The sequence below is a fragment of the Methylobacterium sp. ME121 genome (genome assembly GCF_000974725.1).
GTDB classification, from domain to species: domain Bacteria; phylum Pseudomonadota; class Alphaproteobacteria; order Rhizobiales; family Beijerinckiaceae; genus Methylobacterium; species Methylobacterium radiotolerans.
In genome coordinates, this window is sequence record NZ_BBUX01000001.1 from 56,268 (window position 1) to 110,480 (window position 54,213).

Sequence of the window (54,213 nt, forward strand, 5' to 3'; positions counted from 1 at the left end):
ACCAATTGAGCCGCCCGTAAGCCTCGACCCATCACAAGGACCCAGACAGCCCATGACCACCCGTCGCTTCCTGCTCGGCGCCCTGGCCGCCGCTCCCCTGCTGTTCGGTACCGCTGCGAATGCCGCCGAGGCCGTCTTCACCCCTGAAGCCTTTGAGGCGGCCCAGAAGGCGGGCAAGCCGATCCTCGTCCATGTCACCGCGCCCTGGTGCACCGTCTGCGCGTCGCAGAAGCCGATCCTCGCTAAGCTGGAAGCCCAACCCCGGTTCAAGGACCTGCAGGTGTTCGACGTCGATTTCGACAGCCGCAAAGACGTGCTGAAGCGGTTCGGTGTGACGACGCAGAGCACCCTGATCACCTTCAAGGGTGAGAAGGAGACGGGGCGCTCGGTCGGCGACACCCAGCCGGAGTGGATCGAGGGCGCTGTCGAGAAGGCTTTGTAGGTCGGCCATGGCCACGACGTTCGGCCTCGCGTTCCTCGCCGGCATCCTCTCGGTGATGTCGCCCTGCGTGTTGCCCTTGCTGCCGCTGGTCCTGGGCGCGGCGGCATCGGAACACAGGCTCGGCCCCGCTGCCCTGGCCGCCGGCCTCGCGGTGTCCTTCGTGGCCATCGGGCTGTTCGTAGCGACCGTAGGGTTCGCCCTCGGCCTCGACGCCGATGTCTTCCGCACCGTGGCGGCCATCATGCTGGTCCTGATCGGGCTCGTCCTGATGGTTCCGGCCGCCCAGACCCGGCTTGCTGTGGCCGCCGGCCCGGTGAGCAACTGGACCGAGAGCCGGTTCGGTGGCTTCTCGACCACCGGGCTTCTGGGACAGTTCGGCGTCGGGCTGCTGCTCGGCGCGGTCTGGAGCCCCTGCGTCGGGCCGACCCTCGGGGCCGCGTCCCTCCTCGCCTCGCAGGGGCGAGACCTGGGTTCGGTGGCAACGACGATGCTTCTGTTCGGCCTCGGCGCCGCCCTGCCACTCCTGCTCCTCGGCACGCTGTCCCGCGAGGTGCTGATACGCTGGCGCGACCGGATGATGGGGCTCGGCAAAGGGCTGAAGGTCGCCCTGGGCGCCATCCTCGTGGCCACCGGCCTGATGATCGCCACGGGCTACGACAAGGCCGCGGAGACCGTCCTGGTCAACGCTTCGCCGGCTTGGCTCACCAACCTGACGACCCGCCTGTGACCTCGATAGCGTCTGCCTCCAAAGCCCGCCCCATGCGACCCTACCGTCTTCGAACCTGCCTGCTCTACGCTGCCATCCTTCTCGGGATTGCAGGTCCGGCGCAGGCTTGGGAATTGGTCGGCACGAAGCAGCTTGAGCTACGCACTCGCGACGGTACGTCCATTCCAATCGGCACCGTGACGTTCACCCCAGGGCCGGACGCCACGCGGTTCGTCGTCACCCTCGACCGGACGAAGTTCAAGGACTTCTTCCTGTCGATGCGCGAGTTCAAATGCGTCGAGGGGCCCGAGGTCCAGTGCCACGTTCCCTATCCCTACGCGAACCCGGGAACGGTCCGGCCGGGCGATTATGCGTGGCTGGAGCACGCCCTGCTCTTCCTCTACAAGGCGCCGGCCGACTACGGAGCCAAGTTGAGCAACGGCCTCTACTACGCTCTTCAGAAAACGGAGGACGGGCTGGTTGGAAGGCCGATGGCGGTGGATCTCAACGACATCGCGGCCCCGCCTCAGGATCCCTCCGTGCCCCCGTTCGATCAGGCTGCCCGTGCGGACATTGTTCCAGGCGCCCGCTGGATCGAGGCGCTCGTCATCCGCTGAGACGAGTTCGTCGCCCCACCGGACCCAGTTAAACGCGCAGGTAGCTCCATCCTGCTTCCTGAAGGGTCACGAGACGGACCGCCCCCGCCGGAACGATGCCGACGTGGGGCAGCAATTCCAGCGAATGCCCCTCGGCCTTCTCCATGGCCTTGACGGTGTTGCCGCAGGCCGAGAGGACGATCCCCGGCACGCTCTCGCTGATGGAATGGATCCTCGCCGTGACGGGCGATGTGTCGGCCCGCAGCATGTGCAGGCCTGGGCCATAGGCGACGATCTCGACTTCCAGTTCCTCGGCCTGCTCGCTGTATTCGCGCGCGAGGTTGACCGCATTGTTGAGGGCGAGATCGAACACGCCGCCCTCGCGGGAACTGACCTGCATCGCGACCCGGTGGGTCTTCGGGCCGGTTGCCGGAGCCGCCGTGGCCCTGCTCGCTCCGAGCCCAGCCAGCAGTGCGGCCAATCCGGACACGCCCCTGCGCGACAGCATCATCTCGTCCCCTCCGTTGTCGAACGATCCTGATCCGAGACGCGCGCTCCTCTTGGAGCCGTCTCGTCAGGTCTGCAAGAATCGATAGCTGTCGCCGGCACGCTCGACATGTCCGACGCCCGAGCCCGGGAGATGAAAGCCAACGAGCGTCATCCGCTCGTTCGCCAACCGGTCCAGCAGGGTCAGGCGGGTGCAGGAAGCGAGGTCGCGGTCGAGATCGCTTCCGAACGCCCAGGCGGGACGCCGGAACGACAGAACTGCATGGCTCAGGGCATCTCCGCCGATCAGTACCTGATCCCGTCCCGCTTCGACGAGTACGGAGGCGTGGCCGGGTGTATGCCCCGGCGTCGCGACGTAAGTGAGGCCGGGGGCGATGCTCTCGCCGGGCCTGCGGCGCTCCACCTTCGCCTCAAGGCGGCGCAGGGTCCGTCGCGAGCCCACGGAGAGACCCTTCAGCCAGTCGGGCACCAGGGTCTCGACGTCGTCGCGGGTCCAAAAATCCCATTCCGCCGCCGGCACCACGTAGCGGGCATTGGGAAACCGTTCGCTGTCGTCGAAATCGTCGATCGCGCCCCAGAGATGATCGGGATGGGCGTGCGTGAACACGACCTGGGTGATCGCCTCGCGCGAAATGTTCCGGCTCTCCAATGTCTCTCCGAGCTTGCCCGCCGTCGGCTGGAAGGAGTTGCCCGAGCCGGCATCGATCAGGATGATCTCAGAGCCGATCCGCACGAGGCTCGCGTTCGTCGGGATCGGCGCGGCCTCCGCGCGCTGGCCCTCGGCCCTGAAGACGGCCTGCATCTCGTCGCGCGGCGTATCGGGCAGCATGAAGGCGAGGGAGGAGGACAGCGTGCCGTCGCTCGCCGTCTCCACGGAGGCGCCGCCGACCGTCAACGCCGCCGCCGGGTTGGCGGACGCGCGGCCGGTCGGCCACGCGCCCGCGAGACCCGCCGCGAGCCCCGCCATGAAGAGACGCCTGTCGCAGCGCGATCCGGGGACGGCGGCGCCAGTCGTCATTGGACTGGCGGCGCCTTCTTCGCGGAGTCGGGGGCCTTGTCGGGCGTCACGTCGAGGATGCGCGCATGGCTCGTAATCGTCGCCTCTTTGGGCAGGCAGTTCGTCATGCAGGGCTTGGCCGTCCAGAACTCCTTCTCCGCCGTCTGGCGGTCGTCCATGAAGAAGTTCTTCTCGTTCGGCAGGCGGATGCTGGCGAGGTTCTTCTCGTTCACCTCGAAATCCTGATCCTTCAGGATGTCGTTGAGATAGAGGAGATAGGCCGTGACCGAGTAGGTCTCATCCGGCGTCAGGGTCTGGGCCGCGCCGAACGGCATCGCCCGGTGCACGAAGTCGAAGACCGTCGAGACATAGGGCCAGTAGGACCCGATGGTCTTGACCGGGTTTTCCGACTTCAAGGTCCCGGATCCGCCCGCGAGTTCCGGCCACCGGCCCGCGCCTTCGCCGAACTCGCCGTGGCAGCTGGCGCAGCGCTCCTGGAAGATGGTCTCGCCCAGCGCCGCCGTGCCCTTGCCGACCGGAAGCCCCTGGCCGTCCGGCCGCACGTCGATGTCCCAGCCCTTGATTTCCTCGGGCGTTGCCGCGCGGCCGATGTTTAGGCGCTCGGCCGCCACCGGCGTCGCGGCCAGGAGGGCGGCTGCGAGCGCGGCCGGAATGAGGTTACGCGACCTCGACATTCTCGATCTCCCCGCTGGGCAGCACGTGCCAGGTCTGAATGCCGTTGTTGTGGTAGATCGAGTTCAGGCCGCGATGCTGGCGCAAAGCCGCCTTGGTCGGCTGCACATAGCCGGTCTCGTCCCTGGCGCGGGACTGGAGCAGCAGCGGCTCACCGTTCCAGTCGAACTCGTAATAAAAGCGCGTCAGCGCCTTATCGAGGACCGGACCGTCGAGGCGGGCGGCGCGCCAGTTGCGGCCGCCATCGAGGGAGACGTCCACGCCCTTGATCGCCCCGCGTCCCGACCAAGCGAGGCCCGAGAGCACGGTGAAGCCCTTGCCGTGGATCGGCGCCTGCGGGCTTGGATTGGTGATCACGGACTTCGCGTCCATGGCCCAGGTGAAGCGCCGCGCCTGTCCGTCCGGCATGAGGGCCGTGTACTTCGAGGTCTCCTCGCGGGTGTGCCAGGGCTCGTCGCCGACCTTGATCCGGCGCAGCCACTTCACCCACATATTGCCCTGCCAGCCGGGCAGGACGAGGCGCAGCGGGTAGCCGTGCTCGGGATAGAGCGCCTCGCCGTTCATGGCGTAGGCGACGATGGCGTCGTCGAGCGCCTTCTCGATCGGCACCGAGCGGGTCATCGCCGCGGCGTCCGCCCCCTCCGGCAGCAGCCACTTGGCGTTCGTCTTGAGACCCGCCTCTTCGAGGAGGCGCTTGAGCGGCACGCCCGTGTACATGACGCAGTGGATCATGCCGTGGGTGAACTGGCAGCCGTTGAGCTGCGCGCCCTTCCACTCCATGCCGGAATTGGCCGCGCATTCGAGGAAGGCGATCCGGTTGACGCGGGGGAAGCGCTTGATGTCCTCCAGCGTCAGCATCAGCGGCTTCTCAACGAGGCCGTGGATCATCAACCGGTGCTCGGCCGGGTCGATCTCGGCGATGCCGCCATGGTGGCGCTCGAAGCCGAGACCGTTGGGGGTGATGATCCCCTCAAGCTGGTGCAGCGGCGTGAAGCTCACCGAGCTCTGGCGAGAGGCGGTCAGCCATTCAACGTCGCGGCGGATCACGTCCGCCTCGAACTTCGAGGGGCGGCCATAGGGCCGGCTCACGACACCGTCACCGAGGGATTGCGACCATTCCGGCACGTTCGGCGGCAGGTTCTTGGCCTCCGGCGCGGCGGCGGCCGCACGGCCCGCGAAAGCGCCGGTTCCCACCCCGGCGCCGACCGCTCCGCCCAAGGCGAGGCCGGTGCGCAGGAAGGATCGGCGGGAGGTCGGCCCGGACGGATCGGGGCGCGGCTTCGGTTCAGACATCGGTCTCTCCGAACTGTTTCAAGTATGGCAATGTGTGAATATCTTGAAGACGACTAGGCGCCACGGACGGTGACCTGCGCGGGCGTCGGGTTCACCGTCTTCTTGGCCTTGATGTGCGAGGCGACGACGTCCCAGATCGGCGGACCCTCGGTCCCCTCGTTGACGCTCGCCCAGCCCGCCACGGTGTAGCTGCTGCCGGCCTCGATGGGTTTGCCGGTGCGCAGCAGGGTCAGGTCGGAGATGCGGCTTCCGGCCGGGCGGGCGACATCGATGGCGTAGGACACGCCCCCCACCCGCACCATGTCGCCCCCCTGCTGGTAGTAGGGATCGGCGTTGAACAGGTTGTCGGCCACGTCCTCCAGCACCTCCTTCAGCCGGGCGCCGGTCATGGGCATCCGGTAGGCCGCCGGGTAGGTGATGGCGGTGGCGTTGTAGACGTCCTCGTGGGTGATCGCTTGCCCGGGCAGGAGGGTCGTGCCCCAGCGGAAGCCGGGCGAGAGGGCGATGTCGGCCTCGCGCTCGGACAGGAGCGCGTCGCAGATCAGGTCGTCGAGGGTGCCGTTGAAGTTGCCGCGCCGGTAGAGCAGGGCCTCGGTCCGCCCAAGTTCCTGGCTCAGCATCGCCTCGTGGGGCGCGCGGATCGCCTGGATCTTGGCCGCCATCGCCTTCTGCGGGGCGATGACATCGGAGAAGATCGGGATGAGCTTCGAGCGGTAGCCCTTCACGGCGCCGTCCCGCACGTCGAGGTCGACGCGGGTGAGGAACTTGCCGTGGCTGCCCGAGGCGATGAGCAGGGTGTTGCCGACCTTTACCGCCTGCGGCAGCGCATCGTGCGTGTGACCGGTCAGGACGACGTCGATTCCCTTCACCCGCGAGGCGAGCTTGCGGTCGACGTCGAACCCGTTGTGAGAGAGCAGCACGACGAGGTCGGCGCCCTCTTTCCGGGCGTTGTCGACGCTCGCCTGCACATCCTCCTCGCGGATGCCGAAGGACCAGTTCGGGATCATCCAGCGCGGGTTGGCGATGGGCGTGTAGGGGAAGGCCTGCCCGATCACCGCGACCTTCGCGCCGCCGCGCTCGAACATCTTCGTGGACTCGAAGGCTGGCTCGTTCCACTCCGCGTCGCGGACGTTCTGGCCGAGGAACGGGCAGCCGAGCCCGTCCACGATCTCCTTCACCCGCTCGGTGCCGAGGGTGAACTCCCAGTGGCCGGTCATGGCGTCGGGCTTCAGCAGCGCCATGCAGTCGACCATGTCCTGGCCCTTGCTCACCATCGAGGTGTAGCTGTTCTGCCAAGTGTCGCCGCCGTCGAGGAACAGCACCTTGTCGCCGCGCTCGGCGCGGATCGCGTCGAGCACCGTGGCGATCCGGTCGAGGCCGCCCATCCGGCCGTAGCTGCGGGCGAGCGCGACGTAGTCCTCCGGCGTCAGCGCATAGGCCAGCGGCGAGCCGCCGGGGATGCCGTAGAGGTCGAGGTAGGCGCGTCCGGTGACGTGGGGGACCTGACCGCGCGCCTCGCCCACCCCGAGATTGGTCGAGGGCTCGCGGAACAGCACGGGCCGCAACTGCGCGTGGATGTCGGTCAGGTGGACCAGGGTGACGTTGCCCATCGGCTCGAAGGCCAGGAGGTCGTACTGGGTCAGGCGCTGCTGGGCGAAGGCGCGGATCCAGCCCGTCGGCACCAGGGCCGCGGTGGCGGCGGCGATCTGCAGGAAGTCGCGGCGTGAGGTCATGGGACGATCCGACCCTCAGTTGCGCACGGCGGGCGTCTCGACCGGAAGGCCGAGGCCGCGCCACGCGACGTAGGTCTCCAGGGCGAGGAACTCGTCGGAGAGCGGCTTGAACGGCGTGGCCCGGACGTCCTGCATGCAGCCCTCCATGCGCTCGTGCAGCGGCACCAGCCGCTGGTCACGTAGGCGGTAGACGGGGAAGCCGTTGCTCTGCCCCTGGCTGAGGAAATCGGCCCGGAGATACTTGCCGTGGTTCTTTTCGTGGCAGCTCGCGCAGGCGAGATCGAGCTGGCCGTTCCGCTGGTAGTACAGCGATTTGCCGCGCTCGAACCAGGGCGTCATCGGCCCGTCCACCTTCACGGCGACCGGCATCCCCCGGGACTGGTTGCGGATGTAGGTGGTCATGGCCGTGAGTTCGGGCGAGCCGAAGACGAAAGGCTCGGCCTTCAGGGCGCCGCTGCGGCAGATGTTGATCCGCTGCTCCAGATTGATTGGCTTCCCGAGCTTCTCGTTCCACTTCGGATAGGCAGCCGCGACGCCCTTCATCGAGGTCGAGGCCTCGTTGTGGCAGCTCGCGCAGGACTTGCCGGCCGTGCCATCGACCTTCGACCAGAGTTCCTCGCCCTGCTCGACGGCGAGGAAGCCCGGATTGTTGAAGTCGTCGGCCTGCATCTCCTGCGTTTCCTTGGAACGGAAATACAGGCCCGAGACGACTTCCTCGAACGGAGAATTCGGGTTCTGGGGCTTCATGCCGTGCGCCTGCCACGCCGGGCGCTCGGACGGCTCCTTCGCGGCGGGCGCCGACGGCATGTCCTGCGCGTGCGGCGCGACGGCCAACGCGACGAGCGCGAGCGCTGTAAAGGCGAGAGTTGGGCGGACCATGGTGAGGGCTCCGGCGCGGCGGGGGGAGGCGCTCCGGGGCGAACGGCCCCGGGCGCGCGTCAGGCGACCTTGATCTGCTCGGTGGCCTGGATCTTCGACCCGTCGTCATCGACCCAGGTAAAAGTCAGCGCTCCGGATTCTTCGGGCTTGATCTTGAACTGGAAGTAGGGATTGGCGGAGACTGCGCTCTCGATATCGGCGCTGAAGATCGTCTTGCCGTTCAGGTCACAGGTGAACTTGTTCAGGATCTTGCGCGGGATCGTCTTCCCGTCCTTGTCCTTGCGCTGGCCGGACTCCATCGTGTGGGAGACGAGCGTCTTCACCTCGATGATGCCGCCCTTGGCGACCTCCTTCTTGTCCAGTTTGATCCGCGGCTTCACGTCGGCCATGTGGTCCTCCCGTCCTCGTTCGATGCTGTCGCGTATGGGTTAGCCGCCGCAGCCGCCGATGGTGACCTTCACCTGGCGGACGTCGCTGAACACCGAGCCGTCGTTCATGCGGGCGACCGCGATGACGTTCTGGGTCTCTGCGAGACGGATCCGGGTGTTCGCCTCCGCGACGCTCGACGGCGTGAAGTGGAAGCTGATGACGCCGGGGTTCGGATTGCCCTCGGCGACGATCATCACCTCCTCGACGTAGCTTTCCGCCGTCATCGGCCCGTCGACGCTCACCGTCATCGGCACCGTGTTGCCGTTCTCGGCGATCTCGGGGAGTTCGAGCTTGACCCTGCCCTTCACCGGCTCCTTGCCGCGGGTGAAGGCCTTGATGGCCTCATCGGTCGCGGGCTTCGCCGCCAGGGCCGGGCCGGCGCGGAAAGCGAAGGCGGTGGCCACCATGGCGCCGGTGCCGAAGGCCAGGGCTTGGCGGCGGCTCATTGCGGGGATCTTGGCAGAGGTCATGGCAAGCGGCTCCTTCAGCCCGCGAGATCACTTCAAGGTCGTGAGGTAGGCGACGACGTCCTCGACCTGCTGCGCGGTCAGGATCGGCTTGCCCTGGAATTCGGCGCGCACGCGGTTGAGGCCGTCGATCCGGTAGAAGGCCGGCATCACGGTCGCCTCGGTGAAGACGTGCTTCGGGTTGACGACGATCATCCGCAGGTGGGCCGCGTCCCACCGGCCCGCGACGCCATCGAGGGAGGGCCCGACCTCGCCGTGGAAAGATTCGCCCTTGAGCGACGAGACCTGATGGCAGCCGAGGCAATTGCCCTGGCGCCGGTTCACGACGACCTTCGCGCCGGCCGCCGCATCCCCCGGCTTGTCGGTGAGCGGCTCGGGGATTGAGTCGCTGCCATCGATGGCGACGATCTTGAACGGGGCGAGCCCGGTGGAAGCCGTCTCGGCTCCGGCGGCGGTCGCGAGGACGCAAAGTCCCGCGAGCGCAAAGGCTGTGATCGGCCTGCGCATCTGGCGTTTCCTCGGTGCGCCGTCTTTGCGGCGAGTGCGGTCGTCTCGAACCGCTCGCTCTGCCGGCGGGCAAACCCATCGACATATGCGAATTATTGCAAGTTTGACGTGGATCGCTCTCAAGTCAAGCTGGAATTGCGAGGCCGCTGACTATCGCGGCGGGACTGTCAGCCCCGCTGCGCCGCCTCCGGCGAGCGGAGGTAATCCTGCAGGGTCGTCCGCTCGTCGGCACGCTCGGCCACGAAGGCGAAAGTCCGGCGGAACTCCTCCGGCGGCACGTAGCCCCGCACTCGCAGGACCTCGCGCTGCTGGGGCGTCTTGCCCGCGAGTGCCGTCTCCTCCACCGGAAAGAACTGAATGGTCGGCGTGGACCGGATGCCGTACTTCTCCGCGAAAGCCTTCTCGGGAAGGATCTGACCGTCGAAATCGGTGACCTCCCGCGAACCGATGAAATTCAGTTGCAGGATCTCGAAACGCTCGCGGATGAAGGCGCTCGTCGCCGGATCTGCGAAGTTCACGAGGTGGATCTGTTTGCAGAAGGGACAGCCCTTCAGCTCCCACAGGATGGCGAGGCGCTTGCCGTGCTCCCGCGCGGACTTCAGATCGTCGGGGAGATCGAGGAAGCTTTCGAGGAACCAGGGCTCCCGGTAGAGGCCGTCATCGCCCTGGATCGCTTGGGCCATGGCCCTGGAGGGCAGGCCGAGCGCGAGGGCACCCGCCAGGAACCGGCGCCGGGTCGACATGGCGTCCCCTCCAAATATTCTAGTTTCTGCATGTGTAGAGCGATTGTCCTGCCCCTGGCAATCTAGTCCTCCTGACATCCGGCTGCCATTGAAGCCGCGCGGACGACGGCGGCTCCGCGCCGAGGGCGATCACGATCCCGGCGGCTGCGCCGATGCCCCTCGAACACATTCGTCTTTTGCTATATAAGGATCAGTGGTCCTGGGCTTGGGAAGACCGATGCGGGGAACGAGGCGAGCCGTCATGGCGGGGGCGTGGGGGTTCGCCCTATGGCCCGGCATCGTTGAGGCCGCCGAGCTGATCAAGTTCGAGCGGCGCGGCTGCCCGTGGTGCAAGGCCTGGGACAAGGAGATCGGGCCGATCTACCCGAAGACGGATATCGGGAAGCGGGCGCCGTTGCGCCGTGTCGATCTCGACGCAGGCCTCCCTCCCGGACTCACGCTCAAGCGCCCGATCCGCTACACACCGACATTCGTCCTCGTCGAAGACGGGTCCGAGCTCGACCGGATCGAGGGCTATCCGGGTGAGGATTTCTTCTGGGGACGGGCCGAGCGGTTGCTCGAACGGCTCCCCGGATCCCCGTAACGGGCTTCGGGCGGCGAGGAAAAGGGTGGGATGATGCCGTTGCAACAGGCGCAACCGGTGACGAGCGTCGAGGCCCCGGGCAGCCTCGACCTGGATCTGTTGCTGGCCAATGCCCGCGATGCCAGCGAACTGCTCAAAGCCCTCGGGCACGAGGCGCGCCTCGTCATCCTCTGTCTGCTGGTCGAGGGCGAGCGCTCGGTCTCGGAACTGGAGCAATTGCTGAATCTGCGGCAACCGGCCGTGTCCCAGCAACTGGCTCGGTTACGGGCCGACGATCTCGTCGAGGCCCGCCGTGACGGCAAGAACATCTATTATGCGCTGGCCCGGCCCGAGGTTCGCGAGATCATCGCCGCCCTGCACCGCGCATTCTGCAACGGACGGACACCGTAACCGGCGAAACCCTCAAGTGTGCCGGTCCACGAGGTAGTAGAGCCCCGCGCGAGCCCCGACGAGGATCGCGCCGAGGGCGAGAATCGAGCCGACCGACAGCGTCGAAAGCCCGCTCAATCCCTGGCCGATGGTGCAGCCCAGCGCCGTGACGCCGCCGGTGCCCATCAGGAAGGCGCCGAGCAGGTGGCGCTTCACCTCGCGGGCATCATCGGGCGCCTCCCAGTGAAATTCACCCGCAGCGCGCGCCGCCGCGAAGGACCCGAGCACGACGCCGAGGACCGAGGCCACGCCGAAATCGATCCGCGTGCCGCTCGCGAGCATGGCATAGAGGAGGGTATCGCCGACCGGCCGTGCGAAGCTGAAGGAGCCGACCGCCCGGGTTTCGAACTCGTCGAAACCCGCGCTCCCGTTCGTCCACCACCCGGCGACGATGACGAGCCCGATGGCGATGGCGCCGATGAGGAGCCGCTGAGTCCGACGGAAGTCTTTGCCCGTCAGCGCCACGAGGCAGAAGCCGATGCCTGCAATGACGCTGAAGGCCACGCGGCCGGTCTGATCCAGCTTCAACAAGGCCCCGAGCCGCTGGCTACCGAGATCGAGGCTGAGCGGTGCGGTGAGCGTCACGCGCAGAAAGGCTGTCACGCCGCTGATCGCCATGTAGGCCGAGAGGCCGAGCACGAGGAGGACGAGGAGGGCGCGCAGATCTCCCCCGCCGAGCCGCAGCAACGCGCCGAAGCTGCAGGTGCCGACGAGCGCCATGCCGAAGCCGAACATCGTTCCGCCGAGGATCATCGCGCCCCATTCGAAGCGCGGCCCCGCATAGATCGACCGGGCGAGGTCGAGACCGAATTCGGATTCCAAAAGCTGCGTGCCCACCACGGCGATGCCGGTGGCCAGCAACCATGCCCGGGCGCGGCGCGTGTCGCGCGCATAGACGGCATCTTCGATGGCGCCCAACGTGCAGAACCGCCCCCGGCGCGCGACCATCCCGAGCACGGCACCCAGCACGAGGCCGAGGGCCGCCCGGAGGAGATGCGCAGGCAGGAGGTCCATCATCGGCTCAGGTACGCCCAATACCGATGAGCCCTGTCAAACGCCCAATTCCGCTCCGCCTTTCAGTTTGACCGGAATGGTCAGGTAACGAACGCCGTTCGCCTCGGCCGGGGGGAACTTGCCGGCGCGGATATTGACCTGGATCGACGGCAGCAGAAGGCGCGGCGCAGCCAGCGTCGCGTCCCGGGCGGTGCGCATGGCGGTGAACTCCTCCTCGCTCACGCCCTCCTTCACATGAACGTTGCGCTCGCGCTGCTCGCCGACCGTGGTCTCCCAGGCGTACACGTCGCGGCCCGGCGCCTTGTAGTCGTGGCAGAGGTGAAGCACCGTCGCCGGAGGCAGGGCCAGCAACTTGCGGATCGAGCGATAGAGGGTGCGCACGTCGCCGCCGGGGAAGTCGGCCCGCGCGGTACCGAAATCGGGCATGAACAGCGTATCGCCGACGAAGACGTGGCCGCCGATGCGGTAGCAGATGTCAGCCGGCGTATGGCCTGGCGTGTACAGCACCTCGACGGCGAGATTGCCGATGGCAAACGTCTCGCCGTCCACGAAGAGGTGGTCGAAATCGCTGCCGTCGGTCTTTAGGTCGGTGGCGTTGAAGACCGGGCGGAAGATCTTCTGGACCTCCTTGATGTGCTCGCCGATGCCGATCTTCGTGCCGGTCTTGGCCTTCACGTAGGGCGAGCCGGAGAGGTGGTCGGCGTGCGCGTGGGTTTCCAGCGTCCAGACCACCGTGTAGCCCGCCTCGTCGGCGGCCGTCAGCATCGCCTCAACGGAGCGAGTGTCGACGCTGCCGCCGTTGTGATCGTAGTCGAGCACCGGATCGATGAAGGCCGCCTGCTTCGTCTCGGGATCGGCCACGATGTAGCTCACCGTGTTGGTGGGCTCGTCGAAGAAGGCTTGGATGACGGGTTCGGGGCCACGGGCTTCGGTCATTGCTTGTCTCCTGTCGGTCGTCCTTGGACGGGTGGGGTCACGCGCCGGGAAGCCGGCGTCGGCAGGTGTTGATCCCTAGGATCGTGTAGGCTGGGCAGAACCCGACGAGGGCGGTCAACGCCATCACGGCGCCGATGCCGACGGCGGCAAGGGCCCAGACTCCGGCGAGCATCGTGTAGCCCAGGCCTGCGATCAGAAGGCCGACGACGAGGCGCAGGATGCGATCGATGCTACCGACATTGGGGGTCATGGCGGTTTTCCTGAAAGGTGCCGTCCGGTGGTCATCGAAGCGGGTGCGGCACCGGGCGCCCGCCTCGGCGACGGTCAAGGCGTCGCGGCGAAAGCGCCGGCGTTGCGGTAGAGCATGTAGCCGGCGACACCGAAGATGACGGTGGCGAATACCGTGTCGAGCGCGCCCTTGTAGCCAGAGAGCCGGTTGGCCAGCCGCATACCCAAGAAACCGCCGACGAGGCCGCCGGCGATGAATTCCCCGGCGACGGCCCAATCGACCATTCCGGACAGGGCGTAATTCGTTGCTGTGGCGAGGCCGAAGGCACCAACGGCGAGCAGCGAGGTGCCGACCGCAGTGATCAGCGGCATGCCGGTGGCGAAGACGAGGCCCGGCACGATCAGGAACCCGCCGCCGATCCCGAAGAAGCCCGACAGGACCCCGACCGCGAAGGCGACGGCCACGACCTTCCAACTCGGTACCGGACCGCATCCGACAGGCTCCGAGGTTCCACTCTGAACCTTGCGACCCCGCAGCATGTGGATGCCCACGACGACCATCAGCATCGCGAAGAGGAAGAGCAGGCGCTGGCCGTCGACCGCCTTGCCGAACGTCGAGCCGACGAGGGCGCCAAGGATGCCGACTCCGGCGAACACGACGGCGCAGCGCCAACGCACGTTGCCGGACCTGGCGTGCCCGACGAGGGTCAGGAACGCGTTGGCCGCGACCGCCAGAGCGCCGGTTCCAATGGCGAGGTGCGGCTGGGCCATGCCGACCACGTACAGCAGAAGCGGCGTCGCCAGGATCGAGCCGCCGCCGCCGATGAGTCCGAGCGTGAAGCCGACCCCTGAGCCGGACAAGATGGCGGGAAGCGCATTCATCGGCGGTGACCTCCGCGTCCAGGGGCCTTGTCGACGACCGGTCGAGCCGGTCGGCGGCCGGCAAGCCCCGATCCCGACTGTCATTCATTTAATAAAAAACAAAATGAAAGGATCGTCGCTTTCGTCACTGGTGGACCTTCTTGCGGTGGAGGTCAACGTATGATTTATAGAAATCGCAACTCATAATATAAATCTATCAGATGAGGATCTAGCCATGGACGTCAAACGCCTCTCCCCGGACCTGTCGGTGACGGGTCAGCTCGCTCCCTCCGATCTCGCGGCGGCGGCCGAGTCGGGCTTCCGGGCGGTGATCTGCAACCGCCCCGATGGCGAGGGCGGCGACCAGCCGGGCTTCTCGGAGTTGGAGGCCGCCGCGCGTGCGGCCGGCCTGGAGGCGCGGTACCTACCCGTCACGTCGGGCAAGGTGACGGATGGGGATGTGATGGCCTTCCGCGGCGAGCTCGCGGCCCTGCCGAAGCCGGTGCTCGCCTTCTGCCGCACCGGAACCCGCTCCGCGACGCTGTGGGCGCTCGGCGAGGCGGCAGCTGCGCGGCCGCTTCCGGACATCCTGGCTGCCACCAAGGCGGCCGGATACGAACTGAGCGGCGTCGTCCGGCGCATCGCGGCAGGCGGCCGGGTTCCTACTGAGCACGCCGACCAGTTCCACAGTGTGGTCGTCGTCGGCGGCGGGGCCGGCGGCATCGCCGTCGCGGCGAGCCTGAAGGCGCGCAAACCCGACCTCGACATCGCCGTCATCGATCCGGCGGACGTGCACTATTACCAGCCGGGCTGGACGATGGTCGGCGGCGGAGTGTTCGAGCCCGCCGCCACGGCCAGGACCATGGCTTCCCTGATCCCGAACGGCGTGCGCTGGATCAAGGCGGCGGTTGCGGCCTTCGAGCCCGAGCGCAAGGCGGTAATCTTGGAAGGGTGCCGGGTGGTGCGCTACGACCGCCTCGTGGTCGCGCCCGGCCTCAAGCTGAACTGGGCCGGCATCGAGGGGCTCGCCGAAACCCTCGGGCGGAACGGGGTCACCTCGAACTACCGCTACGACCTCGCCCCCTACACCTGGGACCTCGTGCGGAACCTGCGGGCGGGCCGCGCCGTCTTCACGCAGCCGCCGATGCCGATCAAGTGCGCCGGCGCCCCGCAGAAGGCGATGTACCTTTCCGCCGACCACTGGCTGCGGCAGGGGCGGCTCGGGGACATCGCGGTCGAGCTCTACAATGCCGGTCCAGTCCTGTTCGGCGTGAAGGAATACGTCCCGGCCCTGATGAATTACGTGAAGCGCTACGACGCGAACCTGAATTTCAATCACACCCTGACCCGGATCGACGGTCCGGCTCGGCGCGCGTGGTTCTCGCGCAAGACGGAGGAGGGCGGCAGCGAGACGGTTGAGACCGGCTTCGACATGATCCACGTCGTCCCGCCGCAGCAGGCGCCCGACTTCGTCCGCGTCTCGCCCCTGGCCGATGCCGCCGGCTGGGTCGATGTGGACCCCGGGAGCCTGCGACACCGTCGCTTCCCCGAGGTCTACGCGCTCGGCGACGCCTGCAACGCGCCCAACGCCAAGACCGCCGCCGCCGCGCGCAAGCAGGCGCCCGTGGTGGCCCACAACCTCCTCGTCGAGATGGGCCACCTGCGCGGGGCCGAGGTCGCCTACGACGGCTACGGCTCGTGTCCGCTCACGGTCGAGCGAGGTAAGATCCTGCTCGCGGAGTTCGGCTACGGCGGCAAGCTCATGCCGAGCTTCCCCGCATGGCTGATCGACGGGACGAAGCCGAGCCACCTCGCATGGCTCCTGAAGGAGCGGATGCTGCCTCCAATCTACTGGAAGGCCATGCTCAAGGGACGCGAATGGATGGCTAAGCCGGAGAAGGCAGCCGCCTGAAGCTAAGCGGCGCCGGCTTTGTCCCGGCGCCGCTCGCTGTGCGTCGACGATGCGGGCTCAATCGCATGCCCTCAGCCGACAGCTAGGGTTCCGGACCGTGAGGCACGTGTTCGGAGCGGCGCGCCAGCGCCAGCGAGCGGCGCTAGGAACGGAGCGACAGCGTCCGTCAAGGTTCTCCGACCTGACCGAACATCGCCGCTTGGCCGAGCGCCCGCGCTCGCGCATCCGGGCTGCGCGCAGGCAAGCTTCTCCGCGGTCGACCCGCGATCAGGATGTCGTCGAACGCGTCGAGGAGGGCCTGCATGCGGGCGTCGCTCAGGCTGTAGAACACCACCTTGTGCTCGCGCCGCGTGGCCACGACCTCAGCGTTGCGCAGCTCCCCGAGCTGCTGCGACAGCGTTGGTTGGCGGATGCCGAGCTGCTGCTCGATCTCAGAGACGGATCGCTCTCCCTCCGCCAGGAGATACAGGATGCGCAGCCGGTTCGGGTTGGCGGCGACCTTGAGCAGGTCGGCGATCAGGATCGCCGTCGCCTCGTCCGTGCCGGAGGCCATCACAGGCTTCCCAAGCGGTAGTACCAGTCCTGCCCCGCAGCGCCTGGCTGGGCGATCTCGTCGCTCGTCAGAGGCGGGTTCACAAGCACCTGGTCGCCGGGTTGCCATCCCTCCGGCGTCGAGACGTCCGATGCGTCGCAGGCTTGGAGCGCCTGCACCAGCCGAAGGATCTCGGCGATGCTGCGGCCCACCGTCAGCGGGTAGGCGACCAGCGCCCGCACGATGCCTTCAGGATCGATGACGAACGTGGTCCGGACGGTGGCGCTCGACGTCGAGCCAGCCGGCAGCATGCCGTAGGCCCGGGCGATGCCCATGGCGGGATCTTCGACGATAGGGAATGGCACCCGCACGCCGAAACGCTGCTCGATGCTGTGCTTCCAGGCCAAGTGGGAGGAAAGGCTGTCGACGGACAGGGCGAGCAGGTCGCAGTCGGTGTCCCGAAAGGCCTCGTAGGCCTGGGCGAACGCGACGAACTCGCTGGTGCAGACGGGGGTGAAGTCGGCCGGGTGGGAGAAGAACACCAGCCAGCGTCCGCGATACGAGGCGAGCGTCCGCGGGCCCATCGTCGTCCGCGCGCGAAAGTTCGGCGCGACGTCGCCGATGATCGGCGGGCAGGCGGGCGGCGGCACGGGCGGATCGGTGTCGGTTTCGATACTCATGGAACAACTCTCGACGTTTCAACAGTGTGGTCAGCACCGTGGACCTCGCTACGATGCCGGTCAATATGCAAATTCATATCGAGTAGGTCTTCGCATCATAAACTTGTATTGACACGCCCGAGCTGTGGCATATGAAGGCGGGGCGACATTCCGGCGGCATGCTTGGTTCGGTACGGTCCATGGCGGGCCTCCCGGATGTCCCCATTCCCGCCAAAGGCAGCGCCCACGGATGCTGGCCAACCATCTCCCGAGCGCGCTCGACCTCGCCCGCAGTCAGTTCGCCTTCACGGTCGTCTGGCACTTCCTGTTCCCGGCTTTCACCATCGGGCTGGCGAGCTATCTCGCGGTGCTGGAAGCCTTCTGGCTCGCCACCGACAAGCCAGTCTATCTCGACACCTACCGCTACTGGCTGAAGGTCTTCGCCGTAGCCTTCGCCATGGGCGTCGTGTCGGGGCTGGTGATGAGCTACCAGTTCGGCACCAACTGGTCGGTCTTCTCGGACAAGACCGCTCCCGTGCTCGGGCCGCTGCTCGGCTATGAGGTGCTGACCGCCTTCTTCCTGGAGGCGGGCTTCCTCGGGGTGATGCTGTTCGGGATGGAGCGGGTGGGCCCCCGCCTGCACTTCCTGGCGACCTGCCTCGTCGCGGGCGGCACGCTGCTCTCGGCCTTCTGGATATTGTCCGCCAATTCCTGGATGCAGACGCCCGCGGGCTACTCGCTCGATGCCGACGGCCGGTTCGTGCCGGAGAGCTGGACGGCGGTGATCTTCAACCCGTCCTTCCCCTACCGCTTCGCCCACACCGTGACGGCGGCCTATCTGACGACGGCGATGATCGTCGGCGCGGTCGGCGCGTGGCACCTGCTGCGCGACCGGACCAATCCCCGCGCCCGGCTGATGTTCTCCATGGCGATGTGGATGGCGGCGATCGTCGCCCCGGTGCAACTGGTGCTCGGCGACCTGCACGGCGGGAACAGCTACCACCACCAGCCCGCCAAGGTCGCGGCGATGGAGGGCCACTTCGACAGCGTGACCCGCGCGCCCTCGATTCTGTTCGGCTGGCCGGACGCGCAGGCCGCCGAGACCAAATACGAGATCGGCATCCCGGGCCTCGCCAGCCTCTATCTCGCGCATGATCTGAACGCGAAGGTCACGGGCCTGAAGGACCTGCCGCGCGACACGTGGCCGACCAACCTGCCGCTGGTGTTCTGGGCCTTCCGGGTGATGGTCGGGCTCGGCATGCTGATGATCGGCCTCGGCCTGTGGTCGCTGTTTCTGCGGTACAAGGGCCGCCTGTTCGAGACGCCCTGGCTGCACCGCTTCGCCGTGGCGATGGGCCCCTCGGGGCTGATCGCGGTGACGGCGGGCTGGGTGGTGACGGAAACCGGCCGCCAGCCCTTCACGGTCTACGGCCTGCTGCGCACCGCCGACAGCGTCTCACCCATCGCCGCCCCCGCCGTGGCGGCCTCCCTCGCGGCCTTCGCGCTGGTCTACTTCGCGGTGTTCGGGGCGGGCATCTGGTACCTGTTCCACCTGTTCAACCAGACCCCGCGACCGCACGAATCCGGCCCGCCCGTCGGCCAGCCGGTCCGCACGGCGGGCATTACTCCGGCGCCGGCACTCGCCGGTGACGCGCACCTGCAACCGGCCGAGTGAGGGGAGGCTGTCATGGACCTCGATCTAACCCTCATCTGGGCGATCCTCATCGCCACCGCCGTGTTTCTCTACGTGGCGATGGACGGGTTCGATCTCGGGCTCGGCATCCTGTTCCCGGCGGTGCGCGGCAAGGCCGAGCGGGACGTGATGGTGAACTCGGTCGCCCCCGTCTGGGACGGCAACGAGACTTGGCTCGTGCTGGGCGGCGGCGGGTTGTTTGCGGTGTTTCCGCTGGCCTACGCCACGATCCTGCCCGCCCTGTACATGCCACTGATCCTGATGCTGCTGGCGCTGGTGTTCCGGGGCGTCGCCTTCGAGATGCGCTTCCGCATGGCGACGCCGCGCGGGCAGCTGTGGTGGGACCGTGCCTTCTCCTGGGGCAGCTTCGTCGCCGCCTTCTGCCAGGGGATCGCGCTCGGCGCCTTCGTCCAGGGCATCAGGATCGAGGGCCGGGCCTATGCGGGCGGCTGGTGGGACTGGCTGACGCCGTTCTCTGTGCTGACCGGCTTCGCGCTCGTCGTAGGCTACGGCCTGCTCGGGGCCTGCTGGCTGATTTGGAAGACCAGCGGCGAATTGCAGATCCGGGCGTATAACCTCGCCAAGCCCTTGGCGGTGGCGACGCTGGTCCTCATCGCCGTGGTCTCGGCGACGACGCTGGCGATCAGCGCGCCCTTTCGCGCCCGCTGGCTCGGCCTGCCCGGCCTGTTCGTCGGCGCGCCGGTGCCGATCCTGGTCGGGCTCCTGGCGTGGCGCTTCGCCCAGGCCCTAGGGCGGCGGGAGGAGGTCACGCCCTTCCTCTGCGCGCTCGGTTTCTTCCTGCTGTCCTATGTCGGGCTCGGCATCAGCATGTGGCCGTACATCGTGCCGCCGAGCGTCACGATCTGGCAGGCGGCGACGCATCCGAAATCGCAGGGCTTCCTGCTCTACGGCGCGGCGGTGCTGGTGCCCCTGGTCCTGGCCTACACAGCCTACGTGTACTGGCTGTTCCGCGGCAAGGTCACGGCGGAAGCGGGGTACCACTGATGCGCAGGTTCGGCTGGTTCGTGCTGATCTGGGCGATGAGCGTGGCGAGCCTCACGGCTGTCGCCCTGCCGCTGCGGTGGCTACTCAAGGGGGTGTGAAGGGTGTCGGTCTGCCCATTGCAACCGTGATCCTGCACGCCACCCCTTCAGGATGCTTCGGTCCTTGGTAAGTCCCCTTGCGAGGTCGGGCCGAGACCTACCTTTGCCATAGCGAAGCCGGAGCCACTGCCGGTTCGGCGGCTGTCGCGCTCCCGGAAAAGGTCGAGCGGACGTTGGCGCGTTCGACCAGAGGAATGTTCGTGCCGACGTTCTCGACAGTGCATCCTCCAGCCCGGGATGCCAGCGCGCCGCCGCGATGACGGATATTTGTGCTGAGTGCCTTTCCATTGTTCGGCGGGGGGCAGCCCCCCTTAAGCCTGGCTTAAGCAGGACGGCAAGGATGGCGGAATGCATGCACCGTCGGTCAAAGTTTCTCACCTTGCCTTTTCTGCGCTCGTCGCTGTGCTTCCGATGAGTCGCAGGTTGGCTCTGGCGGCGAGCAGGAGTGTCCGCATCGCGTTCGGCGGACTGTTGATGTGTGCTTCTGTCTGCCCAGCACGAGCCATGGACGGTGGTGAAATCGCCCGTAACGGAACACAGGCCGGCGTGCCGGCCTGTGCCTCGTGCCACGGGGATTCCGGGGGCGGAAATGCCGAGGGCGGCTTTCCCCGTCTTTCAGGCCTCGCGGAGGACTACCTCGCACACGAGCTCGACAGCTTCGCCGACGGCAGCCGGGACCATGAGATCATGGGTCCGATTGCCCAAGGCCTAGCACCGGAGGAGCGGCGGGCGTTGGCCGTCTTTTATGCCGGGCTCCGCGCCCCGCCGCCCGACGGGACACCCCAGCCGGACGACACGGCATACGACCGCGGCCGAATGCTGGCGCAGACTGGTGAGTGGACGAAGGCATTGCCCGCTTGCGCACAATGCCACGGCCCAGCTGGGCAGGGCGTCGGCGCCGCCTTCCCGCCGCTGGCCGGCCAGCCGGCCGCCTATCTCGCGGCGCAGCTCTCCGCCTGGAAAGCCGGGACACGCCACAACGATCCCCTCGGGCTGATGAAGGGGATCGCCGACCGGCTGAGCGATGACGACGCCACCGCCGTCGCTGCCTACTACGCCGCTCTTCCTGTCACGGCGATTGGAGGCGGCCGATGAACCTTATGACGCGCTTCACCGGACGGTCCGCAGCCCGCCTCGCGCTGGCAACGGCGATGGGGGGCCTCGCGGTCCTGACGCCCCTCGGTTCCGTAGGGGCCGAGACAACCGCGCCGCCCTTCGTGCCTCAGCCCGATTCCGCCATCTCCGACGACGACTTCGGCCAAGTCATTCGCCTGGGCGAGCGCATCTTTCGCGATACGGGCGCCGAGGCGCGGGCCTTCGTCGGCAACGATCTGCGCTGCACGAACTGTCACCTCGACCGGGGCCGCCTCGGCCATTCCGCTCCCCTCTGGGCGGCCTATCTCGTCTACCCGGCCTACCGGGCGAAGAACCGTCACGTGAATACCTTCGCGGAGCGGCTTCAGGGATGCTTCCGCTACAGCATGAACGGCAAGGCGCCCCCGCTGGGCGATCCCGTCCTGGTCGCGCTGGAGACCTATGCCGCCTTCCTCGCCCACGGGGCTCCCGTAGGCATGAAGCTTCCCGGGCAGGGGTACCCGAAGCTCGCCAAGCCCAAAGGCCTCGATCTGGCCCATGGGCGAGAAGTCTACGCCGCGAAATGCGCCCTCTGTCACGGTGGCGACGGTGCCGGGCAGGCGAGCCCGGACGGGACGATCGTGTTCCCGCCACTGTGGGGAGCCCGCTCCTACAATTGGGGCGCGGGGATGAGTTCGGTCGTCAACGCGGCAGGCTTCATCAAGGCCAATATGCCGCTGAGCCAGGGCAACAGCCTCACCGATGCCGAAGCCTGGGACGTCGCCGCCTATATCGACAGTCGCGAGCGACCGCAGGACCCACGCTTCACCGGCGATCTCGCGGCGACCCGCAAGGCCCATCACGACAGCCCTTACGATTTCTACGGTCAGGCCGTGGACGGCGTGACGCTCGGTGAGGGGGCACCTCCTGCCGGGACCGTGCCGCACTGAACAGCAACTGGCCCCCTGGGAGCACGATCATGACCCTCGAACGCCGCAGCCTGCTTGCCCTGGGCGCCGGCCTCGCCGCAGGCTTGGCGGACGCGCGCCCGGCCGGGGCGACCACCGCCGCCGACCTACCCGAGGGCAGCCGAAATCTGCGGGACCTCACAGACCGTCTGGCGAGGGCCCCGCGCCGGCGGGATTTTAAGATCGTGCCGATGATCCTCGACCGACCAGATTTCTGGGACCACGAGGCCCTGTCAGAGGTGATCGCCTACAAGGGAGGCCCCCGCCAGGTCTGGGACAACACCGACATCGGCGGGCCGTGGCTGAACCTCATGCGCAACGCCCTGAACAATCAGGTCTGGTCATTCAAGCATCCCGATTTTCTGGCCGCCTCGGCGACCCACGGATCGGCGAATGTCGCCCTCTACGACCAGGCGATGTGGGACAAGTACCAACTCACCAAGCTCGCGGGCGAGGCGTTCAAGACCAACACGCTGATCGTGCGGAAGAAAGCGGCTCAGGCGGGGGCCGCGAACTACCAGGACCCGGCGGGGATGTTCTCGCCGGAGAACAACACGATCCCGGCGCTGATGGCCCGGGGCGTCGTATTCCTCTCGTGTCACAACGCAATCTGGGAACAGGCGGGGACGCTCATCCGGCGCGATCTGAACCCGGACAAGCTCTCGCACGATGCGCTGGCGGAGCTGACGAACCATCTCATTCCGGGCGTCGTCCTGACCCCCGGCGCCGTCGGCACGCTGCCCGAGTTGCAGCAGGCCGGCTTTCATTACGCGAAGTGAGGCCGACAGTGCAGGGTCTGAGTGTCGGATGTCTCGTCGGAATCCTTGTCCTCAGCGCGGTGACGGCGGTCGAGGCCGCCGGCCGGACGAAACGATCGGCGGAGGCGGCCTATCTGGAGGAGGCCTTCGCCCACGATCTCTGCACCCGCGACGACCGCGCCTTGCGCAAGCTCAACCGCGCCCTGTCCCGCAGCCCGAAGGCCTCGCCGGTCCGCCGATGAGGCGAAGCGGCCCGGCGTCACGACGATAGTCCGCAGTCCTCACGGCCGGTATTGGCCAAAACCATAACGGGAGAAGACCGCTCGCGCGTCGTCGCCCATGAGGAAATCCAGCCAGAGCTTCGCCTCGGCCGGATGCGCGGCGTCCTTCACGACCGCTCCGGCATAGATGCCGGTGGCGTTCTGCTCGTCCGGGATGTCGATGCGCTCGGTCGGTAATCCAACCTGCTCTTCGAACAAGGTTTCCGAACGCCACGTGACCCCGGCCTGTGCGCGTCCCTGCATTAGCCAGACCGGCGTCTGGCGATGATGCATCCGCGTCAGAAGCGTCGTCCCGTCGGCGACCTTTGTCTCGTAGACGGCCTTCACCAAATCATCGTCCCCCGCCTTGGCCAGGGAGGCCTTGATCTGGCGAGCGACACCTTCGAATTCGGGATTGGGCATGGCGAGGGTCAGCCCCGGCCGCGCAAGATCGGCCAAGCCCTTGATGCCCGCCGGGTTGCCCTTGGGCACCATGATCGCAAGCTGATTTGTCGCGTAGATCGTCGGGGGGCCGAGAAGATCGCCCGCCTCAATGAGCCGATTTACCGCCATGAGGCCCGAGAAGTACGCATCGGGCTTGGCCGTCCAAGTCATGTTGCCGACGGTAATGCGCCCGCCGGCCTTCATTTGGCGGACGAGCAGACCCGGCGGAATCGTCTCGTAGTAGATCCGGCCCTTGAGCTCAGGGTGCTTCGCCTCGAAGGCCGCCACCAGCGGCGCCATCGCGAAGAAGTAATTGCCGCCCACGTAGAGCACGAGGCGCGCGTTGGTCAGGTCGCCATGGAAGTCGGCGAGGTTGTCGGCCTCCTTAACCGTGAATTCCAACCCCTTGTCGACTGCAGGGTTGTTGGCCCCAGCTTGCCATGGGGGAAGCCGGCCTACGTGGGAATCGATCGCGTGGCTCGGGGAGGCTTGAACTACAAGTAAACAGCAACCCAAAGCAAGGCTGAGAAACCTGATTTGAGGCATCGAAATCGCCTTCCTTTTACGCCGGACGGAGACGTCGCCGTTGGACCCTGTAGCTTAAGTCAAGCTTAAGGATAAGTTGTGGAGCTCAAACCAGCTCTGATCCGGCTTGCCAAGCTTGGAGCTTGCACCGGGCCACAATGGCGTCCCCTGATACGAAGACGTCAAATCCCCTGGCGACGTGGCTGCGGGTGAGATCCGCGGAATGATGAGGCTATCATCCAGGACAGTGAAAGCGGCATTGTGAATGGTAGCTGGGTATCCCGTAGAGCTACAAACGAAATTGCTGGATGGTCCGCTTTGAAGAAGGTGCCGGAGCGTTCTGAACGGCCGTGTTGGGCGCTAGGCGGAATGGCCGCTTTTGGCAGCCGGCTTGCGATAGGAATCCGCGGCAACCAGTTGATGGCCAGCTACGACGCCCCCGGGGCCAGGCCGACGCCGCCCGAGCCAAGGACGGCCTTGCCGCGCAGGTCGCGGCGGCCCACGCCGGCCCCCTCCAGGCATTCCTCGACCGGCTCATGCCGGCTGTCCCCTCAGCCAAGCCGTGCCGCCTCACCCGAGCGACCGGCTTCCCCGAGGGCATGCGGGACAGCCACGCGCGCACGCAGCTTCGGGCCGGTGACATCGCCGGTTGGGGGTGGGACCGCCTCTGCGCCGCCGCGGCCTCGCTGGACCACGAAGTCGTCGTGACCCTCCGGCCGCGAGTTCGCGCCGAAGCGTAGTCCGACGTGCGCCCACCGTCGGGCGCTGTGCGCCCCCTGTGCGCCCTTCAAAATTAACAAATGTTCAGGTTTGGCGGACATTTCACGTTTCGGGGGCATCCTGGCGTGACATGTCTTGGACGTATGCATCGCCCCGGGGCATCCTCCAGCATCGAGGAGCCACCCCATGCGCATGAAGATCTCCACCCTGTCCGAGGCCCAGCGCGTCGCACACGAGCGAGACCTCGGCCGGCGCCGGAAGGCCGGTGAGCGGGAGCGCTTGCGCGACATGGGGCGGCCCGACGCGGCGACGCTGGACAGGGCCCTCGGGGACGCCGTCCGGTCGATCCTATCCCGGGGCGGGGACGCCTTGACGCGCCCGGTCACTCCAGCGGCGCTGCTTAGGCTCACGCAGGAGCATCTCCTCTTACGGTCCGTGCGGGCGGAGGAGGCTGGCCGGGAGCCGGTCCGCTACCGCTCCGAGGCCGTCCTCGCAGCGATCCAGGACCGCCTGCTGACCCCGCCACGGGGCGCACCAGGACCTGCAAAGGCCGCCTAGGATCCCTCGAAATCCGCGTTACCAAGATCGCGACAGCCGATTCCGTGGAATGGAGTAACGGTAGGACAGCCCCTCGGCCCCAAAACCGCTCGCTGGACACGTCCCGGTTAACCGGAGGCCAGGGATACCGCTCGAAAGGCGGGCCGGCCCTCTGGACGAGGGAGTCCGCCCAGGCCCATCTTGAGGGTACACACCGCCGCCAAGGAGGCCCCCATGAACGCGATCGCCGCCGAGGTCATGATGGACTGCGGGGGGAGGCTCGCCTCGATCGGCAGCGCGATCCACCTCGGCGTGCAGCTCGCTGCGGCTGAGCGGAGGGCCCGGCGGGACGAGGCAGTCGATTCGGTGACCCGGCTGGCCTACAGGCTGCAGGACGCCCGCGCCGACCAGCGCGAGGCCGAGGTCCGCGCGGTGGCTGCCGAGGCCCGCATCGAGGTCGTGGAGCGGGCCCTCGCCCGGGCCGTTGCAGAAGCGGCCGCGCTGCGTGAGGCTCTGAGCGTGGAGCGGGAGTTCTCGGCCGGCCTGCGCGACATCATCGGCGCCTGAGGACGCCCGCTGAGATGCGAGGGGCCGCCGGGATCGCCGGCGGCCCTTTCCGTTCTTGTCGCAGACCTCAGCCGAAGGCGGGACGCGCCCCCCCACGGCGGCGGTCATAGGCCTCGTCGTCGTCCTCGGTCGGCAGAACCGCCGGGCGGGGGCCGCGCGTCGCCATGGCCGCCACCTCCGCCCGGTCGTTGGCCGCGGCCCTGCGGATCTGGGCCAGCATCGCCCGCATGTCGTCCCGGGCCGGGGCAGCCACGGGCGCGGCTGGAGCCGGCGGAATCCCGGGGATCGGGGTGCGGCCCTGGACGTGGGCGGCGACGACCCACGTGGTCAACTCACCGAGGTGACGCAGCTGGTTCGGCGAGAGGCCACCCAGCCACTGGACCAAGTGCGGCGGCAGGTCGGCATCGTGGAGCGGGATCATCCGGACGTCGCCGGCTGCCCGGGCCCCGGCGGAGGCCTGTACGGCGTTGCCGAGCATGGCGGCGGCATGGAGCTCGGCTCGGGCGGCGGGAGGCACCTGGGTCAACGTCTGCGCCGCCATGCTGTCGTCCCGGCCGACGGCAGCGTCCGCGACGTCCCGGGGTCCGACGGGCCGGCGGGGCAGTAGCGCGCCGAGCGTCGCACCGAAGGCGCCGGCTGCGTAGTCCAGCACCTGCGCCGGACCGGACAGCCCCCGGCCGGCGACGTGGGCGACGTGGCTGGCGCCGTCCCTCACGCCTCGGCCGACCATGCGGACGTCGGCCGCGATCGCGGCACCGGCCTCTTTCACGCCGCCGAAGATGGCGCGCAGCGCGGCCATGATCATCGCGGCGATGGCCCGGGCGATCCGGGCGAACCTGTCAGAAACGGACATCTCAACCTCCATCACGGCCTGTGCCGCGAACGGAGCCTCCCCCCGCGGCATGAAAGTTACCAGGACAAGTCACGCCTCAGCGCCGCGGACCGCCGTACCCGCGCGCGTTAACCTCCGTCATGATGGCCTCGACGTGCTGCTCCCATGCCCGGCCCGGGCCACCCTTGCCGGACCGGCCTTCCCGACCGTCGGATCCCTCCGTGAGCGAGGAGAGCCGGAGCGGTACGACGTATCCGAGGTCGTGGCATTGGCCAGCTGTGCCGGCGAGGACGTGGTCCTGGATTTGCCAGTCGGCCGTCCGGATGATGCGGCGCAGCTGGCTGTCGTCCATCTTCGCGAGCCACGCCCGGACCTCGGGCGGCAGCGGGGGCGGCGGCCCGAGTGCCAGCTCGTACTGGTCTCGCTGGATCGTGCGCACGTGCCGGCGAATTAGGTAGCCCAACGGGGCGGCCGTCGACCTGAGCGGCTGCCGTGGGGGCGCAGCCGGTGGGGGCGGCTCAGGCACGGCTGCCGGCGCCATCAGGCCGTACCAGCGAAGGATAGCGACGAAGATCTTTCGCAGCGTGGTCATTGTCACTCTCCGAAAAGGCAGGCGCGCAGCGCCGGGGGGAGCTGCCTCCGGTGCGCGTAGACGAGCGCCCGGGCATGCGCGGCCTCGACGACGTCGAGCGAATCAGTGCTGGCGAGGCGGTGCCCCTCTGCCAACGCCACGGCGCTCCAGCCCACCCCATTCCGCTCCCGGGCCTGGTCCCCATCCAGCCCTGACAGGTGCCGGCACGCCACGAGCAGGTCGGCCCGGACGTCAGGATCCCTGACGGCGGCGACGTCCTCCGGCGCGGCAGGCTGGGCGAGCCGGCGATCCACCGCCGCGACGACGTCCCGGGCCTCGGCGAGGAGCGCGTGAGCGAGGCGAACCTGCCCGGGCGTGAGCCGCCGGGCCCCGGCCAGCCCCCAAGCCAGGGGACCCTTCGATCTGAATGCCCACGCGTGCCTGGCGAGCTCGTCTGCGAGGGCGTCTTGAACGGCGGAGAGGGCGTCCTCCTCCACGCCGCGGTTCGCCTGCGCGACGCGGGCGTGGTGGGCTAGGTCCTGCCGAACGTCCTGCTCCCACCTGGAGATCCTCTTTGCGAGGTCGGGCACCCCCGCGGCGGATGCGAGGTCCCACACGACGACGCGGTCCTCGATGCGCAGGCCGGCCTTGGCGGTGGCGTTGGGGAACCGGCGCAGGAGGTGATCGGACAGCTCGGTGCGCCCAGCGATCCAGCGCCCGTGGCCCGCCCGGCGCCACGAGAGGTCAAGCAACTCGGGCGTTTCCGCAAGAGTTGACGCGGTCTTCGCGCCAAGGATCGGGCAATCTATCCTTTGAAGCATCGGCGTCCCCGATCTTTTGCAAATGATACCGAGCGGCAGTTCGCTTCTCGAACCGAAAAAACTGCGCGTACCCTCATTTTCGCTCTTGCGCGCAAATTCGCAAGTGGCTTAATAAGAGGAATATCAATAAATTTATCAGGGATGACTTGAATGAATGCCGCACCCTTCTCAGGTGCAGGGAGCCTCGTGCCCGTCGTGAGCTACGAGCACATCGTCGCCTTGCTGCGCGCTGGCGTGGCCGAGGCCGGGAGCCAGCGCGCGTTTGCGCAGGCCTGCGGGATCCACGAGGGAGACCTGGGCCAATGGCTCAAGCTCCGCCGGCTCCCGAGCGAGCGCGCGATGCATTTCGTCGGCGTCGAGCGGCACCTCGTCCTCGTCGGGGATCCGATGCGGACGCTCTGGACGCCTGCCTCCCCCGCCCGCCCGGTCCCCGCTCCGGAGGCCGCGCCTTGCAGCTGACCGCTCGCCAGATCCGCGCCCGCATCGCTGCGGCCGCTCAGGAAGCCGGGACCTCCAAAGCCTTGGCCACCGCCGCCGGCATGAGCGAGAGCCGCGTCTCGAAGAGCCTGCGGTCCGGGGCCCACGTCCCGGATTCGCTCCTCGCCGCCGCGGGCATGTGGCGGGACGACCAGGGCGACGTCCGCCTTGTCGGCGACCCCGGCCCGGCGCGGGTGCAGATCCTCGTCGTGCAGGCGACCGGCGTTGCCGGCGTGACGGCCGCGATCGCCCTCGCGTCGGCCGCCCTCGGCCGAGAGGAGCCGCCTAGCTGACCGGCTCCCCCGCCGACGCGCCCGGCGACAAGGGCGCCCCACCCCGCTACCCGCCCCGAAACTGATGGTGCTGCATCATGTTCAAGACGCTCCCCCTCCACATCCTCATGCACGGCCACGACACCTCGGCGCCCGAGGGCGTCGTCAACGTGCGCCTCGCCGGCCGCGAGGATGGCATCGACCAGCTCGCCGCCTCGATCCACGCCCTTGGCCTGCTCCTGCCGCTCACGGTCGTCCCCGGCGCCGGCCAGGCCCACTACGTCGTCGACGGCAACCGCCGTCTCGCGGCCCTCCGGACGCTCGCCTGCGACGGCCGAATCCGCACGGACGCGCCGGTGGCCGTCATCGAGTGCGACGCCGAGACTGCCCGCGAGCGCGGGCTCAGCGCGAACATCACCCAGTCCCGCATGCACCAGGCCGACGAGTACCGGGCATTCCACGCCCTCCAGCAGGAGGGAATGGATGAAGCGACCATCTCGGCCCGCTTCGGCATCGACGCCGTCCGTGTCCGGAGGATGTTGGCCCTGGGCAAGCTCGCCGACGAAGTGCTGGATGCCTGGCGTGCCGGCGACTTCGGCCGGGACCCTGTCGACACCGTGAGGGCTTTCACGCTCGCGTCGTCGCTCGACGAGCAGCGCGCAGTCCTGGAGAGGCTGCGCGGCGCCGGCCGGCTCTACGCTCACTGCGTGCGGACAGAGCTCGGCGTGGGGGACCATGACCTGAGCCGCAACCTCGGCTTCGTCGGCCGGGACGCCTACGTCGCGGCGGGCGGCGGGATCGTCGAAGACCTGTTCGGCGAGAACCACCGGGTCCAAGATCCTGCGCTGCTGAAGCGGCTGGTCGACGAGAAGATCGCGGCCGAGGTCACGTGGCTCGTCGCCGACGGGTGGTCTTGGGCGGCCAGTGACGAGCACCTGCCGGACAACTGCCGCTGGTCCTGGCAGGTCATCCGCGCCGAGCCTCGCGCGGCCACCGACGCAGAGACCGCCCGCCTTGAGGAGCTCCAGGCGATCATCGACGCCGACGGCGACCCCGTCGGCGTCGCCGCGGCCGAGCAGGAGGCCGAGGACATCGAGACGGACATGAAGCAGGACGGCTACACGCCGGAGCAGAAGGCTCGCTCAGGCGTGATCCTCCGGATCGGCCGGGACGGCAAGATCGACATGACCTTTGGCGTCGTCCGCCCGGCAACGGCTGCCGTCGCGAAGGCTTTCGCCAAGATCGAGGGCGGGGACGCCGCCAAGGCTCTGCAGCAGGCGCAGGCCGAGCAGCCCGAATCCGTGGCGATCTCGGCGGCTCTGACGCTCCGGCTGTCGCAGCAGCGCACGCTCGCGATGCGCGACGCGATGCTGGCCTCGCCGCAGGTCGCCCTCGCCGCGCTGCTCGCCACGGCGATCTCCCAGGACTCCTACAGCTCTCCGGTCCGCATCACCCTCAACGGCTACAACGAGGCGCCCGGCGGCCAAGCCTCCGACGCTGAGAAGTATGAGGCGGCCTTCCAGAGGCTGGCGGACCTGCCGCTCGATGCGCTGCTGACGGTCGCCGCCGGCGTGGCCGGGAAGGCGCTCGACCTGCAGATCCACTCGGTCGGCGCCGTCCCGTCCAGCGCCAAGGGGGCCAAGGCCCTGGAGGCCCGCCTCGACGCCACGCGGATGGCGGAGGCGACTCGGGAGCGCTGGGACGCGGCCAACTTCTTCAAGTCGGCGCCCAAGGCCGTGGCGCTGCGCGCCGTCGCGGAGGCCCTGGGGCAGCCCGAGGCGGACCGGATCGCCGGATCGACGAAGCTCGAGATTGCCGCGGTCGCGCTGGCCCGGGTCGTCCCGACCGGCTGGCTGCCGCCCGAGATCCGGCCCGTCGGCTACGCGGTGGCCCCGGCGGCCGAGGCGGCCCCCGCGCCGAAGCCGGCTCGCAAGAAGGCCGCCTGACCCCCGCCGGAGCGGCCGCCCGGTCGCCCCGGATCCCCCGTCACAGGAGATCGCCCCCATGATCGAGCCCGCCTCCGACACCGCCATCCCCGCCCTGATGCAGGGCCTCATCAACATCGACGATCCCCAGGCCCTGGTGAACGCCCATGCTGCCGCCGTCGCCGCCGGGCAGGGTCCCCTCGCCGAGCAGGTCGCCCGATTCGCCGCCCACCTCGGGCAGGAACTCCGGGCGACGACCGCCAGGGTCGACCACGACGTCCGGCACACACACGAGAGCTCACACGAGGAGCTTTGGGCCGAGAGCGACGCGGCCGTGGACAAGCTCCGGATCCTGGAGGGAGTGCCCGCCCTCAAGGCCGCCATCGACATGCTGCCCGAGGATGACGTGGCGGAGATCTGGGGGATGTACGGGCCCTACGACGACGGGGAGGACGAGTGATGCCCCGCTACGTCGAGGACCTTGATCGCAATCGAGACGACGACGACGGACAGGTGCGCGAGTTCCTCTGCCCCTGGTGCAACGAGGCCCTCGATCTAGGCGAGGGCGTCTTCCTGGAACGGCACCCCGAGCGGTTGTTCGTCTGCATCGACTGCGCCTGCAGCAGCTGAGCACCGCCGGAGGCCCACGCCTCCGGCCCCTCCACCGGCCGCCTCAATCCGGGGCGACCCGTCGAGGGGCCTACCCACCGCCCGACCTCGCGGGCAGATCTCGGAGCACGCCGACATGGCCATTCAGATCACGCATGACGGTATCAACCTCATCGTCCAGACCCCGCACGCGAACCTCAACTTTAACCGCCGGATCAAGGACATGGGCGGCCGGTGGGAAGCCAGCGCATGGCGGGTCGACGCTCGCAACGAGGCCATCGTCCGAGCCGCCCTGAAGAGGTCTTACGGGTGGGATGGCACGGGGAGCCGGACACCGTGTCCATGCAGTGCGACATCGACAAGGACAGCTGGCGGTCGCCGGTCGAGGTAGCGGGCCGCCTCATCGCCCGCGCCTTCGATCGCGACTCCGGAGCCAAGCTGGGCGACGGCATCGTGCTCCTGTCCGGGAACGTCACGTCCGGAGGATCCCGGGCGAACTGGAAGACGATCGTCAGCGCAACCGTCGTGATCCACGACACCCCCCGGAAGGTCTACGAGAAGGCGCTCGTCATGGGCTACACCGGCGTCACCGACGTCCGGCTGTTCGTGCCCGACGTCGAGGAGCTGGCCGAGGGCGTGGACTGACCCATTCACCTACACGCAACCTCGACGACGTAGGATGGCCCATGACCACCAGGATCATCATCGACGAGTTCGACCGCCAGCTCCGTAAGGCGCGCATCCATGGCGTGCCCGAGCGTCGCGATCTGCGCCGGCGCCGGGCCCGGCTGATGGTGCAGGTCTCTGCGTCCACAATGCCCGAAATCCCTCGCCTAGCCGAGGACGTGCAGCGGGCCGTGGCGGGGCCGCACTACACCCTGGGCGAGATCTTCCAGCTCGCGCTCATCCGCCTGCCCGCCCGAGTCTGACGGGCCGCCCCGGGCCCTAGCGGAGCTCTTGCGCCTGGGGCGTCAGGGAGTGGAGCGCGTCGATGTCCGGGGCGGCCCGGACCTCTCGGCAGGCGTAGATGTCGTCGGCGAGCTGCTCGAATCCGTTCTTCTCGGAGCCGCCCCACACAGCCGATGCGGTGTGCCGCGTGAGCGCGACGACGGAGAAGCACCTGTTGATTGCCCCGTGCATCTTGTCGTCGGACAGCCGGATCTCGATGTCGTCCGGCCAGGCAAAGAAATTGAGGACGAAGGCCGAGACCTCCGTCTCCTCGGGCAGCCGGGCCTCCCAGGCATCGCAGGTGGACGCCAGGACGACCAGCGTTTTCTTGTCAAACGGGGGGAGCTTGACGTGCTTCCAGAGCGGCCGGTCGTAAAATTTCTCCCCAGCCGGGATCCGGCGGGCGACGAACTTCATCGGCGGCCGTCCGTCGGGATCGGCCTCGTGGAACCGGTGGCTGATGGGTCGGGCGGTGCGGGTGCGCCAGGGCATGCCCCATCGTGGCAGCCTGACCTTACCGCCTCATCTACGCCGCTTCGGCAAGGGCGGCGGCCGCCTTTGCCCCCGCCTTCCGGGCGGCCGTCTCCGCCAGGGCCTCCCGGATTTCGCTGAGCTGGACGGGGGCCCAGGCCCAGCAATCGACCCCGACGTCCAGGCTCGCCGACGTACCGGGCAGGCTGCCGTGCGAGTGCCCGTAGAGGTGCAGGTCGCCTCGGTGCATGCCGTACCACACGCGCTGCGCGTAGTGCCCCAGGACCATTGAGACGCCGTCGACCGTGACGAGAGCCCGCTCCTGCTGGCTTGCCCAAGACAGTGCCTTCTCCCGCGCGTTGTCGTGGTTGCCCCACACCAGGTGCTTCTTGCCGGCGAGGCGCGAGAAGATGTCCCGGCACCTCTCGGCTGACGCGCCGTAGGCGAAGTCGCCGAGATGCCAGACTTGGTCGCCCGGGCGGACGCGGCCGTTCCAGCGCGCCACGAGGACCTCGTCGTGCTCCTCGATCGACTTGAAGGGGCGGGGCCGGGCCATCCTCGATCCGAGGATACCGACGTGGCCGAAATAGGTATCGGACGTGAACCAGACCGTCATGGCGGCCTCCGGGCATAGGGGAACGCGTGCCGGCCGGGGCGTCCCGGCGGCGGTGGCTGGCCTCAGGCCAAGGGGCGTTTGCCTATGCGGAGGAGCGTGTTCATGGCGGCAAACTCGGGCATCTGGACCGGCCGGGCAAGGGGGGGGCGACCGGCAGGATAGGGGTTATCCCTGGGCTACGCGGCGGTGGCGAGCTCCTCGGGTATGTCCTCCTCCCCCGCCTCGGGCTTGCTCCGCTTGCCCTTGCCGGCGAGCTCGCGCTCCCGGCGCCGACGGGCTAACTCGGCGCCGAGCTCGATGGCCGGGGGGAGCGCCGAGGCGGCGGCCGCGGCCTGCTCATCCGCCCACGCGCACCAACGCGCCATGAGGGGCTGCTTGATGTCGAGACGATCGTCATCGGTGTAATGGCGCTCCAGGACGTCGTCGCTCCTGTAGCCCTCATTGTGGTCAAGGATCATCTTGACCGTGTCGCGCGGGATCCTGAGCGTCGCCTGACAGACCGTCGACAGCCCGCGGCGGAGGTCGTGCGGTGAGGCGGCGATGCCCATGTCGAGGATCCTGTGATTGATCGCCGCATCGGAAAGGTGGCCACCGAAAGCGGCGCCGATCCGGGCCGCCCGGACCTGCGGGAATAGGAAAGCGCTCCCGGCGGCCGTGGCCCGAGCCATCTGCTGCTGCACGAGATCCCACAGGGCCGGGGGCAGCGGCAGGGCGTGCCTATGCTTGTCCCCGCGCTTGGCCGCGGTCTTCCGGTGCGCAGGTCCCATCGACCAAACGCCCCAGCCGGGCACTTCCTCCCACGGGACGAAATCCTTGACCAGGGCCTCGACGACGGGACGCCGCCGCTGCCCGGTCAGGACGAGAAGCTGAAGGGCCGAGGCGACCGTCGGATTGAGGACGCCGGTCCGGGCCACCGCCAGGATGCGCCCGATCTCGCCGGGCTTGGCCGTATACCCGCCCGGGACCTTACCGTTCGCCCGCAGCTTGTCGCCCGGCGTCCGCTCGGGCGCCCGCAGGGTGGGGATACCGGCCTCGACGCCGGAGCGCTTTCGGTGCTCATGCCGCGCCAGGTAGCTCCACATTGGTCTCAGGACGGACGCCAAGTGCTCGGCGTGTCGCTCTCGGCCGCTGGCATGCACCGCGTGGACGACCGTCGCGAGGTCCTCGATCGTGATGCGCCGGACCCGCCGTCCGGCAAAGGTCGCGAGCTCGGGCGAGTGGAGCAGCTTCCGGTAGTCCGTGTACGTGGCCGACCGCCTGGTGCGCGCGACCTCCGCCAGGAACGCCGCAAGGGCCTCCTCCCAGGTCCACTCGCCGGCTCGCTGGATCTGGTCCTCCCAAGCCTCGACGAGGGCGGGGTCCCGAGGCGCCGGGTTCGGCTCCTTCGGGGGGAGCTTGTGCATCTGCCGGAGCCGGCCCTCCAGCCAGCGGTCGTCCGGGACCCCGAGCCGGTCGACGAGCCGGCGCCTGGCCTCCGTGGCGATCGCGCGCGCATCGGCGAGCCGGAGCATGTCGGTCGAGCCGAGAGTCAGCCTGTGCGTCCGATGTCCGGATTCGAACTTGAATGCGTACTTCACCCCACGGGGCCCGACGCGCATCAGCAGCCCGGGGCAGCCGGCGTCGATCAGGTCGTACGCCCGGCCCTTGGGGACGGCGTCGGCGATCCCCTGCTTGACCAGGGCCTCGGTGAGTTTGACGGGCATGCGAGCGGCTCGGGCGGATCTCGGGCGGACGTTCTCGGGCGGATCGCCGCCCGGGCTCATCCCCTCCGCTACCAAGCTTCCCTTGCCAGATCCTTGATCGAATACGATAAATACCTGGGCTTCGTCGTTTTCCCGTGCATGTCGATGCGCCCGGATGGAGCCCAAAACCGCCCGTCACGAGGAATCATAATCCTTGTGTCGGGGGTTCAAATCCCTCCCTCGCTACCACTCAACTCCTTGTTTTCACTCGCTTGACCGAACCCGCCTTCCGGCGGGTTTGACGTTTTGGGCGCCAAAGTTTGACGACCGCTCGTGCTGCGTGAGCTTGGCGTCCAAGGAAGCCACCGGCGCCCGCATCTCCGGAGCCAGATCAGTCTCTTTCGCCTAGTGGTGCGCCATCTCGATCGTGCGCTGACCCAGGCCTGTGCGGGTTCGCCGGGCTGCGCGACGCGCGGCGCATGCGCGACAGAATGTCGAGCGCGCGGTCCCGAGCGCTCTGGCCGCACCGCGCGCTGTCCCGCTCGGGCGAGATCGCGTTCGCCAATACGGCGACCGGCTCGCGCGAGGGCATGCCATTCGCCTCGCTGACCGCATGCCGCGGCGACCGGATCATCATCGACGATCCCCTCTCCACCGAGACGGTCGAGACCGAGCGCGAGCGGACGCTGCGGATCTTCCGCGAATCGGTGACGACGCGCCTCAACGACCCGGCGCTCCGTGATCGTGGTGATCATGCAGCGCCTGCACGAGCGCGACGTAACGGGCGAAATCCTGCGGCTCGGCCCGGGCTACATTCACCTGATGCTGCCCATGGAGTTCGAGCCGGACCGCGGCTGCCCGACGCCGAGCTTTGCCGATCCGCGCACGCTCGGCGGCAAAATGCTGTTCCCGGAGCGCTTCCCGCGGTCGTGATCGAGCGCGACAAGATCCCGCTCGGCGCCGACGCAGTGGCAGGCCAGTTCCAACAGAGGCCTGACCCGCGCGAGGGCGGGCTGTTCGAAAGGTCGACCTCGGGCAATACGTCCGAGACTCTCCACGGTCCCGCGCTCACTGAAATCGAGACGGTCGCGGGCTCCGATTCAACGACCGCGCCACCCACCAGCCCTGACCTCAGCTACGGTGCGCCACCGCGTCTCCGTCGGAGGCCCCATGCCCGAGCTGTCCCTATCCTGCCGCTGACGAAAGTCGATGCGGCCAACCGGCTCGACTACGACCTGACTGATCGTCGCTCATCTAGGTCGGCGCTCGAGACGATGGCGGGCGATCAGCCCGGGCCGCGCCGCCTCGTCGGCCGCGCGCTCACGAAGGGAGAGAGGGTGACACCGGTGCCTCCGAAACATTCTCAGCTGCGGCGATCCGCGACCACGTGGCCAAGATGAGCCCAGAGTCGCGCGCGGATTTTCTGATCGAGGTCTCGCGCCAGATCCCGCAGCAAGTCGCGCGCTGATGCGCTCGCACCCGCCGTCTGCGGACGGTCGCCCGCGACCGCGTGTGATCCCATCGTGTTGAAGGAACGCATCAATGCTCTTCTCGAAAGCGGCGGCATCATGAAACGGTTAATGCGGCAATGAATGCCAGTATATAGACATTTCATGTCGAAGATTCTACAATTAAACGTCTGCTAACGCTCCGCGCCGTAAATCCTGCACCCAAGCCGCCGCGTCGCAAAATTCATTCTCTAGATATCTGTTGTCCACTATGAGATCTCCAAACCCAAGCGCCTCCTTGGCGTGCAGGAGAGGAGAACCTCTGTGGCATCAGCATACGTGATCGGCGGGATCTTAGTGCTCGGCGCGCTCACGGGCGCAGCAGGTGGAGCGATAGCTGCCTGCAACGTCCAATTACATATAGCGAACACATGTCTGGGCAATTTCAAGTCCGCGACAGGCCGTGGCAGCGATCTTTTGAAATCGACGGAGGAGCGCATCGGCGCCGATGTGAAGATGGGGGCTTGTTCATCCACTGACCGGGCCGAAATCGGCCGCGCCTCGTGGAATGCCGGTGAGAGGGCAATGCAGCTCTCTCAAGATGGGCAGCTCAAATCGACCAGTGAGGTCCAAGAATTTTGTCTCAATCATGCTCGAAAATTTTCCAATTGAAATTATATATATTATGCGGACGACAAATAACTTTCTATAAGACAGTTATAACTGTAATTTTCATTGCATTGCCGTGGAGCAAATTTGTAAATTACTATTTCCCGCCTGTCCGCTGCACGACAGACTTGCTGTTTGAGAATGCGCTGCCAGCTCGCGGCCAACTCAGACAGGGTCACTTCGTTCGTCGAAGGCAGTCCCACGTCTGGGTCGAGGCTCCTGAGGTTTATGGTCGCCTTCGGCACCTACGGCTTGCTGTGGAAAGCATACAGGATGACGTGCAACTCCGACGGCCGGACCGTCTCCACGAAAGCACGGCCGAGCGACCTGACGAGCCGCGCTACACCCGCGTCAATCGGCCAGCGACCGGGTGAAAGCTCGGATGCTGCCACCCTCGGTAAGATCGACTTCGTCAAAGCCTCCGCACGGCTCGGCGCGGAGGCGCGCTAAATGATCTCCGGGCTTTTGCCGAACATCCGTGACCATACCCCGCCTGCGATAGCCGACTTGTCGAGGTCGTGGATGTCCTGGCTGTAGCGGCCTGTGTAGAGCTTGACGATCATGCGGTCGCGGCATTCGCCCTCCAGCTTGAACCTGAATTTCACGCTGACCGGCTTGCCCGCCTTCGGAGCCGCGACCTTCTCGACTGTGCAGCGCAGGTGCGGGAAGGCGTCCATCTCGACCCACATGTAATCACCGGTGCGCAGGCCCGGGGGCGTGGCGAACTCAGCGATTCCCCCGTCCAGCGAGAGACTGACGATGCGCGCCTCGCGGTACGTCTCACTCACACCGAGCACGCGTGCGCGCTCGTTCGTGGAGAAGGACTCTACGAGGGGACGTGGCTTCTCGAAGCAGATCAGCGCAGCGATCATCAGAACCACGATATTTATTACCGCCCAGTAGGCTGACACCACCGAGAACTCGCCCTCACCGATCCGGGACCATTCGGGTACGATGTTGACGATGAGACCGAGCGACGTGATCGCGATCAAGGAGGCGATCCAGAGGAACGTGTAGGCGTCGAACTCGGACTCCTCATTGCCCGAGCCCTTCGGCGTCACCTTGAAGGGCACGCCGAAGGGCTTGATCAGGCTGGAGAGCACGACGGGCAACATGCGGAAAGTCGCGAAGGTGCCGACCGCCGAAGAGATCAGGGGCAGGTACCGCGTCGGCGTGAGCCAGCCCATCAGCAGGAAATAGCCGACCAGCACAGGAAGCTGGTAGCGCACGATGTCCTCGGTGCCGGTGAAGTAGAGCGGCGCCGATCCCGTCCACAGGTAGACGGCGGGCACGATCAGGATCACGAAGCGGACGGTGTACTGAACCAACCAGGACAGGGGTATGAACATCACCCGCTGGAACAGGTTGAGGCCAGGACCGCGCAGCGGGCCGTTATGGAGGTAGATCGTCTGGATGCCGCCCCGGCACCAGCGCCCGCGCTGCACGAAGTAGCCCTTCAGGTTCTCGGCCGCCAAGCCCATCGACAGCCGCTCGTTGAGGTACCGGGTCTTGTAGCCTTTGTTGAGCATCGCGAGCGTGGTGAGCAGATCCTCGGTGATCGAGTCGTGCGGGAAGCCGCCGATCGCGTCGATGGCGGCCCGCCGAGCGATGGAACAGGACCCGCAGCAGAAGCTCACGTCCCAGGCATCGCGGGAGGTGGCCATCTCGTCGAAGAACAGCCGCTGCTCGTCGGGCCAGACCTTCTCGAGATTGAGGTTCGACTGTACCGGGTCCTTGTTGAAGAAGTGCTGCGGCGTCTGAACGATGCCGATGGTCGGGTCCCGGAAGAAGGGCAGCGTGCGGCGCAGGAAATTGCGGTACGGCACGAAGTCGGCATCGAAGATCGCGACGAAGGCACCCGACGAGACCTTCAGGCCGTTGTTCATGTTCCCCGCTTTGGCGTGGCTGTTGTCCGGGCGCGTGACGTGGATCGCGCCCTTCGACTCACAATAGGCGCGCAACCAGTCGCGGCGCTTGTCGTCGAGGACATATATTTTCAGCTTGTCTCGCGGATAGTCGAGCGCGAGAGCCCCGACGATGGTCCGTTCCAGAACATCCAGAGGCTCGTTGTAGGTCGGAATGAACACGTCGACGGTGGGCAGGCTGTCAGGGCGGGTGGCGAAGAACGATTGCTCCAGGCGGTCGGCCTCGGCGTGCCGATCGACGTAGCGGCTCATCGCCACCAGGAAGAGCAGGATGTCGGCGAAGGCACCCATTTCGACGCAGAACACGAACCACGTCCAGAAGAAGCCGAAGCTTCGATCCGCTGGGTAGGGCAAGACGGTGTGGAAGAAGCGCCACCAGAGATAGCGCACGGCGACGAGCAGCACGAAGGCGCAAGTCACCGCGCGCGTCCACGTGCGGTCCCGCGGCCAGTTCAGGGCGAAGATAAAGAAGAAGGCCGCTACGAAAAGCGTCGGCCCGAGGCTCACGAGATGCTGAACCACAGGCCCTTCACCCAATTCATGACCGGATCGAGGGCGGTTTGAAGGGACGACCCGGCACGCGCGAACCGAACTTGAACCGTGCGACCCACCTGGCAGAAATTGGCGTAATCGGTCTGCATATCGCTCGGGTCGAGCGCGACCCGGATGCGGGCATTCTTGCCCCGGCTTTGCGGCGGGATCGCTGCCAGCACCACCTCTTCGACGGCGGCTGCCGACCCGCGCACCGACAAAACACGACCAGGGATCACCTGGGACGTTCCGAGCAGCCGTACATCGGCGCTGTCGCCCGGCTTGATCTCATCGTAGTTCACCTCGTCCACGAGGATGTCCACGAACAGGTCGCGACAGTCGAGCAGGCGCATCAACTCGTTGCCGACCAGCACGTTTGAGCCCGCCACGACATTGTTGCGCCAGATGACACCCTTGAACGGAACCTGCACCGCGACGAAGGAGAGCCGGTCGTTCCGGGAGCGCTCCAAAGAAAGCTGGAGGCTCAACTGCTGGGTGCGAGCTTTCTCGATCCGGATCTGCGCCTCGACGTTGGCGAGCTGGATCGTGACCTCGTCGATACGCTGCTGCGAGTAGGGTACGTCATTGCGGCCCTCGCCGACGAAGGTGCCGCGCTTGAGCGCATCCAACTGGCGCTGGAGCCGCTCCAGCTCGGCCTTGGCGATGTTCTGCTCACTGCCGGCGCCGACTGAGGCGGCGCGGGCTTGTTCGACCGAACTCCCTGCCACCACGCCGGTCGCGCCGAGCGTCTGCTTGCGCGCAAGGTCCGCCTCGGCGGAGGTCTTGTTGGCCTGCGCCGTCGCGATGCGCTGCTGACGGATGATGATCTCTTGCTGAATGCTCACTATGCTCGCCTGCTGGTACTCTCTGAGGCGACCGATCAGATCAGTTTTGAGTGCAGATAGATCCTTCGCTTGCAGCTCGAGCGCCCGCAACTTTTCCTTGGATGCAGCCAAGTCAGCATCTAATTGCGCCTCGGCGGTTCGCGCGATGCGGCCATTGTTGATGAAGAACACCGAGGTATCCTCGGGCAGCGCCGTCCCGACCTTGGGCGGCGTATCGGAGACCACGCCCTCGATGGGCGCCGACACGACGGCGAAGCGCGCGTTCACGGTGCCGTCTAGGCTGGTGTAGCCTGTGAAGCTTGGAAGGACTGCTAGGATGGCAGCACTCAGGAGGAGCACGCCGACCAGCACGCGCATCCAGCGACTGTTCCAGGGCATTCGGCGCCTCAGTTTTGTATGATTGTTTTCAGATCCGGTATCGCTTCTGTCCGTATCGAGCACAACTACGCGAATTAGGCGCCAGTTCCGCCTCGAGATACATCCGGCGAGCTTTGAATCGCGCTCCGAATCTCCGAGATTGCTATAGTTCATGGACTATTAATTTGAAGCTCCGGAGCCGGCCCCGCGCTGATTGGGACGAGTTTGCGGGTAGCGCGTCGGTAGGTGAAGGAGCTTGCTCATGCCTTCGCCCCTGTTTCTGGACCTGCGCGAACGTGTTACGGCTGCCGTGATGGCGGGTGCCTCCTGACGCTGCGCCGCGGCCCGCTGCGCGTCCTCGGCGACGGCGTTTCGCCTCGGCAGAGAGCGACGTCGGCGCACTGCATCAGCTCTTCAGGGCTCGACCGATCCTCGCATCCGCTCAAACCAAGGCTGCAGCCAATGGAAGTGGCGCACTTGTTGAGCGCGTACGGTCTTTCGATCTCGGCAATGAAGTCTTCTGCAAGGCGTGCGGCCGAATCCGAACCCGATCGGACAATCATCGCCATCTCGTTCGTCACTGAAGGCTCGCGATGCCGGACATGTCTCCCGCCCGAGGCCCTGTTCGCGCATCCTCGCGGAGGATGACAGCGTGATCGAGCTATGCCGGAGCCGGCACGTCATCCGCGGGTTATATGCCGGCATCGCAACGGGCGGGTCACCCCGATAGGCAGGCACGCGAGAACGACATGAACGGGGGGCGCGAATTGACCGGCGACGAGTGGACCTTGGCGAATTTCACCGGCGCGATCCACCGAGGCGGCGTCGGCCTCTGGGCGTGGTCGCCGACCCAACGGGTAGCCCAGCTCGACAGCCTGTGTCGCGAGTTTTGGGGCGTCTCCGGAGCCGTCGTCGACATTGACGTGCTGTTCGCGCGCGTCAACGCCGCCGATCGCAGTGCGATGGTGAAGGAATGGGCGGCCAGTGAGCGAGACCCGCATCCTTACAGCTTCGACTTCCGTATTGGCGCGGGTGCGGACGCGCGCTGGATCTCGGCGCGAGGTGTCGGTGGGGACGCCGGTCGGGTCGGGGAATGGGTTCAAGCCATTTTCCTCGACATCACGGACCGCAAGCGGGCCGAGGAGGCCGAACGGCTTCTAACCGCTGAACTCGCGCACCGGGTCTCGAACATGTTCACCGTAGCCCGGGCACTGACTTCCATCGTCGCCCGAGACGCAACGTCGGCGGCGCTTTTCGCGGAGGACCTGTCGCGGCGGTTCGGCGTGCTGCACGAGGCGACCGTCCTGGCAACACGCGCTCAGCAAGGCGAGAGCGGGAACGTCTCGATGGGCATCCTCGCCGAGCGCATCTTGACGCCTTATAGGCACGGCAACAATATCGAGATCGACATCGATGACGCCGTGGTTGCCACCCAAGGCAAGGTCAACGACTACGCGATGATCTTTCACGAGCTCGCCACCAATTCGGCCAAGTACGGGGCCCTTTCGGGCGGCGGGACCCTCAAGGTTCAGGGACAGATGGCCGCCGATGGGATGCACGTGACGTGGCGAGAGCGGTCAGCGCCTTCGGAGGTGCCGAAGGCCGATGGAACCGGGTTCGGGTCGCGGCTACTCAAGCAGACCATCGAGCGAAGCCTGGGCGGTCGCTTCGAGCGCGCCATCGACGGGAAGGGCCTGTGCTTCGCGATGGTTATCCCGCAAACCTGACGCGTGAACCACGCAAGGTGCCGCGCCGGCGACGTCGTCCGGCCGGCGGTACGTATGCCCTCGGCCGCCGTTTCATGGCGAATTTTGGCCCACCGCCCGGCATCCGCTTCTCAGATCTGACACCCGAAACCGGAACAGCAGGACTCTCCTCGTCGCGGACGGCGCGAAGCTTTCGTGCTGGGGTACGACTGGTGCCTTCGGCCGCCAAGTTGACAGCTCAGTGCTCGAATCGCAGCGCAGAAGCGAAGCACCGCAATCTCTATGTCGGGGATTCGAGTCCCTCCCTCGCTACCATCGAATCCAGCCCGCCTGGTTCCACACACGGCGGCCTTTCCGGGCGCCGACTCAACCAGAGGCACGAACTTTTCGGCAGTTCCGCACCCCTGAGCCTCAGCCGACGGGGCCGGCATCGAGCGACACCCGGAAGCGCATCCGCACCACGCCCGCGTCGTCGCGGACCGCCGCGATGTAATCCTGACGCCCGGGCCGGTCGGAGAGCCCCTGGGCGATGCGCGTCATGATCTTCACAGCCTGCGAACGGGCGGCTTCGAGACTGGGCAGGTCATAGCCGTCCTTGTCGCGGACCAGTTCGGTTCCGTCGTGCAGATCGATGAAGAAGCGGGGCATGGGCGGCTCGGCGGGGGGATCCGTCAGCCACGCTAAGCAGTTTCCGCACCGGTCCACGTACCCCTTTTCGGCATGTCGCCGTCGCGGCGATCCCGCGCTGGAGCCGGGGCCGTCGCGGTCTCAGGACATGCCGAACCCGGCCGTCCTAGCGGTAGTCGCCCGGCGTCAGGCCGTGCCGGGCCATCTTGTCGTAGAGGGTCTTGCGCGGCAGGCCGAGAGCCTCGGCGGCGGCGCGGACATCGCCGCCGGCCATGATCAGCTCGTCGCGGATCAGTTGGCGCTCGAAGCGATCGACCTGATCGGCGAGGCTGCCGGCCGCCAGCTCGGCGGCGGGCTTCGCCGTCGCGGCGAGCCCCAGCGCGCAGCGCTCGGCAAAATGGCCGAGCTCGCGGACGTTGCCCGGCCAAGCGTGTCGGCGCAGGTGATCGCGGATTGCCGCCGTGACCGGCGGCACCGGGCGCCCGAACTTCTCGGCGGCGCGGCGCAGGAAATGCTGGAAGAGCAGCAGCACGTCGTCCCCGCGATCGCGCAGGGGCGGGATCGTGATCGTGATGACGTTGAGCCGGTGGTAGAGGTCGTCGCGGAAGGTGCCCTGCGCGGCCGCCTGCCCGAGATCGACCTTCGTGGCGGCCACCACCCGCATGTCGACTGGCCGCACCTCGTTGGTGCCGAGCGGTTCCACGGTTCGCTCCTGGAGCACCCGAAGGAGCTTGACCTGCAGCGGCAGCGGCATGCTCTCGATCTCGTCGAGGAAGAGCGTACCGCCCTGCGCGTGCTCGATGCGGCCGACGCGGCGCTTGAGGGCCCCGGTGAAGGCCCCGGCCTCGTGCCCGAACAGCTCGCTCTCGACGACGCTGTCGGGCAGTGCCCCGCAGTTCATCGCCACGAGGTTCCGCTCGGCGCGACGGCTCCACCGGTGCAGGGCGCCCGCCACAACCTCCTTGCCGGACCCGGTCTCGCCGAAGACCAGCACGTCGACATCGGCCCGCGCGACCTCGCGCACCAGGGCGCGCAGCCCCACGATCTCCGGGGACGTCCCGAGGAAAGCCGGATCCTCCCCGGTGGCCGCGTCGAGCCGGGCCCGCAGCGCCCGGTTCTCCATGACGAGCCGGCGCCGCTCGAGCGCCCGGCGAACGGACCCGACGAGCGCTTCGGCGGGATAGGGCTTGGCCAGGAAGTCGTACGCACCCTCCTGCATGGCGGCCACCGCCATGCGGATGTCGCCGTGGCCGGTGATGAGGATGACCGGCAGGTCGGGATCGACCCGGCGCAGTCGCGCCAGGAGGGCGACGCCGTCGAGCCCCGGCAGCCGCACGTCGGTGACGACCACGCCGGGCGGCGCGGCCAGGATCGCCGCGAGCGCCGGCTCGGCGGCCGCGAAGGTCTCGACGGTGAAACCTTCGAGTTCCAGGCTCTGGCCATTGGCCCGGCGCACGTCCGCCTCGTCATCGACGAACACGACGCGCTCGGTCTCCGCCTGCGCGTCTGCCGATCCGTTCACGGTGTCGCTCCCACGGGCTTGCCCACGCTCGGGACCGCGTCCGCCGCCCGGATCAACTCCATCCGGAAGACCGTCCCGGCGCCGTCGCCGCCGGCCAGGATCAGGTTCCCGCCGCAATCCTCCACGATCCCGCGGGATATGGCGAGGCCCAGGCCGAGGCCGTCCGCCTTGGTCGTGAAGAACGCGTCGAAAACCTGGCCGCACACCTCCGCGGGGATCCCGGGCCCGGTATCGGCCACCTCGATCGCGACCCGCTCGCCGCTCTCGACGAGGCGCAGGCAGACGCGGGCCTCCGCGCGCCCCGCCACAGCGTCGATGGCATTCTGCAAGAGGTTGACCAGCACCTGCTCCAGCCGCGGACCGTCTCCGAGGACGCGTAGCTCCGGGGCGGGCCGGTCCGCCTCCAGCAAGACCTGGAGCGCGGCGGCGCGCGCCGCCACGAGTTCCAGCGCGTTCGCCACCACCTCGCGCAGCAGCACCGGCTCCCGCCGCGGCGAGGCGCGCCGGGCGAAGCCCTTGAGCTGCCGCGTGAGGCCGGCGATCCGGTCGGTGAGCCGCCCGATGGCGGCGGCGTTCTCGGCCGCGTCCTCGCCCCGACCGCGGCGAATGAGGATCGCGGCGTTGTCCGCGTAGGAGCGGATCGCCGCCAGCGGCTGGTTGATCTCGTGGGCCATGCTGGCCGCGAATTGGCCCAAGGCGGCGAGCCGGCCGGCCTGCGCCAGTTCGCGGCCGAGGCGCTCGCGCTCGGCCTCGGCGCGCTGCCGCTCAGCGATCTCGGCGCGCAACTGGGCGTTGGTCTCACGCAGCGCCCGCGTGCGCGCCTCGACGCTGGATTCCAGCTCCGCCCGGCGCGCCGCGGCCTCGGCGAGCCGGGCCCGTGTCCGGCGCCCCCGATCGGCCAGGGTGAAGAGTCCGTACCCGGCGAGCGCCGTGACCAGGGCCGCGATGATCCAGGCCTGCAGGCGCTCCCGCTCGACGGCGGTCCCGACCGGCGTCAGTGTCCGCAGTTGCCAGTCCGTGCCGGGCACGGGCGCCTGCGACTGGATGGCGGTCCAGGCCGGGACCGACCCGCGTCCGACCCGCACCACGTGCGGTTCGCCCGCGACCGGATGGATCGGCAGCCGCTCGAGGCGCGCGGCGCCGAATTCCTGTCCCGCCTCGATCCGTGCGCGTTCGGCCGCGTCGACGGCGTGGAGGGTGTCGAAGCGCCAGTTCGGCTCGCTGGTGACGAGGACGATGCCCCGGGCATCGGTCACGAAGGTGACCTCGCGGGCGGCGCGCCAAGCCGCCTCGACCGCGTCGAACTCGACCTTCACCACCACCACGCCGGTCCCGGCCCCGATCCGGCGCGCGAGGTACAGGCCCGGCCGACCGCTGACTGTTCCCAGGGCGAACTGGGATCCGGCCCCGCCGGCCAGAGCCTGCTTGAAATAGGGGCGGAAACCGTAGTCCCGGCCGACGAAGCTGCGATCCTCCCCCGCGTTGCTCGCCGCGACCGTGAGACCGTCGGCGCGGATGACGTAGATGACCGCCGATCCGGTGGCGGCCGCGACCTGGGCGAGCCGCCGATCGACACGATCCAGGAGGTCGCGTCCGGGATCGGGGCCGACCGCGGCGGCGACCTCGGGGTCGGCGGCGAGCGCTAGCGGCAGGGACGCTTGCTTCTGCATCTCCGCGAGCAGCACGCCGACCTGCAGGCCGATCGCCGAGCGGGCGCCGCGCCGCAGGTCCGACAGGGCCCAGCGCTCTGCGGCCCGGCCGGCGAGCCACGCCGCCACGAGGATCGCGCAGAGCCCGACCAAGACGGCGAGGCCCCGGCGCGAGGGCTTGCCCTGGCCGGACAGCGTCAGCGCGCTCAACGGCGGCCGGCCTGTCCGGGAATCCGGACCGTTCCGGCTGGCCGCGTGCGAGAATCCGCATTCTGGCGCGCCTCGCCCACCGCCGCCTTCAAGAAAAAGCTCATCTTAATCAGCTGGTTAAAGAAAAGTAGCGGCCGGCGTCCGAGTGGCATGCCGGTTGCCATTCCCGTCACGTAACGCAGCCATGTCGCCAGTGAACGGCTGCGCGCCGAAAGGCCAACAGCAAGCGCGGACACCGTCGGCTCACGCCGACGCAAGCCGCCCCATCCGAAGCTCGCGACAGGGAGAACGCCCCATGGCTGCCGTGCCATCACCACTCACCGCCCCACATCCGCCCGCCAGACCGAAGCCGCTGTACCGGACGCTCTACTTTCAAGTCCTGGTCGCCGTCGCGATCGGCATTCTGCTCGGACATTTCTACCCGCAGCTCGGCGCCGAGTTGAAGCCGCTGGGCGACGCCTTCATCAAGCTGGTCAAGATGATCATCGCCCCGGTGATCTTCCTGACCGTCGTCTCCGGCATCGCCGGCATGACCAATCTCGAGAAGGTCGGCCGGGTCGGCGGCAAGGCCCTGATCTACTTTCTGACGTTCTCGACGCTGGCGCTGATCGTCGGCCTCGTCGTCGCCAACGTGCTCCAGCCGGGCAACGGCCTGCACATCGACCCGAAGTCCCTGGATCCGAAGGCGGTCGCCACCTACGCCGGCAAGGCGAAGGAGCAGAGCATCGTCGACTTCCTGATGAACATCATCCCCACGACGGCGGTCGGCGCCTTCGCGGGCGGTGAGATCCTGCAGGTGCTGTTCTTCTCGGTGCTGTTCGGTTTCGGCCTCGCCTTCTTGGGCGACCGCGGCAAGCCGGTGCTCGACATCATCAAGGTCCTGTCCGAGGCGATCTTCGGCGTCGTCAACATCATCATGAAGGTCGCCCCGATCGGTGCCTTCGGCGCGATGGCGTTCACGATCGGCAAGTACGGGATCAGCTCGCTCGCCAACCTCGCCTACCTCGTCGGCGCCTTCTACCTGACCTCGGCGATCTTCGTTCTGGTCGTGCTCGGCGCGGTCGCCCGCTACAACGGCTTCTCGATCATCAAGCTCATCCGCTACATCAAGGAGGAGCTGCTCCTCGTGCTCGGCACGTCGTCGTCCGAGTCGGCGCTGCCCTCCCTGCTGGAGAAGATGGAGCGGGCCGGCTGCTCGAAGCCGGTCGTCGGCCTCGTGGTGCCCACGGGCTACTCGTTCAACCTCGACGGCACCAACATCTACATGACCATGGCTGCGCTGTTCATCGCCCAGGCGACCGACACGCCGCTGAGCCTCGGCGAGCAGGCGCTGCTGCTGCTCGTCGCCATGCTGTCGTCCAAGGGCGCCGCGGGCGTGACCGGCTCGGGCTTCATCACCCTCGCGGCGACGCTCGCCGTGGTGCCCTCCGTGCCGGTGGTCGGCATGGCGCTGATCCTCGGCGTCGACCGCTTCATGTCGGAGTGCCGCGCGCTGACGAACTTCATCGGCAACGCGGTGGCCTGCATCGTCGTGGCGCGCTGGGAGAATGAGGTCGACGAGGCCAAGCTCGCCGCGGCCCTGTCCGGTCAGACCCTGGCGCCGCTCGCGCCCGCGCCGGCTCTCCAGCCGGCCGAGTGACATGTCGGCGGCGCGGGCCGCGCTTCGGCGAGGCCCGCGCACATCGTGCGGAACACAGATCGCGCCGCGCCCCGGAGGGATCCGCGGCGCGGCGGCCGTACGCCGGTGCGCGACGCAGCTGCGGCGGGACGCCGTCAGGCAGCGTTGAGGGTGTGGGGCGCGAAGGCGGCGACGACCGGCCGGAAGGCGCCGACGATCGCCGGGTCGAGCCGTCCCGCCATGCCCTCCAGGATCGCGTAGGCCGCCTCGCTGGCCATCGGCGGCTTGTAGGGCCTCTGCTCGATCAGGGCCGCGTGGATGTCGCAGACGGTGACCAGACGGACCAAGTCGGGGATCTCGTCGCCCTTGAGGCGGTCCGGATAGCCCGATCCGTCGAGCATCTCGTGGTGCGACCGAACCACGTGCAGCATCTGCTGCTCGAAGCCCTGATCGACCAGCATGCTGTAGCCCTTCTCCGGATGGAGCCGCATGACGGCCAGTTCGGCGTCGTCGAGCCGCCCCGGCTTGTTGAGGATCGCGGCCGGGATATGGATCTTGCCGACGTCGTGCAGCAGGGCCGCCTTCGTCAGGCGATGGCGCTCCTGCTCGCCGAGGCCGAGGCTCGCCGCGAAGGCCGCCGCCAGCCCGGCGACGAGCAGGCAGTGCTGGTGCGTGGCATCGTCGAACTGCCGCACCGCCCGGACCCAGTCGCGGATCCCGGTCTCCCGGATCGCGAGGTCGATGGCCTGGGTCCCGTTGTCGATGACCTCCGGCGTGATCGGCTGATCCGGCACGAAGACCGAGGCGTAGAAGCCGCGCGCCGCCGCGGCCGTCCGTAAGGCGCAGGCGGGCACAGGCTCATCCGAGAAGGCCGCGACGCGCGCGGGTGCGCGCGACGCACCCAGCGTCTCCCGCAGGCGATCCGTGTCGAAGGGCGCGCAGAGCGTGTGCGTCGCGCCGAGGGCGACGCCCAGGAGCCGGGTCCGCGGGCTGTCGGTCTGGAGCAGGATGATGAGTGGGACGCCGTGCCGGACCTCGGCCAGACGGCGGCGCAGACGCTCGACGGAGGCCGATCCGAGGTCGAGGACGTCGGTGACGATCGCGGTCGCGCTGCCGAGAGGCGCCTCCGCGGCGCGCAGGTCGTGGACCTCGCAGGACAGGCCGTCGGAGAGATCCTGCGCCAATCCCTGGCTGCGTGCGGGATCGTCCGTGATGAGAAGTATCCGGCCCATCGGCACGCCTTCCGGACCGTGCCTTACGGGAACATCGCGTCGACCGTGTCCTGCGAGACCGAGGCGTCGCCGGGCAGGACGGGACCATTGAGCAGGGCCGCCTCACCGCTGCGCCTGTCGGGTGGCGGGCTCGTCGGCACCGACCCCTCGCCGGGCCCGGACCAGGCCCGCAGCATCTCGCCGATCCGCTCCTCGACGAGCACGATGGTGCGCACGACCTTCGAGATCCGCTGGCCGGTGAGGTCCTGAAAATTACAGGCCTCGAAGATGGTCTGCATCTCGATCTGGATCGCCGCGGCGTCGGCCCTGTTGGCGTCCTCGCCCGATCGTCGCACGATTCCGCGCGCGAGCGTGTCCACCTTCTCCGAGGCCGTCAGGATCGCGTTGGTGGCGTCTTCCGTGCCCTGCACGACGGCGTGGAGTTCGTCGCGGGCCCGGCTCGTCTCCTGTTCCTGCCGAAGTTCGGCGATCTCCTGACGGGTCCGCGCGATCGCGTCGGAGATCGACAGGAGCTGGGTTCGCAGGAGCCCGACCCCCTCTTCGATGGAGACAACGTCCGGCAGAGCACGGGCCATGATCGGGGATCGCCAGGCGGTTTATAGTGGCTCGCGAAAATATCGGCGATCTCTTAAGCTGCGCTTAATGCGATTTATCTCGATTTGGTTACCTGTCTGCCAGGGAGATCACGACTTTAAAACGGCCTATTTCCGAACCGGGCGCCGCTCAAATCGCGTCGCTCGCGCGCATTGTCTCGTGAAGTCGGAGAACTGGTGCTCACGTGTCCGTTACTTCGGCGCCGAACGGCGCTATTCCAGCGAAGCCCTGCCGCGTGACCGGGAACGCGATGTTTTCAACTGTTAGTTGACGATAAGAGACTATACCGTCATCTAACGCGCAGGGTTGTGGTGAGGAAGAGTCGACTTTGAGCAGTGATGCGCGGAGAAAAGTAAGCTTTTGATGCTTCATCGAGCTCGGTGGTTCCAACTTCGAGCTGGGATGTGAGCACGGCAATCCGAGCGGCGTGGCGCTCGCTCGTCATCCGGGAGCTGGCCTCGCGGTACGCGCAGGCCCGCGATGGTGCGACGGCCGTCGAGTTCGCTCTGGTGGCTTTGCCGTTCTTCGCACTGGTCGGGGCCTGCCTCGAGAACGGGATCGTTTTCTGGGAGCAGGAGATCCTGCAGCAGGCGGTGTCCGACGCCAGCCGGCAGATCTACACGGGCGCGTTCCAGACGACGAACGCGGGCACAACCGACACCGCGACGCTGATGAGCCGCTTCCGCACGGCGATCTGCACGCAACCGAATGGCACCCCCCGGGTGACGATCTTCACCTGCGCCAACGTCCGGGTAAGCGTGACCAAGGTGGCCGACTACGACTCCGCCAATCCGGTCTCGCCCGTCGCGACCAACGCCAGCGGGGCGAGCGACTGGAATCCGAACTTCGCCGGCTACGCGTGCGCCGGAAACTCGGCCATCGTGGTCGTGCAGGCCGCCGTGGATATCCCGGTCTTCTTCCCTCTGCTCGGTGCCGGTGTGCCCAATCTGCCGAACAAGCGGCGAGTGCTGCAGGCCGCGACGGTGTTCAAGGTGGAACCGTACACCGCACCGTCGGGGTGCTCTTGATGGACGGTCTGCCGGTCCGCCTCAGCCGCTTTCGCCGCGACGAGCGCGGGATCGCCGCCGTCGAGTTCGCGCTCGTCCTGCCCCTGCTGATCATCCTGTACTTCGGGACCGCCGAGCTGACGCGCGTCGTCGACGCGACCCGGAAACTGACCCTTTTCGCGCGCACGCTCGGCGATCTGTCCGGTCGCATGGACAATGCCCTGGCGACGCAGGACGGGATGACGAAGATCGCCGGTGCGGCGACCGCGATCCTGCGCCCGCTGGACGCATCCGGTTTGCAGATCGTCGTCAACGCGATGGGCGTGGAGTCGATCAACGGGACGCTCAAGGGCTTCGTCTGTTCGAGCTGGCCGCAGAACGCGACGAAGCGCCCGGCCAATCAGGCCAACGGGAGCAACGGGCTCCCCGCGACTCCGGCCGCCTATCAGTTCGACGGTGCCCGCTACATTTTGGCGGAAGTCACGATGCCCTACACCCCGATCATCGGGAGCGCCCTGTACCGTTGGATCTTCGGGGGCCGCGGCTTGACGTTCACGCGGCAGGTCCCGTGGTCGGAGCGAACGCCCAGCGAAATCGTCATGCCGGGCGGCGCCGCCTGCCCGGTCTACAACTAAGGTTCGAGGAAGGCCCGTGTCGGTATTCCGTATCCGGTTGAACCGTGCTCTCGAGATGGTCGCGACGGCGTTTTTTCGGGCGCGCTCCGGTCAAGTCGCGGTCACGTTCGCGCTCGTGACGCTGCCGGTCATGTTCGCCACGGCCGCGGCGGTCGATTACGGGCGCCGCAACGCCGCCAAGACCCAACTCGACGCCGCGCTCGACGGCGCCGTGCTCGCGGTGATGTCGCAGAAGACCAACACGATCCCGACGACAACCTTGCAGAACATGGAGACCCAGTTCCGTACGGAGGCCGCCAAGGTCCCGGGTGTGACAGTCACCTCCTTCACGCCCGGAGCGCCGGTCAACACCTCGAAGACGCTGAGCCTGACTGCGAGCTACACGGCGACGGTCAAGACCAGCTTGGCGTCGATGATGCAGATCCCGGCCATGCCTGTCAGCGGCACGTCTTCGGCGACCCGCAATACGTCACAATATATCAACTATTACCTCTTGCTCGACAACTCGCCGTCGATGGGTCTCGCGGCGACCGATGCCGACGTCCAAAACATGAAGATCGCGACCAACGGTTGCGCATTCGCGTGCCACCAGCACACGTTCGACAAGAAGGGCAACATTACCGGCGATGATCAGAACGACAATTATCACATCGCTTTGAGGAACAACATCAAGCTGCGCATCCAGGTCCTGCGGGAAGCTGTCTCCGCGCTCGTCGATCAGGCGAACGTCAGCATGCTGCTGCCGCAGCAGTTTCAGATGGAGATGTGGACCTTCAACGATTCGGTGACACAGACGAAATTGCAGGCGATGACGCCGACGTTGAACAACATCAAGAACGCGGCCCCGAACATCGACATCGCGTACGCATACTACAATCAGTCGGACAATCAGACCGATTTCGAGCGCGCGATTGCGAGAATGAACACGACGATCCCAGCCAGCGGCGACGGTCTGACACCGGATAAGCCGATCCGCTTTCTCTTCCTGGTCACCGACGGTGTCGAGGATACCGGTGGGAGCGTCACCAACCAGAGCGCGGGTTTCCAGATACAGAGCAACCGCTTCATCGGGCCCCTCAGCCCGTCGACCTGTTCGGCCCTTAAGAACAAGAACGTCAAGATCGGCATCATCTACACGCAGTACCTGCCGATCTACGACAACGATTTCTATAACCGGTACGTGAGGCCTTACGAGTCGCAGATCGGGCCGTCCCTGCAGGCCTGCGCATCCGACGGTATGTATTTCCCGGTCACCACGAACGGCGACATCACCGCCGCCATGCTGAAGCTTTTCAGCACCACGCTCGCGAGCGTGCGGCTGAGCAACTGACACGCTGCGTCGGGCTCAGCTCGGAGGTGGCGATCCGAGGACGTTGACCCACAGGACGATGGTCTGGCTGCGCGGGTCGGGATTGCTGAAGCGGTGCGGCCGCCGGCTCTCGAAGCGGAAGCTGTCGCCCTCCGCGAGCTGAAGCGTGCGCGACTCGACGATCAGGGTGAGCCGCCCAGCGAGGACGAGGCCGGCCTCCTCCCCGTCGTGGCTGAACAGCTCGTCGCCGGTGCTCGCCCCGGCCTTCAGCACCATGTGGAACAGGCTCATCCCCTGCGTGCCGCCGGGCGGGGTCAAGAGCTGCTTGGTGATGCCGGCCCGCCAGAGCTGAAGTTCCGGCCGGTCCTTCCGGAAGACCACGATCGGGTCGGGGTCGGGCGCGTCGGGCCCGGGCTCGAAGAGGCCGCCGATCCCGATCTGCAGCGTGTCGGCGAGCAGCGCCAGGACCCGAAGGGACGGCGACGACAGGCCCCGCTCGACCTGGCTGATGAAGCCGATCGACAGGCCCGTGCTGGACGCCACAGCTTCGAGCGAGAGACCGCGCGCGCGCCGCAGGCCACGCAGGCGCTGACCCACGGCCCGGTCGACCGGTTCCGGACCCGTTGCCTCGCTGCGGGGGATGCTCACGGTCACGCCAGCCTGCCTCTCCTAGGCTTCTTCATGCACGTGAAAGTCGCTTGCGTCGATACCGAAAACATGCGGTATTCTTCACGAGAATGAAAGCGGGCGCCGGCTTCCGCCGCGTGACCCGGGCAATGCACGGGAGCGGCACCATGAGAAGACGGTTGGCGAAGCTGTGTCTGTCGTCGGCGCTGCTCCTCGGCATCCTCGGGGCCGCCGTCGGCGCGCAGCCCCTGAAGGTGGGTTCGACGCCCACGGGTCTGCCCTTCACCTTCCTCGACACCAAGACGAACACCATTCAGGGCGTGATGGTCGACCTGGTCAACGCGGTCAGCAAGGAAGCCGGCTTCACGGTCGCGGTGGAGCCGCTGCAATTCTCCACGCTGATCCCGGCCCTCACTGCCTCGAAGATCGACATCATCGCGGCGGCGATGTTCATCACGCCGCAGCGCAAGGAGGTCGTGTCGTTCTCGGCGCCCGTCTACAGCTACGGCGAGGGGCTGATCGTGCCGAAGACCGACACGAAGGAATACACGTCCTTCGCCGACCTGAAGGGTGAGACCGTCGGCGCCCAGGTCGGCACCGCCTTCGTCGAGCCGCTGAAGAAGTCGGGGCTCTTCAACGAGGTGAAGATCTACGACGCGATCCCCGACATCATCCGCGACGTG

Annotated in this window: 63 protein-coding genes and 1 pseudogene (2 of these 64 running past the window's edge); 31 read left to right on the forward strand and 33 right to left on the reverse strand. The window is 67.5% G+C overall.

Annotated elements, in window-relative coordinates:
- The 4 genes from ME121_RS00265 to ME121_RS00280 all read left to right on the forward strand — a co-directional run.
- Positions 1-9, forward strand: the end of a protein-coding gene (locus ME121_RS00265) for a pentapeptide repeat-containing protein (protein WP_059407813.1). Its footprint begins 792 nt before the window's first position; 9 of the gene's 801 nt are visible here — the last part of the coding sequence; its start codon lies off the left edge, out of view; it ends in the stop codon at positions 7-9.
- A gap of 43 nt (positions 10-52) precedes the next feature.
- A complete protein-coding gene (locus ME121_RS00270) occupies positions 53-442 on the forward strand; it encodes a thioredoxin family protein (protein WP_059407815.1) in 390 nt (129 codons plus the stop codon).
- Positions 443-449: 7 nt separating this feature from the next.
- Complete coding sequence (locus ME121_RS00275; protein WP_059407818.1) at positions 450-1,169, forward strand: cytochrome c biogenesis CcdA family protein; 720 nt, start codon at positions 450-452, stop codon at positions 1,167-1,169.
- A 176-nt stretch (positions 1,170-1,345) separates the two neighbouring features.
- Positions 1,346-1,765 (forward strand): hypothetical protein, encoded by a 420-nt coding sequence (locus tag ME121_RS00280; protein ID WP_244507391.1) that lies wholly within the window; start codon positions 1,346-1,348, stop codon positions 1,763-1,765.
- Positions 1,766-1,793: 28 nt separating this feature from the next.
- Here ME121_RS00280 and ME121_RS00285 read toward each other — a convergent pair whose 3' ends face one another.
- From ME121_RS00285 to ME121_RS00330, 10 genes are all read right to left on the reverse strand, one after another.
- Positions 1,794-2,255, reverse strand: coding sequence for a DsrE family protein (locus tag ME121_RS00285; RefSeq protein ID WP_059407826.1), 462 nt, complete (start codon positions 2,253-2,255; stop codon positions 1,794-1,796).
- 63 nt (positions 2,256-2,318) lie between these two features.
- On the reverse strand, positions 2,319-3,218 hold the full coding sequence (locus ME121_RS00290) for an MBL fold metallo-hydrolase (protein ID WP_244612612.1): 900 nt from the start codon (positions 3,216-3,218) through the stop codon (positions 2,319-2,321).
- 47 nt (positions 3,219-3,265) lie between these two features.
- On the reverse strand, positions 3,266-3,943 hold the full coding sequence (locus tag ME121_RS00295) for a c-type cytochrome (protein ID WP_059407830.1): 678 nt from the start codon (positions 3,941-3,943) through the stop codon (positions 3,266-3,268).
- Positions 3,927-5,234, reverse strand: a complete 1,308-nt coding sequence (gene soxC, locus ME121_RS00300) for a sulfite dehydrogenase (protein WP_059407832.1) — start codon at positions 5,232-5,234, stop codon at positions 3,927-3,929. The genes ME121_RS00295 and soxC overlap by 17 nt, the downstream gene beginning before the upstream one ends.
- Positions 5,235-5,287: 53 nt before the next feature.
- A complete protein-coding gene (gene soxB, locus ME121_RS00305; protein ID WP_059407833.1) occupies positions 5,288-6,967 on the reverse strand; it encodes a thiosulfohydrolase SoxB in 1,680 nt (559 codons plus the stop codon).
- 15 nt (positions 6,968-6,982) lie between these two features.
- Positions 6,983-7,846, reverse strand: a complete 864-nt coding sequence (gene soxA / locus ME121_RS00310) for a sulfur oxidation c-type cytochrome SoxA (RefSeq protein WP_059407835.1) — start codon at positions 7,844-7,846, stop codon at positions 6,983-6,985.
- Positions 7,847-7,905: 59 nt separating this feature from the next.
- Positions 7,906-8,235: a thiosulfate oxidation carrier complex protein SoxZ gene (gene soxZ / locus ME121_RS00315; protein WP_010682137.1), complete on the reverse strand. Its 330-nt coding sequence runs from the start codon at positions 8,233-8,235 to the stop codon at positions 7,906-7,908.
- Positions 8,236-8,274: 39 nt separating this feature from the next.
- Complete coding sequence (gene soxY, locus ME121_RS00320) at positions 8,275-8,745, reverse strand: thiosulfate oxidation carrier protein SoxY (RefSeq protein ID WP_059407837.1); 471 nt, start codon at positions 8,743-8,745, stop codon at positions 8,275-8,277.
- Between the two features lie 27 nt (positions 8,746-8,772).
- Positions 8,773-9,249, reverse strand: coding sequence for a sulfur oxidation c-type cytochrome SoxX (gene soxX / locus ME121_RS00325; RefSeq protein WP_059407839.1), 477 nt, complete (start codon positions 9,247-9,249; stop codon positions 8,773-8,775).
- Between the two features lie 167 nt (positions 9,250-9,416).
- Positions 9,417-9,992: a thioredoxin family protein gene (locus ME121_RS00330; RefSeq protein WP_059407841.1), complete on the reverse strand. Its 576-nt coding sequence runs from the start codon at positions 9,990-9,992 to the stop codon at positions 9,417-9,419.
- Between the two features lie 241 nt (positions 9,993-10,233).
- Between ME121_RS00330 and ME121_RS00335 the strand changes: the two genes are divergently transcribed.
- Positions 10,234-10,575 carry a thioredoxin domain-containing protein gene (locus tag ME121_RS00335; RefSeq protein ID WP_185156780.1) on the forward strand — a complete coding sequence of 114 codons (342 nt, stop codon included), beginning with the start codon at positions 10,234-10,236 and terminating at the stop codon, positions 10,573-10,575.
- A gap of 33 nt (positions 10,576-10,608) precedes the next feature.
- On the forward strand, positions 10,609-10,965 hold the full coding sequence (locus ME121_RS00340) for an ArsR/SmtB family transcription factor (RefSeq protein ID WP_043379005.1): 357 nt from the start codon (positions 10,609-10,611) through the stop codon (positions 10,963-10,965).
- 12 nt (positions 10,966-10,977) lie between these two features.
- On the opposite strand, the gene ME121_RS00345 is transcribed toward ME121_RS00340, so the two are convergent.
- The 4 genes from ME121_RS00345 to ME121_RS00360 form a co-directional block, all read right to left on the reverse strand.
- Positions 10,978-12,021, reverse strand: a complete 1,044-nt coding sequence (locus tag ME121_RS00345) for a YeeE/YedE family protein (RefSeq protein ID WP_059407843.1) — start codon at positions 12,019-12,021, stop codon at positions 10,978-10,980.
- Positions 12,022-12,054: 33 nt separating this feature from the next.
- Positions 12,055-12,954 (reverse strand): MBL fold metallo-hydrolase, encoded by a 900-nt coding sequence (locus tag ME121_RS00350; protein ID WP_059407845.1) that lies wholly within the window; start codon positions 12,952-12,954, stop codon positions 12,055-12,057.
- A 37-nt stretch (positions 12,955-12,991) separates the two neighbouring features.
- A complete protein-coding gene (locus ME121_RS00355; protein ID WP_059407847.1) occupies positions 12,992-13,204 on the reverse strand; it encodes a YgaP family membrane protein in 213 nt (70 codons plus the stop codon).
- A gap of 74 nt (positions 13,205-13,278) precedes the next feature.
- A complete protein-coding gene (locus ME121_RS00360) occupies positions 13,279-14,064 on the reverse strand; it encodes a sulfite exporter TauE/SafE family protein (protein ID WP_059407852.1) in 786 nt (261 codons plus the stop codon).
- Positions 14,065-14,278: 214 nt separating this feature from the next.
- On the opposite strand from ME121_RS00360, the gene ME121_RS00365 reads away from it, so the two are divergent.
- On the forward strand, positions 14,279-15,955 hold the full coding sequence (locus ME121_RS00365) for a bifunctional protein tyrosine phosphatase family protein/NAD(P)/FAD-dependent oxidoreductase (RefSeq protein ID WP_059407854.1): 1,677 nt from the start codon (positions 14,279-14,281) through the stop codon (positions 15,953-15,955).
- Between the two features lie 283 nt (positions 15,956-16,238).
- On the opposite strand, the pseudogene ME121_RS00370 reads toward ME121_RS00365, so the two are convergent.
- Positions 16,239-16,508: pseudogene (locus ME121_RS00370) on the reverse strand (ArsR/SmtB family transcription factor); the annotation flags it as partial.
- Positions 16,508-17,167 (reverse strand): peroxiredoxin, encoded by a 660-nt coding sequence (locus tag ME121_RS00375; protein ID WP_059407858.1) that lies wholly within the window; start codon positions 17,165-17,167, stop codon positions 16,508-16,510. The pseudogene ME121_RS00370 and the gene ME121_RS00375, both read right to left, overlap by 1 nt.
- Before the next feature lie 229 nt (positions 17,168-17,396).
- Here ME121_RS00375 and ME121_RS00380 point away from each other — a divergent pair, with 229 nt between their 5' ends.
- From ME121_RS00380 to ME121_RS32970, 7 genes are all read left to right on the forward strand, one after another.
- Entirely contained in the window at positions 17,397-18,821 is a 1,425-nt protein-coding gene (locus ME121_RS00380) for a cytochrome ubiquinol oxidase subunit I (protein ID WP_059407860.1), read from the forward strand.
- Between the two features lie 12 nt (positions 18,822-18,833).
- Positions 18,834-19,844, forward strand: a complete 1,011-nt coding sequence (cydB, locus tag ME121_RS00385) for a cytochrome d ubiquinol oxidase subunit II (protein WP_059407862.1) — start codon at positions 18,834-18,836, stop codon at positions 19,842-19,844.
- Between the two features lie 35 nt (positions 19,845-19,879).
- Positions 19,880-19,942 carry a hypothetical protein gene (locus tag ME121_RS32965; RefSeq protein ID WP_289015239.1) on the forward strand — a complete coding sequence of 21 codons (63 nt, stop codon included), beginning with the start codon at positions 19,880-19,882 and terminating at the stop codon, positions 19,940-19,942.
- A gap of 348 nt (positions 19,943-20,290) precedes the next feature.
- Positions 20,291-21,037, forward strand: a complete 747-nt coding sequence (locus tag ME121_RS00390) for a c-type cytochrome (protein WP_083374276.1) — start codon at positions 20,291-20,293, stop codon at positions 21,035-21,037.
- Positions 21,034-21,966 (forward strand): c-type cytochrome, encoded by a 933-nt coding sequence (locus tag ME121_RS00395; protein ID WP_244612611.1) that lies wholly within the window; start codon positions 21,034-21,036, stop codon positions 21,964-21,966. Before ME121_RS00390 ends, ME121_RS00395 begins: the two co-directional genes overlap by 4 nt.
- 29 nt (positions 21,967-21,995) lie before the next feature.
- The gene (gene tetH / locus ME121_RS00400) at positions 21,996-22,763 is read left to right on the forward strand and encodes a thiosulfate dehydrogenase (RefSeq protein ID WP_059407866.1); all 768 of its coding nucleotides are present in this window, start codon (positions 21,996-21,998) and stop codon (positions 22,761-22,763) included.
- An 8-nt stretch (positions 22,764-22,771) separates the two neighbouring features.
- Positions 22,772-22,984 (forward strand): hypothetical protein, encoded by a 213-nt coding sequence (locus ME121_RS32970; protein WP_142582430.1) that lies wholly within the window; start codon positions 22,772-22,774, stop codon positions 22,982-22,984.
- A gap of 39 nt (positions 22,985-23,023) precedes the next feature.
- On the opposite strand, the gene ME121_RS00405 is transcribed toward ME121_RS32970, so the two are convergent.
- Positions 23,024-23,992: a molybdate ABC transporter substrate-binding protein gene (locus tag ME121_RS00405; protein WP_059407868.1), complete on the reverse strand. Its 969-nt coding sequence runs from the start codon at positions 23,990-23,992 to the stop codon at positions 23,024-23,026.
- 885 nt (positions 23,993-24,877) lie between these two features.
- Between ME121_RS00405 and ME121_RS00410 the strand changes: the two genes are divergently transcribed.
- Complete coding sequence (locus ME121_RS00410) at positions 24,878-25,249, forward strand: hypothetical protein (RefSeq protein WP_059407870.1); 372 nt, start codon at positions 24,878-24,880, stop codon at positions 25,247-25,249.
- Between the two features lie 213 nt (positions 25,250-25,462).
- Positions 25,463-25,795, forward strand: coding sequence for a hypothetical protein (locus ME121_RS00415; RefSeq protein WP_059407872.1), 333 nt, complete (start codon positions 25,463-25,465; stop codon positions 25,793-25,795).
- Between the two features lie 67 nt (positions 25,796-25,862).
- Here the strand turns inward: ME121_RS00415 and ME121_RS00420 are convergent, their stop codons facing one another.
- From ME121_RS00420 to ME121_RS00430, 3 genes are all read right to left on the reverse strand, one after another.
- Positions 25,863-26,648 (reverse strand): hypothetical protein, encoded by a 786-nt coding sequence (locus tag ME121_RS00420; RefSeq protein ID WP_142582429.1) that lies wholly within the window; start codon positions 26,646-26,648, stop codon positions 25,863-25,865.
- A gap of 76 nt (positions 26,649-26,724) precedes the next feature.
- Positions 26,725-27,219 carry a hypothetical protein gene (locus tag ME121_RS00425; protein ID WP_059407876.1) on the reverse strand — a complete coding sequence of 165 codons (495 nt, stop codon included), beginning with the start codon at positions 27,217-27,219 and terminating at the stop codon, positions 26,725-26,727.
- A gap of 2 nt (positions 27,220-27,221) precedes the next feature.
- Complete coding sequence (locus ME121_RS00430; protein ID WP_142582428.1) at positions 27,222-27,950, reverse strand: hypothetical protein; 729 nt, start codon at positions 27,948-27,950, stop codon at positions 27,222-27,224.
- Positions 27,951-28,169: 219 nt separating this feature from the next.
- Here ME121_RS00430 and ME121_RS00435 point away from each other — a divergent pair, with 219 nt between their 5' ends.
- From ME121_RS00435 to ME121_RS00460, 7 genes are all read left to right on the forward strand, one after another.
- Complete coding sequence (locus ME121_RS00435; RefSeq protein ID WP_142582427.1) at positions 28,170-28,478, forward strand: helix-turn-helix domain-containing protein; 309 nt, start codon at positions 28,170-28,172, stop codon at positions 28,476-28,478.
- Entirely contained in the window at positions 28,469-28,789 is a 321-nt protein-coding gene (locus ME121_RS00440; RefSeq protein WP_059407882.1) for a hypothetical protein, read from the forward strand. The genes ME121_RS00435 and ME121_RS00440 overlap by 10 nt, the downstream gene beginning before the upstream one ends.
- 77 nt (positions 28,790-28,866) lie before the next feature.
- Positions 28,867-30,714: a ParB/RepB/Spo0J family partition protein gene (locus tag ME121_RS00445; protein WP_059407884.1), complete on the forward strand. Its 1,848-nt coding sequence runs from the start codon at positions 28,867-28,869 to the stop codon at positions 30,712-30,714.
- 58 nt (positions 30,715-30,772) lie between these two features.
- Entirely contained in the window at positions 30,773-31,153 is a 381-nt protein-coding gene (locus tag ME121_RS00450) for a hypothetical protein (RefSeq protein ID WP_059407886.1), read from the forward strand.
- Positions 31,153-31,323, forward strand: coding sequence for a hypothetical protein (locus tag ME121_RS32975; protein ID WP_159392710.1), 171 nt, complete (start codon positions 31,153-31,155; stop codon positions 31,321-31,323). Before ME121_RS00450 ends, ME121_RS32975 begins: the two co-directional genes overlap by 1 nt.
- Before the next feature lie 315 nt (positions 31,324-31,638).
- Positions 31,639-31,947 carry a hypothetical protein gene (locus tag ME121_RS00455; RefSeq protein WP_159392709.1) on the forward strand — a complete coding sequence of 103 codons (309 nt, stop codon included), beginning with the start codon at positions 31,639-31,641 and terminating at the stop codon, positions 31,945-31,947.
- A 41-nt stretch (positions 31,948-31,988) separates the two neighbouring features.
- Positions 31,989-32,231, forward strand: a complete 243-nt coding sequence (locus ME121_RS00460; RefSeq protein WP_059407890.1) for a hypothetical protein — start codon at positions 31,989-31,991, stop codon at positions 32,229-32,231.
- A gap of 16 nt (positions 32,232-32,247) precedes the next feature.
- Here the strand turns inward: ME121_RS00460 and ME121_RS00465 are convergent, their stop codons facing one another.
- The 4 genes from ME121_RS00465 to ME121_RS32980 all read right to left on the reverse strand — a co-directional run bounded on the left by ME121_RS00465 (position 32,248) and on the right by ME121_RS32980 (position 35,743).
- Positions 32,248-32,742, reverse strand: coding sequence for a hypothetical protein (locus ME121_RS00465; protein WP_059407891.1), 495 nt, complete (start codon positions 32,740-32,742; stop codon positions 32,248-32,250).
- A 34-nt stretch (positions 32,743-32,776) separates the two neighbouring features.
- Positions 32,777-33,337, reverse strand: coding sequence for a metallophosphoesterase family protein (locus ME121_RS00470; protein WP_059407893.1), 561 nt, complete (start codon positions 33,335-33,337; stop codon positions 32,777-32,779).
- Between the two features lie 176 nt (positions 33,338-33,513).
- A complete protein-coding gene (locus tag ME121_RS00475) occupies positions 33,514-35,040 on the reverse strand; it encodes an integrase family protein (RefSeq protein WP_059407896.1) in 1,527 nt (508 codons plus the stop codon).
- Between the two features lie 370 nt (positions 35,041-35,410).
- Positions 35,411-35,743, reverse strand: coding sequence for a hypothetical protein (locus tag ME121_RS32980; RefSeq protein ID WP_143739252.1), 333 nt, complete (start codon positions 35,741-35,743; stop codon positions 35,411-35,413).
- A 14-nt stretch (positions 35,744-35,757) separates the two neighbouring features.
- Here ME121_RS32980 and ME121_RS00480 point away from each other — a divergent pair, with 14 nt between their 5' ends.
- The gene (locus ME121_RS00480; protein ID WP_052516840.1) at positions 35,758-35,952 is read left to right on the forward strand and encodes a hypothetical protein; all 195 of its coding nucleotides are present in this window, start codon (positions 35,758-35,760) and stop codon (positions 35,950-35,952) included.
- Between the two features lie 430 nt (positions 35,953-36,382).
- Here ME121_RS00480 and ME121_RS32985 read toward each other — a convergent pair whose 3' ends face one another.
- Positions 36,383-36,559 carry a hypothetical protein gene (locus ME121_RS32985; protein ID WP_165850946.1) on the reverse strand — a complete coding sequence of 59 codons (177 nt, stop codon included), beginning with the start codon at positions 36,557-36,559 and terminating at the stop codon, positions 36,383-36,385.
- A 232-nt stretch (positions 36,560-36,791) separates the two neighbouring features.
- On the opposite strand from ME121_RS32985, the gene ME121_RS32990 reads away from it, so the two are divergent.
- Positions 36,792-37,139: a hypothetical protein gene (locus tag ME121_RS32990; protein WP_143739253.1), complete on the forward strand. Its 348-nt coding sequence runs from the start codon at positions 36,792-36,794 to the stop codon at positions 37,137-37,139.
- A gap of 443 nt (positions 37,140-37,582) precedes the next feature.
- On the opposite strand, the gene ME121_RS00490 is transcribed toward ME121_RS32990, so the two are convergent.
- Entirely contained in the window at positions 37,583-39,583 is a 2,001-nt protein-coding gene (locus ME121_RS00490) for a glycosyltransferase family 2 protein (RefSeq protein WP_024831176.1), read from the reverse strand.
- Positions 39,565-40,815: an HlyD family secretion protein gene (locus ME121_RS00495; protein ID WP_059407898.1), complete on the reverse strand. Its 1,251-nt coding sequence runs from the start codon at positions 40,813-40,815 to the stop codon at positions 39,565-39,567. The genes ME121_RS00490 and ME121_RS00495 overlap by 19 nt, the downstream gene beginning before the upstream one ends.
- Positions 40,816-41,543: 728 nt before the next feature.
- Between ME121_RS00495 and ME121_RS00500 the strand changes: the two genes are divergently transcribed.
- On the forward strand, positions 41,544-42,521 hold the full coding sequence (locus tag ME121_RS00500; RefSeq protein WP_059407900.1) for a sensor histidine kinase: 978 nt from the start codon (positions 41,544-41,546) through the stop codon (positions 42,519-42,521).
- A gap of 390 nt (positions 42,522-42,911) precedes the next feature.
- Here the strand turns inward: ME121_RS00500 and ME121_RS00505 are convergent, their stop codons facing one another.
- From ME121_RS00505 to ME121_RS00515, 3 genes are all read right to left on the reverse strand, one after another.
- Entirely contained in the window at positions 42,912-43,148 is a 237-nt protein-coding gene (locus ME121_RS00505; RefSeq protein WP_012317391.1) for a DUF6894 family protein, read from the reverse strand.
- Positions 43,149-43,293: 145 nt separating this feature from the next.
- Complete coding sequence (locus tag ME121_RS00510; RefSeq protein ID WP_059407901.1) at positions 43,294-44,649, reverse strand: sigma-54-dependent transcriptional regulator; 1,356 nt, start codon at positions 44,647-44,649, stop codon at positions 43,294-43,296.
- Positions 44,646-46,508 (reverse strand): sensor histidine kinase, encoded by a 1,863-nt coding sequence (locus ME121_RS00515; RefSeq protein WP_089231180.1) that lies wholly within the window; start codon positions 46,506-46,508, stop codon positions 44,646-44,648. The genes ME121_RS00510 and ME121_RS00515 overlap by 4 nt, the downstream gene beginning before the upstream one ends.
- A gap of 295 nt (positions 46,509-46,803) precedes the next feature.
- Between ME121_RS00515 and ME121_RS00520 the strand changes: the two genes are divergently transcribed.
- Positions 46,804-48,147, forward strand: a complete 1,344-nt coding sequence (locus ME121_RS00520; protein WP_012317388.1) for a dicarboxylate/amino acid:cation symporter — start codon at positions 46,804-46,806, stop codon at positions 48,145-48,147.
- 134 nt (positions 48,148-48,281) lie between these two features.
- On the opposite strand, the gene ME121_RS00525 is transcribed toward ME121_RS00520, so the two are convergent.
- On the reverse strand, positions 48,282-49,358 hold the full coding sequence (locus ME121_RS00525) for an HD-GYP domain-containing protein (protein ID WP_029360087.1): 1,077 nt from the start codon (positions 49,356-49,358) through the stop codon (positions 48,282-48,284).
- 23 nt (positions 49,359-49,381) lie between these two features.
- A complete protein-coding gene (locus ME121_RS00530) occupies positions 49,382-49,933 on the reverse strand; it encodes a protein phosphatase CheZ (protein ID WP_059407903.1) in 552 nt (183 codons plus the stop codon).
- A gap of 423 nt (positions 49,934-50,356) precedes the next feature.
- Here ME121_RS00530 and ME121_RS00535 point away from each other — a divergent pair, with 423 nt between their 5' ends.
- The 3 genes from ME121_RS00535 to ME121_RS00545 are packed head-to-tail and all read left to right on the forward strand — an operon-like array spanning position 50,357 to position 52,924.
- Positions 50,357-50,980, forward strand: a complete 624-nt coding sequence (locus tag ME121_RS00535; protein WP_012317385.1) for a TadE/TadG family type IV pilus assembly protein — start codon at positions 50,357-50,359, stop codon at positions 50,978-50,980.
- A complete protein-coding gene (locus ME121_RS00540) occupies positions 50,980-51,594 on the forward strand; it encodes a TadE/TadG family type IV pilus assembly protein (protein ID WP_012317384.1) in 615 nt (204 codons plus the stop codon). The genes ME121_RS00535 and ME121_RS00540 overlap by 1 nt, the downstream gene beginning before the upstream one ends.
- A 16-nt stretch (positions 51,595-51,610) precedes the next feature.
- Complete coding sequence (locus ME121_RS00545) at positions 51,611-52,924, forward strand: TadE/TadG family type IV pilus assembly protein (protein ID WP_012317383.1); 1,314 nt, start codon at positions 51,611-51,613, stop codon at positions 52,922-52,924.
- Positions 52,925-52,939: 15 nt separating this feature from the next.
- On the opposite strand, the gene ME121_RS00550 is transcribed toward ME121_RS00545, so the two are convergent.
- Positions 52,940-53,557 carry a helix-turn-helix domain-containing protein gene (locus ME121_RS00550; protein WP_012317382.1) on the reverse strand — a complete coding sequence of 206 codons (618 nt, stop codon included), beginning with the start codon at positions 53,555-53,557 and terminating at the stop codon, positions 52,940-52,942.
- A gap of 140 nt (positions 53,558-53,697) precedes the next feature.
- On the opposite strand from ME121_RS00550, the gene ME121_RS00555 reads away from it, so the two are divergent.
- Positions 53,698-54,213: the 5' portion of an ABC transporter substrate-binding protein gene (locus ME121_RS00555; RefSeq protein WP_059408274.1), read on the forward strand. The gene runs 258 nt beyond the window's last position; the window shows 516 of its 774 coding nt (coding positions 1-516); the start codon lies at positions 53,698-53,700; its stop codon lies beyond the right edge, outside the window.

Excerpts from the sequence above, each read along its gene's own strand:
- ME121_RS00270 (WP_059407815.1), top strand. The coding sequence starts at position 53 with ATGACCACCCGTCGCTTCCTGCTCGGCGCCCTGGCCGCCGCTCCCCTG.
- ME121_RS00275 (WP_059407818.1), top strand. The coding sequence starts at position 450 with ATGGCCACGACGTTCGGCCTCGCGTTCCTCGCCGGCATCCTCTCGGTG.
- ME121_RS00285 (WP_059407826.1), bottom strand. The coding sequence starts at position 2,255 with ATGATGCTGTCGCGCAGGGGCGTGTCCGGATTGGCCGCACTGCTGGCT.
- ME121_RS00290 (WP_244612612.1), bottom strand. The coding sequence starts at position 3,218 with ATGGCGGGGCTCGCGGCGGGTCTCGCGGGCGCGTGGCCGACCGGCCGC.
- ME121_RS00295 (WP_059407830.1), bottom strand. The coding sequence starts at position 3,943 with ATGTCGAGGTCGCGTAACCTCATTCCGGCCGCGCTCGCAGCCGCCCTC.
- soxC (WP_059407832.1), bottom strand. The coding sequence starts at position 5,234 with ATGTCTGAACCGAAGCCGCGCCCCGATCCGTCCGGGCCGACCTCCCGC.
- soxB (WP_059407833.1), bottom strand. The coding sequence starts at position 6,967 with ATGACCTCACGCCGCGACTTCCTGCAGATCGCCGCCGCCACCGCGGCC.
- soxA (WP_059407835.1), bottom strand. The coding sequence starts at position 7,846 with ATGGTCCGCCCAACTCTCGCCTTTACAGCGCTCGCGCTCGTCGCGTTG.
- soxZ (WP_010682137.1), bottom strand. The coding sequence starts at position 8,235 with ATGGCCGACGTGAAGCCGCGGATCAAACTGGACAAGAAGGAGGTCGCC.
- soxY (WP_059407837.1), bottom strand. The coding sequence starts at position 8,745 with ATGACCTCTGCCAAGATCCCCGCAATGAGCCGCCGCCAAGCCCTGGCC.
- soxX (WP_059407839.1), bottom strand. The coding sequence starts at position 9,249 with ATGCGCAGGCCGATCACAGCCTTTGCGCTCGCGGGACTTTGCGTCCTC.
- ME121_RS00330 (WP_059407841.1), bottom strand. The coding sequence starts at position 9,992 with ATGTCGACCCGGCGCCGGTTCCTGGCGGGTGCCCTCGCGCTCGGCCTG.
- ME121_RS00335 (WP_185156780.1), top strand. The coding sequence starts at position 10,234 with ATGGCGGGGGCGTGGGGGTTCGCCCTATGGCCCGGCATCGTTGAGGCC.
- ME121_RS00340 (WP_043379005.1), top strand. The coding sequence starts at position 10,609 with ATGCCGTTGCAACAGGCGCAACCGGTGACGAGCGTCGAGGCCCCGGGC.
- ME121_RS00345 (WP_059407843.1), bottom strand. The coding sequence starts at position 12,021 with ATGATGGACCTCCTGCCTGCGCATCTCCTCCGGGCGGCCCTCGGCCTC.
- ME121_RS00350 (WP_059407845.1), bottom strand. The coding sequence starts at position 12,954 with ATGACCGAAGCCCGTGGCCCCGAACCCGTCATCCAAGCCTTCTTCGAC.
- ME121_RS00355 (WP_059407847.1), bottom strand. The coding sequence starts at position 13,204 with ATGACCCCCAATGTCGGTAGCATCGATCGCATCCTGCGCCTCGTCGTC.
- ME121_RS00360 (WP_059407852.1), bottom strand. The coding sequence starts at position 14,064 with ATGAATGCGCTTCCCGCCATCTTGTCCGGCTCAGGGGTCGGCTTCACG.
- ME121_RS00365 (WP_059407854.1), top strand. The coding sequence starts at position 14,279 with ATGGACGTCAAACGCCTCTCCCCGGACCTGTCGGTGACGGGTCAGCTC.
- ME121_RS00375 (WP_059407858.1), bottom strand. The coding sequence starts at position 17,167 with ATGAGTATCGAAACCGACACCGATCCGCCCGTGCCGCCGCCCGCCTGC.
- ME121_RS00380 (WP_059407860.1), top strand. The coding sequence starts at position 17,397 with ATGCTGGCCAACCATCTCCCGAGCGCGCTCGACCTCGCCCGCAGTCAG.
- cydB (WP_059407862.1), top strand. The coding sequence starts at position 18,834 with ATGGACCTCGATCTAACCCTCATCTGGGCGATCCTCATCGCCACCGCC.
- ME121_RS00390 (WP_083374276.1), top strand. The coding sequence starts at position 20,291 with ATGCATGCACCGTCGGTCAAAGTTTCTCACCTTGCCTTTTCTGCGCTC.
- ME121_RS00395 (WP_244612611.1), top strand. The coding sequence starts at position 21,034 with ATGAACCTTATGACGCGCTTCACCGGACGGTCCGCAGCCCGCCTCGCG.
- tetH (WP_059407866.1), top strand. The coding sequence starts at position 21,996 with ATGACCCTCGAACGCCGCAGCCTGCTTGCCCTGGGCGCCGGCCTCGCC.
- ME121_RS00405 (WP_059407868.1), bottom strand. The coding sequence starts at position 23,992 with ATGCCTCAAATCAGGTTTCTCAGCCTTGCTTTGGGTTGCTGTTTACTT.
- ME121_RS00410 (WP_059407870.1), top strand. The coding sequence starts at position 24,878 with ATGCGCATGAAGATCTCCACCCTGTCCGAGGCCCAGCGCGTCGCACAC.
- ME121_RS00415 (WP_059407872.1), top strand. The coding sequence starts at position 25,463 with ATGAACGCGATCGCCGCCGAGGTCATGATGGACTGCGGGGGGAGGCTC.
- ME121_RS00420 (WP_142582429.1), bottom strand. The coding sequence starts at position 26,648 with ATGTCCGTTTCTGACAGGTTCGCCCGGATCGCCCGGGCCATCGCCGCG.
- ME121_RS00425 (WP_059407876.1), bottom strand. The coding sequence starts at position 27,219 with ATGACCACGCTGCGAAAGATCTTCGTCGCTATCCTTCGCTGGTACGGC.
- ME121_RS00435 (WP_142582427.1), top strand. The coding sequence starts at position 28,170 with ATGAATGCCGCACCCTTCTCAGGTGCAGGGAGCCTCGTGCCCGTCGTG.
- ME121_RS00445 (WP_059407884.1), top strand. The coding sequence starts at position 28,867 with ATGTTCAAGACGCTCCCCCTCCACATCCTCATGCACGGCCACGACACC.
- ME121_RS00450 (WP_059407886.1), top strand. The coding sequence starts at position 30,773 with ATGATCGAGCCCGCCTCCGACACCGCCATCCCCGCCCTGATGCAGGGC.
- ME121_RS32975 (WP_159392710.1), top strand. The coding sequence starts at position 31,153 with ATGCCCCGCTACGTCGAGGACCTTGATCGCAATCGAGACGACGACGAC.
- ME121_RS00460 (WP_059407890.1), top strand. The coding sequence starts at position 31,989 with ATGACCACCAGGATCATCATCGACGAGTTCGACCGCCAGCTCCGTAAG.
- ME121_RS00465 (WP_059407891.1), bottom strand. The coding sequence starts at position 32,742 with ATGCCCTGGCGCACCCGCACCGCCCGACCCATCAGCCACCGGTTCCAC.
- ME121_RS00470 (WP_059407893.1), bottom strand. The coding sequence starts at position 33,337 with ATGACGGTCTGGTTCACGTCCGATACCTATTTCGGCCACGTCGGTATC.
- ME121_RS00475 (WP_059407896.1), bottom strand. The coding sequence starts at position 35,040 with ATGCCCGTCAAACTCACCGAGGCCCTGGTCAAGCAGGGGATCGCCGAC.
- ME121_RS32985 (WP_165850946.1), bottom strand. The coding sequence starts at position 36,559 with ATGCGTTCCTTCAACACGATGGGATCACACGCGGTCGCGGGCGACCGT.
- ME121_RS00495 (WP_059407898.1), bottom strand. The coding sequence starts at position 40,815 with ATGCCCTGGAACAGTCGCTGGATGCGCGTGCTGGTCGGCGTGCTCCTC.
- ME121_RS00500 (WP_059407900.1), top strand. The coding sequence starts at position 41,544 with ATGAACGGGGGGCGCGAATTGACCGGCGACGAGTGGACCTTGGCGAAT.
- ME121_RS00505 (WP_012317391.1), bottom strand. The coding sequence starts at position 43,148 with ATGCCCCGCTTCTTCATCGATCTGCACGACGGAACCGAACTGGTCCGC.
- ME121_RS00520 (WP_012317388.1), top strand. The coding sequence starts at position 46,804 with ATGGCTGCCGTGCCATCACCACTCACCGCCCCACATCCGCCCGCCAGA.
- ME121_RS00525 (WP_029360087.1), bottom strand. The coding sequence starts at position 49,358 with ATGGGCCGGATACTTCTCATCACGGACGATCCCGCACGCAGCCAGGGA.
- ME121_RS00530 (WP_059407903.1), bottom strand. The coding sequence starts at position 49,933 with ATGGCCCGTGCTCTGCCGGACGTTGTCTCCATCGAAGAGGGGGTCGGG.
- ME121_RS00540 (WP_012317384.1), top strand. The coding sequence starts at position 50,980 with ATGGACGGTCTGCCGGTCCGCCTCAGCCGCTTTCGCCGCGACGAGCGC.